Annotated in this window: 49 protein-coding genes; 24 read left to right on the top strand and 25 right to left on the bottom strand. The window is 35.0% G+C overall.

Features of this window, described 5'->3' with window-relative positions; translation table 11 throughout:
- The 3 genes from AC23MC_RS13450 to AC23MC_RS13460 form a co-directional block, all read left to right on the top strand.
- On the top strand, positions 1-567 hold a 567-nt coding region (locus tag AC23MC_RS13450), incomplete at its 5' end, for a nuclear transport factor 2 family protein (protein ID WP_487568866.1).
- Positions 568-633: 66 nt separating this feature from the next.
- Positions 634-1,071: a hypothetical protein gene (locus AC23MC_RS13455; protein WP_487568867.1), complete on the top strand. Its 438-nt coding sequence runs from the start codon at positions 634-636 to the stop codon at positions 1,069-1,071.
- Between the two features lie 16 nt (positions 1,072-1,087).
- Entirely contained in the window at positions 1,088-1,675 is a 588-nt protein-coding gene (locus AC23MC_RS13460; protein ID WP_487568868.1) for a globin family protein, read from the top strand.
- 58 nt (positions 1,676-1,733) lie between these two features.
- Here AC23MC_RS13460 and AC23MC_RS13465 read toward each other — a convergent pair whose 3' ends face one another.
- Positions 1,734-2,675 (bottom strand): L-threonine 3-dehydrogenase, encoded by a 942-nt coding sequence (locus AC23MC_RS13465; RefSeq protein ID WP_487568869.1) that lies wholly within the window; start codon positions 2,673-2,675, stop codon positions 1,734-1,736.
- 142 nt (positions 2,676-2,817) lie between these two features.
- Here AC23MC_RS13465 and AC23MC_RS13470 point away from each other — a divergent pair, with 142 nt between their 5' ends.
- Together AC23MC_RS13470 and mfd are read left to right on the top strand one after the other, a co-directional pair.
- Positions 2,818-3,405: a hypothetical protein gene (locus AC23MC_RS13470; protein ID WP_487568870.1), complete on the top strand. Its 588-nt coding sequence runs from the start codon at positions 2,818-2,820 to the stop codon at positions 3,403-3,405.
- A gap of 45 nt (positions 3,406-3,450) precedes the next feature.
- A complete protein-coding gene (gene mfd / locus AC23MC_RS13475; protein ID WP_487568908.1) occupies positions 3,451-6,768 on the top strand; it encodes a transcription-repair coupling factor in 3,318 nt (1,105 codons plus the stop codon).
- 76 nt (positions 6,769-6,844) lie between these two features.
- Here mfd and AC23MC_RS13480 read toward each other — a convergent pair whose 3' ends face one another.
- The 3 genes from AC23MC_RS13480 to AC23MC_RS13490 form a co-directional block, all read right to left on the bottom strand.
- The gene (locus tag AC23MC_RS13480; protein ID WP_487568871.1) at positions 6,845-7,504 is read right to left on the bottom strand and encodes an aspartate kinase; all 660 of its coding nucleotides are present in this window, start codon (positions 7,502-7,504) and stop codon (positions 6,845-6,847) included.
- A 63-nt stretch (positions 7,505-7,567) separates the two neighbouring features.
- Positions 7,568-7,927, bottom strand: coding sequence for a YraN family protein (locus AC23MC_RS13485; protein ID WP_487568872.1), 360 nt, complete (start codon positions 7,925-7,927; stop codon positions 7,568-7,570).
- A 153-nt stretch (positions 7,928-8,080) separates the two neighbouring features.
- Entirely contained in the window at positions 8,081-8,977 is an 897-nt protein-coding gene (locus AC23MC_RS13490; protein ID WP_487568909.1) for a S66 peptidase family protein, read from the bottom strand.
- Between the two features lie 430 nt (positions 8,978-9,407).
- On the opposite strand from AC23MC_RS13490, the gene metG reads away from it, so the two are divergent.
- Genes metG through AC23MC_RS13510 form a run of 4 tightly spaced genes read left to right on the top strand, consistent with a single transcriptional unit; the run spans position 9,408 to position 14,763 of the window.
- Positions 9,408-11,480 (top strand): methionine--tRNA ligase, encoded by a 2,073-nt coding sequence (metG, locus tag AC23MC_RS13495; RefSeq protein ID WP_487568873.1) that lies wholly within the window; start codon positions 9,408-9,410, stop codon positions 11,478-11,480.
- A gap of 40 nt (positions 11,481-11,520) precedes the next feature.
- Positions 11,521-13,176 (top strand): S8 family serine peptidase, encoded by a 1,656-nt coding sequence (locus AC23MC_RS13500; RefSeq protein ID WP_487568874.1) that lies wholly within the window; start codon positions 11,521-11,523, stop codon positions 13,174-13,176.
- Positions 13,173-13,856: an HAD family hydrolase gene (locus AC23MC_RS13505; protein WP_487568875.1), complete on the top strand. Its 684-nt coding sequence runs from the start codon at positions 13,173-13,175 to the stop codon at positions 13,854-13,856. Before AC23MC_RS13500 ends, AC23MC_RS13505 begins: the two co-directional genes overlap by 4 nt.
- A gap of 1 nt (position 13,857) precedes the next feature.
- Positions 13,858-14,763 carry a histone deacetylase family protein gene (locus AC23MC_RS13510; RefSeq protein WP_487568876.1) on the top strand — a complete coding sequence of 302 codons (906 nt, stop codon included), beginning with the start codon at positions 13,858-13,860 and terminating at the stop codon, positions 14,761-14,763.
- Here the strand turns inward: AC23MC_RS13510 and AC23MC_RS13515 are convergent.
- The 4 genes from AC23MC_RS13515 to AC23MC_RS13530 all read right to left on the bottom strand — a co-directional run bounded on the left by AC23MC_RS13515 (position 14,756) and on the right by AC23MC_RS13530 (position 16,577).
- Positions 14,756-15,184, bottom strand: a complete 429-nt coding sequence (locus tag AC23MC_RS13515; RefSeq protein ID WP_487568877.1) for a hypothetical protein — start codon at positions 15,182-15,184, stop codon at positions 14,756-14,758. The two genes, AC23MC_RS13510 and AC23MC_RS13515, sit on opposite strands and share 8 nt — an antisense overlap.
- Positions 15,185-15,371: 187 nt before the next feature.
- Entirely contained in the window at positions 15,372-15,824 is a 453-nt protein-coding gene (locus AC23MC_RS13520; RefSeq protein ID WP_487568878.1) for an HRDC domain-containing protein, read from the bottom strand.
- A gap of 19 nt (positions 15,825-15,843) precedes the next feature.
- Positions 15,844-16,164, bottom strand: a complete 321-nt coding sequence (locus AC23MC_RS13525) for a single-stranded DNA-binding protein (protein WP_487568910.1) — start codon at positions 16,162-16,164, stop codon at positions 15,844-15,846.
- Between the two features lie 83 nt (positions 16,165-16,247).
- The gene (locus tag AC23MC_RS13530; RefSeq protein WP_487568879.1) at positions 16,248-16,577 is read right to left on the bottom strand and encodes a single-stranded DNA-binding protein; all 330 of its coding nucleotides are present in this window, start codon (positions 16,575-16,577) and stop codon (positions 16,248-16,250) included.
- A gap of 181 nt (positions 16,578-16,758) precedes the next feature.
- Between AC23MC_RS13530 and AC23MC_RS13535 the strand changes: the two genes are divergently transcribed.
- Genes AC23MC_RS13535 through AC23MC_RS13555 form a run of 5 tightly spaced genes read left to right on the top strand, consistent with a single transcriptional unit; the run spans position 16,759 to position 22,853 of the window.
- Complete coding sequence (locus tag AC23MC_RS13535; protein ID WP_487568880.1) at positions 16,759-18,285, top strand: GNAT family N-acetyltransferase; 1,527 nt, start codon at positions 16,759-16,761, stop codon at positions 18,283-18,285.
- A gap of 6 nt (positions 18,286-18,291) precedes the next feature.
- Entirely contained in the window at positions 18,292-18,639 is a 348-nt protein-coding gene (locus AC23MC_RS13540; protein ID WP_487568881.1) for a hypothetical protein, read from the top strand.
- An 18-nt stretch (positions 18,640-18,657) separates the two neighbouring features.
- On the top strand, positions 18,658-21,042 hold the full coding sequence (locus AC23MC_RS13545; protein WP_487568882.1) for a M28 family peptidase: 2,385 nt from the start codon (positions 18,658-18,660) through the stop codon (positions 21,040-21,042).
- Complete coding sequence (locus AC23MC_RS13550; RefSeq protein ID WP_487568883.1) at positions 21,029-21,829, top strand: NAD(P)H-binding protein; 801 nt, start codon at positions 21,029-21,031, stop codon at positions 21,827-21,829. The genes AC23MC_RS13545 and AC23MC_RS13550 overlap by 14 nt, the downstream gene beginning before the upstream one ends.
- A gap of 28 nt (positions 21,830-21,857) precedes the next feature.
- Positions 21,858-22,853: an NAD(P)H-dependent glycerol-3-phosphate dehydrogenase gene (locus AC23MC_RS13555; RefSeq protein ID WP_487568884.1), complete on the top strand. Its 996-nt coding sequence runs from the start codon at positions 21,858-21,860 to the stop codon at positions 22,851-22,853.
- Positions 22,854-22,940: 87 nt separating this feature from the next.
- On the opposite strand, the gene AC23MC_RS13560 is transcribed toward AC23MC_RS13555, so the two are convergent.
- The 3 genes from AC23MC_RS13560 to AC23MC_RS13570 form a co-directional block, all read right to left on the bottom strand.
- Positions 22,941-23,348 (bottom strand): hypothetical protein, encoded by a 408-nt coding sequence (locus AC23MC_RS13560; RefSeq protein ID WP_487568885.1) that lies wholly within the window; start codon positions 23,346-23,348, stop codon positions 22,941-22,943.
- 96 nt (positions 23,349-23,444) lie between these two features.
- Positions 23,445-24,464 (bottom strand): phenylalanine--tRNA ligase subunit alpha, encoded by a 1,020-nt coding sequence (gene pheS / locus AC23MC_RS13565; RefSeq protein ID WP_487568886.1) that lies wholly within the window; start codon positions 24,462-24,464, stop codon positions 23,445-23,447.
- Positions 24,465-24,547: 83 nt separating this feature from the next.
- A complete protein-coding gene (locus AC23MC_RS13570; RefSeq protein ID WP_248436731.1) occupies positions 24,548-24,904 on the bottom strand; it encodes a hypothetical protein in 357 nt (118 codons plus the stop codon).
- Positions 24,905-25,032: 128 nt separating this feature from the next.
- On the opposite strand from AC23MC_RS13570, the gene AC23MC_RS13575 reads away from it, so the two are divergent.
- On the top strand, positions 25,033-25,551 hold the full coding sequence (locus AC23MC_RS13575; RefSeq protein WP_487568887.1) for a CvpA family protein: 519 nt from the start codon (positions 25,033-25,035) through the stop codon (positions 25,549-25,551).
- Here the strand turns inward: AC23MC_RS13575 and AC23MC_RS13580 are convergent.
- The 9 genes from AC23MC_RS13580 to AC23MC_RS13620 form a co-directional block, all read right to left on the bottom strand.
- Positions 25,535-26,278, bottom strand: a complete 744-nt coding sequence (locus AC23MC_RS13580; RefSeq protein WP_487568888.1) for a tetratricopeptide repeat protein — start codon at positions 26,276-26,278, stop codon at positions 25,535-25,537. The two genes, AC23MC_RS13575 and AC23MC_RS13580, sit on opposite strands and share 17 nt — an antisense overlap.
- A gap of 40 nt (positions 26,279-26,318) precedes the next feature.
- Positions 26,319-26,699 carry a GxxExxY protein gene (locus AC23MC_RS13585; RefSeq protein WP_487568911.1) on the bottom strand — a complete coding sequence of 127 codons (381 nt, stop codon included), beginning with the start codon at positions 26,697-26,699 and terminating at the stop codon, positions 26,319-26,321.
- 45 nt (positions 26,700-26,744) lie between these two features.
- The gene (locus AC23MC_RS13590; RefSeq protein WP_487568889.1) at positions 26,745-28,505 is read right to left on the bottom strand and encodes a BatD family protein; all 1,761 of its coding nucleotides are present in this window, start codon (positions 28,503-28,505) and stop codon (positions 26,745-26,747) included.
- Between the two features lie 6 nt (positions 28,506-28,511).
- Positions 28,512-29,303, bottom strand: coding sequence for a tetratricopeptide repeat protein (locus AC23MC_RS13595; RefSeq protein WP_487568890.1), 792 nt, complete (start codon positions 29,301-29,303; stop codon positions 28,512-28,514).
- Positions 29,300-30,343 carry a VWA domain-containing protein gene (locus AC23MC_RS13600; protein ID WP_487568891.1) on the bottom strand — a complete coding sequence of 348 codons (1,044 nt, stop codon included), beginning with the start codon at positions 30,341-30,343 and terminating at the stop codon, positions 29,300-29,302. The genes AC23MC_RS13595 and AC23MC_RS13600 overlap by 4 nt, the downstream gene beginning before the upstream one ends.
- Position 30,344: 1 nt before the next feature.
- On the bottom strand, positions 30,345-31,346 hold the full coding sequence (locus tag AC23MC_RS13605) for a vWA domain-containing protein (RefSeq protein ID WP_487568892.1): 1,002 nt from the start codon (positions 31,344-31,346) through the stop codon (positions 30,345-30,347).
- Positions 31,347-31,348: 2 nt separating this feature from the next.
- Complete coding sequence (locus tag AC23MC_RS13610) at positions 31,349-32,959, bottom strand: hypothetical protein (protein ID WP_487568893.1); 1,611 nt, start codon at positions 32,957-32,959, stop codon at positions 31,349-31,351.
- A 47-nt stretch (positions 32,960-33,006) separates the two neighbouring features.
- Positions 33,007-33,873, bottom strand: coding sequence for a DUF58 domain-containing protein (locus AC23MC_RS13615; RefSeq protein WP_248436241.1), 867 nt, complete (start codon positions 33,871-33,873; stop codon positions 33,007-33,009).
- Positions 33,874-33,947: 74 nt separating this feature from the next.
- A complete protein-coding gene (locus tag AC23MC_RS13620; protein WP_112087072.1) occupies positions 33,948-34,952 on the bottom strand; it encodes an AAA family ATPase in 1,005 nt (334 codons plus the stop codon).
- 293 nt (positions 34,953-35,245) lie between these two features.
- On the opposite strand from AC23MC_RS13620, the gene AC23MC_RS13625 reads away from it, so the two are divergent.
- The 6 genes from AC23MC_RS13625 (at position 35,246) to AC23MC_RS13650 (ending at position 39,792) form a co-directional block, all read left to right on the top strand.
- Entirely contained in the window at positions 35,246-36,115 is an 870-nt protein-coding gene (locus AC23MC_RS13625) for an aldo/keto reductase (RefSeq protein WP_487568894.1), read from the top strand.
- A gap of 109 nt (positions 36,116-36,224) precedes the next feature.
- Positions 36,225-36,620 carry a four helix bundle protein gene (locus AC23MC_RS13630; RefSeq protein WP_487568895.1) on the top strand — a complete coding sequence of 132 codons (396 nt, stop codon included), beginning with the start codon at positions 36,225-36,227 and terminating at the stop codon, positions 36,618-36,620.
- A gap of 74 nt (positions 36,621-36,694) precedes the next feature.
- A complete protein-coding gene (locus tag AC23MC_RS13635; RefSeq protein ID WP_487568896.1) occupies positions 36,695-37,846 on the top strand; it encodes a DUF5929 domain-containing protein in 1,152 nt (383 codons plus the stop codon).
- Entirely contained in the window at positions 37,839-38,570 is a 732-nt protein-coding gene (locus tag AC23MC_RS13640) for a metallophosphoesterase family protein (RefSeq protein ID WP_487568897.1), read from the top strand. The genes AC23MC_RS13635 and AC23MC_RS13640 overlap by 8 nt, the downstream gene beginning before the upstream one ends.
- Positions 38,571-38,715: 145 nt before the next feature.
- Positions 38,716-39,213: a DUF6646 family protein gene (locus AC23MC_RS13645; protein WP_487568898.1), complete on the top strand. Its 498-nt coding sequence runs from the start codon at positions 38,716-38,718 to the stop codon at positions 39,211-39,213.
- 6 nt (positions 39,214-39,219) lie between these two features.
- Positions 39,220-39,792 (top strand): PhnA domain-containing protein, encoded by a 573-nt coding sequence (locus tag AC23MC_RS13650; RefSeq protein ID WP_487568899.1) that lies wholly within the window; start codon positions 39,220-39,222, stop codon positions 39,790-39,792.
- A 164-nt stretch (positions 39,793-39,956) separates the two neighbouring features.
- Here the strand turns inward: AC23MC_RS13650 and AC23MC_RS13655 are convergent, their stop codons facing one another.
- The 4 genes from AC23MC_RS13655 to AC23MC_RS13670 form a co-directional block, all read right to left on the bottom strand.
- Complete coding sequence (locus AC23MC_RS13655; RefSeq protein ID WP_487568900.1) at positions 39,957-40,334, bottom strand: carboxypeptidase-like regulatory domain-containing protein; 378 nt, start codon at positions 40,332-40,334, stop codon at positions 39,957-39,959.
- Positions 40,335-40,452: 118 nt separating this feature from the next.
- The gene (amaB, locus tag AC23MC_RS13660) at positions 40,453-42,006 is read right to left on the bottom strand and encodes an L-piperidine-6-carboxylate dehydrogenase (RefSeq protein ID WP_487568901.1); all 1,554 of its coding nucleotides are present in this window, start codon (positions 42,004-42,006) and stop codon (positions 40,453-40,455) included.
- Positions 42,007-42,260: 254 nt separating this feature from the next.
- On the bottom strand, positions 42,261-42,809 hold the full coding sequence (locus tag AC23MC_RS13665; protein ID WP_487568902.1) for a 3-hydroxyanthranilate 3,4-dioxygenase: 549 nt from the start codon (positions 42,807-42,809) through the stop codon (positions 42,261-42,263).
- A 63-nt stretch (positions 42,810-42,872) separates the two neighbouring features.
- On the bottom strand, positions 42,873-43,913 hold the full coding sequence (locus AC23MC_RS13670; RefSeq protein WP_487568903.1) for an endonuclease/exonuclease/phosphatase family protein: 1,041 nt from the start codon (positions 43,911-43,913) through the stop codon (positions 42,873-42,875).
- A gap of 138 nt (positions 43,914-44,051) precedes the next feature.
- Here AC23MC_RS13670 and AC23MC_RS13675 point away from each other — a divergent pair, with 138 nt between their 5' ends.
- Genes AC23MC_RS13675 through AC23MC_RS13685 form a run of 3 tightly spaced genes read left to right on the top strand, consistent with a single transcriptional unit; the run spans position 44,052 to position 48,885 of the window.
- Complete coding sequence (locus tag AC23MC_RS13675) at positions 44,052-46,859, top strand: carboxypeptidase-like regulatory domain-containing protein (protein WP_487568904.1); 2,808 nt, start codon at positions 44,052-44,054, stop codon at positions 46,857-46,859.
- 10 nt (positions 46,860-46,869) lie between these two features.
- A complete protein-coding gene (locus tag AC23MC_RS13680; protein WP_487568905.1) occupies positions 46,870-47,502 on the top strand; it encodes a choice-of-anchor J domain-containing protein in 633 nt (210 codons plus the stop codon).
- Positions 47,503-47,508: 6 nt separating this feature from the next.
- Complete coding sequence (locus AC23MC_RS13685) at positions 47,509-48,885, top strand: DUF5689 domain-containing protein (RefSeq protein ID WP_487568906.1); 1,377 nt, start codon at positions 47,509-47,511, stop codon at positions 48,883-48,885.
- Positions 48,886-49,273: 388 nt separating this feature from the next.
- Here AC23MC_RS13685 and AC23MC_RS13690 read toward each other — a convergent pair whose 3' ends face one another.
- The gene (locus AC23MC_RS13690; RefSeq protein WP_487568907.1) at positions 49,274-51,130 is read right to left on the bottom strand and encodes an OmpA family protein; all 1,857 of its coding nucleotides are present in this window, start codon (positions 51,128-51,130) and stop codon (positions 49,274-49,276) included.

Consider the following 51,130-nt stretch of genomic DNA (forward strand, 5'->3'; position numbering starts at 1 on the left):
AAAATAAGCACTTTAAATATACTAACTTTTGCTTTTTTGTACAACTTTTTTAGTGAAATTATATCGAACTCACGTTATTTAATTTCTTTACTTGCTGTTTTTGGTGTTTTTTCTAATTCAAATTCAGAACAAGAAAAAACAAAAATTGATTCTGTTATTAATCAATGGCATAAGGCTGCAGCCGAAGCAAATTTTGATAATTATTTTGGTTTAATGACAGATGACGCTATTTTCATAGGAACCGATGCATCCGAAAATTGGAGTAGAAAAGAGTTTGAAGCCTATTCAAAACCACATTTTGATAAAGGAAAAGCGTGGACTTTTCACACATTAGAAAGAAATATTTATGTTGATAAAAACAATAAAATTGCCTGGTTTGATGAACTTTTAGACACCTCTTTCAAAATCTGTAGAGGTTCAGGTGTTTTAGAAAAAGTGAACGGAAAATGGAAAATTAAACATTACGTTCTCTCAATGACCATTCCAAATGAAACTTCTGATGAAGTTGTTGCTGTTAAAGATTCTATCGAAACCAACTACATTCAAAAATTAAAATCAAAAAAATAACACTTTCATAAAACCATACCGAAACTTTTCTCGTAACTAAGAAGAACAAACTCAAAATTCTTGGTTATGAAAATAAATAGAACAGTTAAATTAGTTGTAGGAAGTATATTCTCAATAGTACTTCTGCTAGTTGTTGTTTTGGTAGTTCACATCGCAACCGCAAAACCTGTTGAAGTTGATAATGCAACGATGCAAATTAGTCGAATTGACTTCAAAGAACCTCTTGATTCTTTAAAATCTAAAGAAATTCATCGCAATTTAAAATCAATTTCAGGCGTAAAAAACGTCAAAATTAATAATGAAAAAGCAGTTGCTGTGTTTTTTCACGATAACCGAATTGTCAATTCTGAACAAGTTTATAATGAATTGATGAACAAAGGAAATTACAATGCACAACGTTTTGTGGTTTCCGATGAAATAGCTGCCAAAAAAGTTTGTCCGGCCATGAATACGGATAGCTTTAGCTACAAATTTTCCAGAGGAATTCAACGAATTTTTAATTAATCTAAATAGAATTGTTATGAAACATTTACCAAAATTATCCCTTTTTGCTCTTCTCCTTGTTTCAGGATTCACTTTTGTTTCCTGTAATGACGACGACGATGCAACGCCACCAGCTGCTGAGTTAACCCTTTATCAAAAATTAGGTGGAACTTCCATGGTTTCTGACCCAAACAATCCCGGTCAAATGATTGAACAAGGAAGATTGTCTTATCGCTCAGTGGTTGACAGCACGATTACACTAATTGTTGCCGATATTGTAGCTGATTCACAAGGTAACTTAGGAGCTCATTTTGCACCAGTTGTTGGTGAAGTTTTAGGCGGAAACACTACAAATGTTGCTGTGTTAAGTAAAAACCTAACGGATTTCTTTTCAGCAAATACAGGTGGTGGTGCTACAAACACTTATTCCGGATTAGGAATGGTAGCCGCTCATGACCCAGCTCAAAACCCAAGAATGGGTGTAAAAGCAAATAATGGTGACTATGATAAATTTATTGGCTACGTAGGAGCTGCAGCCGGTTTAAACGGAGTAACTGACCCAGCATTAATTGGCGAGGTTGTTGACGTTTTAGAATCGCTTAGAGCACCTATTGTACAGGAATAATTATCTCCTACTTTAACTGTGCTGAATCACCATTCTTTATTTTTAAGATGGTGATTCTTTATTTTTTAAGATTTTCCAACATCTCAACAGTCATCAAATCCATATCAAAATTGTGTTTCCAACCCCAATCAGTTCGAGCGGAAGAATCATCAATTGAACCCGGCCAACTGTCTGCAATTTTCTGACGGAAATCAGGTTTATATGAAATTGTAAAATCAGCAATATGCTTTTTAATTTCTTCTGCAATCTCTTTTGGAGTAAAACTTACCCCAGACAAATTGTAAGACGAACGAATTTTTATTTTTTCTGCAGGAGCTTGCATAATTTCGATCGTGGCACGTATTGCATCATCCATGTACATCATTGGCAATCGGGTTTCTTCCGATAAAAAGCATTCAAATTTTCCGTCGCTTAATGCTTTATGATAAATATCAACTGCATAATCGGTTGTTCCACCACCAGGAGGAGTTGACCAACTAATTAAGCCCGGATAACGAACGCTTCGAACATCTACGCCAAAAATGTTGTGGTAATATTCACACCATCTTTCACCGGATTGTTTCGAAATTCCGTAAACCGTTGTTGGTTCCATAATCGTAAACTGAGGTGTGTTTTCTCGTGGAGTTGTTGGTCCAAAAACGGCAATACTCGATGGCCAAAATATTTTTTTAATTTTTCCGGCTTTCGCTAAATTCAATACGTGAAAAAGTGAATTCATGTTCAAATCCCATGCAAATGCCGGATTTTTTTCGGCAGTAGCCGATAACAAAGCAGCCATTAAATAGACTTCTTCTACATGATACTTTTCAATTATATGCTCAATTTGATTAAAATCCAATGCATTTAAAACCTCAAAAATTCCATCATTCACCACATCATTATTTAATTTTCTGATGTCGGAAGCAATCACATTTTCTGTTCCGTAAAGTTTTCGTAATTGTTGCGTTAATTCGGTTCCAATTTGACCGCACGCTCCTATGATTAGAATTTTTGTGTTCATTTAGTTGTGTATTGATGATGCAAATATAACGTTTTCGGAAAGTAAAAAACTGTTAAGAATAGGCTTTTATTTTAGAAAGCTTTAACGAGATTAACCAAGATTCGATTTACCTTTGTATTTTTGAAAATCTAAATTATATTTGATGAAAATCCGTTTCCTTTTAATCTGCATTACTACCATATTACTTTTTTCCTGTGAAGAGGATAATGAAAAACGATTGATTCAACAACAAAAAGAACTAGCCAAAAAGGAAGAAATTTTTAAAAAAATTGAGAAAGCTTGGGGTTTTAGAGCAATGAATTTAGAAGCTTCCTCTCAAAATTTAGTTAAAGATTGGGCAGAATGGCGTTTGTTTCTAACCGAATTGCAACAAAAACCAACAAGTTCAATTGGAGCTTTTCAAAAAAAATCGAAGAATCTAACGCAAAAAGCAGATGCTCTTTTGAATACAATTCCGCAATCATTATCTAATCCGGAATTCAAAAGTAGGTTTACCGTTTTGCTAAACCATTTTAGATCGTTAGAATTATACATTCATTTGGATGCCATTCCGGAAAAAAAAGTGATTGATTTAATTTCAGATATCAATTTGCAATTAGCCTCTATCGAACTGCAAATGAATGAATTAATTAGAAAAAGACAAATCCCAACAGAACAAGGTGAAGCCGAAATGATCAGGATGTTAGACACTTCCAGAGCTGTTCGTGAAACACCCAAAAATTTAGATTAATTGAACGTTTCAAATATTACTTCGGCTTACAACTCTTCGGCTAAAATCATTCAATTAGCTGAAAAAATTGCCGTTCCCGAAAATAAAATTCGAATTAAAGGATTAATTGGTTCGTCGTTGTCGTTTGTCATTCAATCTTTATTTCAAAAAACAGAATTGCCTTTTTTGTTACTTTTTAATGATAAAGAAGAAGCCGCTTATTATTTGAATGATTTGGAAAACCTCATCAACGATCAAGATGTGCTTTTTTATCCGAGTTCATATCGACGACCGTATCAAATTGAAGAAACCGATAACGCTAATATTTTGCTTCGGGCAGAAGTGTTAAACCGTATCAATTCCCGCAAAAAACCTTCGATTATTGTTACGTATCCGGAAGCTCTTTTTGAAAAAGTGGTTACCCGAAAAGAATTAGATAAAAACACGTTGAAAGTGGCTGTTGCCGATCAAATTTCAATTGATTTTATCAACGAAGTTTTATTTGAATATAATTTTAAACGTGTTGATTTTGTATCAGAACCGGGCGAATTTTCAGTTCGTGGCGGAATTATTGATGTCTTTTCATTTTCAAATGACAATCCGTATAGAATCGAATTCTTTGGTAATGAAGTGGATAGCATCAGAACGTTTGATGTGGAAACGCAACTTTCACTTGAAAAACAGAAGAAAATTTCCATCATTCCCAATGTAGAAAATAAATTTTTGCAGGAAAATAGAGAAAGTTTCCTCAATTATATCAACCCAAAAACCGTTCTTTTTGTTCAGGAAACGGAAATGGTTTTAAGTCAATTTGATAAATTATTTGACAAAGCAACGGAAGCATTCGGGAAACTTTCAGGCGATATCAAACACGCTTCGCCGGATGAACTTTTTATCAATCAATCATCATTTGTAAAAAAAGCACTTGATTTTTCGATAGTAGAAATTGGATTGAAGTCGATTTTTAAATCCGAAAAAACAATTGAATTTCATACCAAACCGCAACCTTCTTTCAATAAACAATTTGATTTATTGTTGAATGATTTGAATGAAAATCACTTTAACGGAATAAAAAATTATCTGTTTTGTTCCAATGAAAATCAAGCCAATCGCTTTCACGATATTTTTGAAAGTATAGATGAAGAAAATCACGAGAACATCCGAAAACAATACAAAACTATTGTTTTTCCGCTTTTTCAAGGATTTATTGATGAGGAAAATCAATTAGCTTGCTACACCGATCATCAAATTTTTGAACGTTATCATAAATTCAACATCAAAAACGGTTATTCTAAAAAGCAAACCATTACGCTAAAGGAATTAACCCAACTTTCTGTGGGCGATTATGTGACGCACATTGATCACGGAATCGGGAAATTTGGTGGTTTACAAAAAATTCAGGTGGAAGGTAAAATGCAGGAAGCCATCAAATTGGTGTATGCGGATAATGACATTGTGTATGTGAGCATTCACTCGCTACACAAAATTTCAAAATACAACGGAAAAGACGGAACGCCACCAAAAATTTACAAATTAGGTTCGAATGCGTGGAAAGTTTTAAAACAAAAAACCAAAGCTCGCGTCAAACATATTGCGTTCAACTTGATTCAATTGTATGCCAAAAGACGTTTGGAAAAAGGTTTTGCTTGTGCACCGGACAGTTATTTGCAAAAAGAATTAGAAAGTTCGTTTATTTACGAAGATACACCCGACCAAATTACAGCTACGCAAGATGTAAAAAACGACATGGAACGCGATCGCCCGATGGATCGTTTAGTATGTGGCGATGTTGGTTTTGGAAAAACAGAAGTCGCCATTCGAGCTGCATTTAAAGCCGTTGACAACGGAAAACAGGTCGCCATTTTGGTTCCAACTACGATTTTGGCTTATCAACATTATCGAACATTTACCGAACGTTTGAAAGATATGCCGGTGACGGTGAATTATTTAAACCGATTTAGAACCGCAAAACAAAAAACCGAAACACTGAAAGGTTTGGCAGAAGGCAAAGTAGATATCATCATCGGAACGCATCAACTGGTGAGTAAAGATGTGAAGTTTAAAGAATTAGGATTATTAATTATTGATGAAGAACAGAAATTTGGAGTGAATGTAAAAGATAAACTCAAAACGATTTCTGCTACGGTTGATACATTGACGTTGACAGCAACTCCGATTCCGAGAACGTTGCAATTTTCGTTAATGGCAGCGAGAGATTTATCGGTAATTACAACGCCTCCACCGAACCGTTACCCAATTGAAAGTCACGTGGTTGGTTTTAGTGAAGAATTAATTCGGGATGCGATTTCGTATGAAATTCAACGAAACGGTCAAGTATTTTTTATCAATAATCGTATCGAAAATATAAAAGAAGTGGCCGGAATGATTCAGCGATTGGTTCCCGATGCTCGTGTTGGCATTGGTCACGGACAGTTAGACGGCAAAAAATTAGAAGAATTGATGCTAGGTTTTATGAACGGAGAATTTGATGTTTTAGTGGCCACAACCATTATCGAAAGTGGTTTGGATGTGCCGAATGCCAATACGATTTTTATCAATAATGCCAATAATTTTGGTTTATCCGATTTGCATCAAATGCGTGGTCGTGTGGGTCGAAGCAATAAAAAAGCGTTTTGTTATTTTATCACACCGCCACAATCTGTAATGACGGAAGATGCAAGAAAACGAATCAATGCGTTAACACAATTTAGCGAATTGGGAAGCGGTTTCAACATTGCGATGAAAGATTTAGAAATTCGTGGTGCCGGTGATTTGTTAGGTGGCGAACAAAGCGGTTTTATCAATGAAATCGGCTTTGACACCTATCAAAAAATCATGAACGAAGCCATTGAAGAATTAAAAGAAAATGAATTCAAAGAATTGTATCACGAAGAAAATGATATTGAAACCAAAGAATTTGTGAAAGACCTTCAAATTGATACCGATTTCGAATTATTGTTTCCGGATGACTATATCAATAGTGTCAACGAGCGATTAAATTTATACAACGAACTGGGAAATATAAAAGATGAAGAAGGTTTATTAGCCTACGAACAAAAACTAATTGACCGTTTTGGCCCATTACCATCAGAAGCACAAGCCTTGCTAAACAGCATCCGAATTAAATGGATTGCCACTCGATTAGGCATCGAAAAACTCATTATGAAACAAGGCAAAATGATTGGTTATTTTGTGGGCGATCAACAAAGTGATTATTATCAATCTTCGCGATTCAGAAAGGTATTGCAGTTTGTTCAATTGCACGGAAACCTTTGCAAAATGAAAGAAAAAGAAACCAAAAGCGGCTTGCGTTTGTTGTTGACTTTTGAGAATGTAAAATCGATTAGGAAGGCGTTGGAATTGATGGAGTTGATGGGAAGATAATTTTCACAATAACTACTTTTAAACTTTTATGACTTATATGGTAAATTAATTTTTTAACATATAAGTCATATAAGTTTTATAAGCTTTTCAAGTCTTTAATCACTTTAAAAGCCACATCTACCTCTTCTTCGCTCACTAAAATGGTAAATTCGTTTGAAGTAGAAATAACTTCATTGATGATAATTCCTTCCCAAGCCAAACGTTGAAAAATGAAGTAATAAATTCCGGGAATACTAACGTTTTCTTTAGGAAGTTTTACGGTTATTGACGCTAAGTTTTCTTGCTTTTGAATTAATTTTTCGCTTGAAAAATGCTTATCAACCAAATGTCCAACACTTTCACTTACTACAATATTTGTCTCGTTTACACCTCTTGAAGAAGTATAAAAAATTCCGGTTTCTTTATTTATTTCTGAAATCAAAGCAGCTTGTTTATCTAAAATAGTTTCGGAAACAGCAAACGTATAATCGATTAACGAAGAACGAACTGTGATTTCGCCAATGTTTTTTAAGACTTTTAAGATTTTGTGATTCACTCTGAAATCCAATTCTTCAGAAAGTCTTTTTAAAGCCATAACAACAGCTCCTTGCTTAACATCTTTACCCAATTCCTGCTCCAATTCGGGCATCATGTTTCGGGATAACGAAGTTAAATTGATGATACCTTGAGACAAAGCACTCAACAAAAATGGTTTGGTCTTGATGTAATGTTCTACAACTGAAGAAATTGTTTTCATTTAAAAATGTTTTAAAAACACGGCAAATATATAAATAAAAAACAATTTGTTACAAATATAACATTAAAAATAATAAAAAGCATCTTCAAGGTGTTCGACAACTGTTTCTTGGTTATTGATAATAATTCCGATGATATCAAAACGAACTTCTAAATCGAGATCGTTTACATTCATATATTGGTCAACCGCTTTCACTAAATTTTGAATTTTTTTTCCTTTCACAAAATCTTGTGGTAAACCAAAATCGCCTGAAGTTCTTGTTTTTACTTCTACAATCGCAAGAATTGTTTCCTTTTGAGCAATAATATCGATTTCTGCTTTTTGAAAAAACCAATTGGTTTCGAGAATTTCATAACCCTTTTTTTGAAGATAATCAACAGCTATTTCTTCTCCTTTTTTACCGAGTTCGTTGTGTTGTGCCATGATGATGCTTTATTTTCTGTGTCATTTCGACGATAGGAGAAATCGCATAAAGTAGATAAAATAACAGCGGCCTAAGTTTATGTGATTTCTCCTGTTGGTCGAAATGACACAATTGGAAGTGTATTTAGCATTAAATATATTTAATTGAAAGTTTTATTCAAACTTCAAAATCGTTCCTTTCTCACTAACTTCCAACGTTACTTGCCTTCCAAAAACCAACGCACGATTGTCCGGTATATGTCCGGCAGGAAAATTATAAACAACCGGAATGTTGTATTTTTTAGTCACATCTTGAATAATTTCCAATGCGTTTTTTCCCCACGGAATATCGTTGTCGTTCATTTTTGTCATACTTCCGATAACGATTCCTTTTAAACTTTCAAGGCAACCGTTGCGTTTTAGGTTCATCATCATTCGGTCGATATGATACAAATATTCATCTAAATCTTCCAGAAAAAGAATTTTATCTGAGCAATCAATCGCTGAATTTGACCCAAATAAACTGTATAAAATCGAAAGATTTCCTCCCACCAATTCGCCTTTGGCTTTGCCTACTTTATTCATTGAATCATGCGGAATTGTATAAGAAAGTTCTTCGCCAAATAAGGCTTTTCGTAAACTTTCTTTGGCTTCGGGTGTTGCTCTCGGAATATTAACAGGCATCATTCCGTGAATGGATTGAAAACCCAACATATTCAAATGACTATGCAAAACCGTTACATCGCTAAACCCAATGACCCATTTTGGATTTTGTTTAAACTTAGAAAAATCGAGTAAATCGACCATTCGAACCGTTCCATAACCGCCACGAACACACCAAATTGCTTTTATAGCTGGATTGTCCATTTGTGTTTGAAAATCGAAAGCACGGTCTTCATCTGTTCCGGCTAGTTGATCATTGTCTAACCCAATGGACGAACCAATTACAATTTTTAAACCCCAATTTTCAAGGAATTCTTTGGCTAATTTTAAATCGTCATTCAAGTGTTTTCTGGCTGTGGCTACGATGGCAACCGTGTCGCCTTTTTGTAAATACGGTGGTGTTATCATTTTTTTATCGAATTGTGCATTTGTGTTGAAAAAGAGTGAAAGGAATAAAATGGTTATGGCTTTTTTCATGGTTCACTGGTTTTCTTTTAACAAATAAACAAATTATACTTTGTTTTAACAAGTTGAATTGTTTTGAAATGATTTGTTGCACGAATTTTTAGCCCGGATAGTAGTGGAAAGCCTTTTGCAGGATTGTTGCATTTTTTCTTGGCGAAAAAAAGCGACCTTGGGAGCTCTTTTTTTGCCTTAGAAAAAAACAACAAGACAAAAAAGCTTGGAACGGATAGCCGGAATAGCTTCTTGAAAAAAATAAATTACAATCTCTGAAGTCATTGCCTGTTGTCTCTGCGATAAAAAACTTATTTTTGCATCAGAAAACTTTAACGATTGCCTTTTTGCGGCTTTGCGACTTGGCGAGAAACAAAATTTTATGATAGAAAATCCAAAAAGATATACGATTACGGCGGCGTTGCCTTATACGAACGGACCGATTCATATTGGTCATTTGGCGGGTGTTTATGTTCCGTCTGACATTTATGCTCGTTACTTGCGTTTGCAGGGGAAAGATGTAGCGTTTATTTGCGGTAGCGATGAACACGGCGTGGCGATTTCGATGAAAGCCAAAAAAGAAGGCATTACGCCGCAGGAGGTGATTGATAAATACGATGGAATTATCCGGAAATCTTTTGAAGATTTCGGAATTTCATTTGATAATTATTCACGTACTTCGTCTAAAATTCACCACGAAACGGCGTCTGCTTTTTTTAAAAAATTGTATGAGAACGGCGATTTTATTGAAGAAACGAATGAGCAATTGTATGATGCGAAAGCTGATCAGTTTTTGGCCGATCGTTTTGTAGTGGGAACTTGTCCGAAATGCGGAAACGAAGAAGCGTACGGCGATCAATGTGAAAAATGTGGTTCTACGTTGAATGCAACCGATTTGATTAATCCGAAATCGACAATTACGGGCGAAACTCCGATTTTAAAATCGACGAAACATTGGTTTTTGCCATTGGACAGATATGATGATTTTTTGAAAGAATGGATCTTAGTTGGACATAAAAACGATTGGAAAACCAACGTTTTAGGTCAGGTGAAATCGTGGTTAGATGATGGTTTGAAACCCAGAGCTGTAACTCGTGATTTGGATTGGGGAATTGATGTCCCTGTAGAAGGTGCCGAAGGCAAGAAATTGTATGTTTGGTTTGATGCTCCGATTGGATATATTTCTTCCACCAAAGAATGGGCCGACAGAGAAGGAAAAGATTGGGAGCCTTATTGGAAAGATGCTGACACAAAATTGGTTCATTTTATTGGAAAAGATAACATTGTTTTTCATTGTATCATTTTTCCTGCGATGTTGAAAGCCGAAGGAAGTTTTATTTTGCCTGATAATGTTCCGGCGAATGAATTTTTGAATTTGGAAGGAAATAAATTGTCAACTTCCAAAAATTGGGCGGTTTGGTTGCACGAATATTTAGTTGATTTTCCGGATAAACAAGATGTTTTGCGTTATGCTTTGACGGCGAATGCTCCTGAAACGAAAGACAATGATTTTACTTGGAAGGATTTTCAAGCGAGAAATAATAATGAATTGGCTGCGGTTTATGGTAATTTCATAAATCGTGTGGTGGTTTTGACGAATAAATATTATGATGGGATTGTACCTCAGCCAAATGAATTTTCGGAGGTTGATGAGCAGACTTTAGCAGAATTGAAAGCGTATCCGGCTGTGATTGCAAGTTCAATTGAAAGATACCGATTTAGAGAAGCTCAAGGCGAATTGATGAATGTGGCTCGATTAGGAAATAAATATTTAGCCGACGAAGAACCATGGAAAATGGTTAAAACCGATCCGGAACGAGTAAAAACGCAAATGTATGTGGCGTTGCAAATTGCGACGGCGTTGGGGGTTTTATCGGAACCTTTTTTGCCGTTTACTTCTGAGAAACTTTCACGCATTCTTGTCATTCCGACGAAGGAGGAATCTCATAAAGGATGGGAAACCGTTTCCAAATCATCCGAATTAGTAAAACCCGGTCATCAAATTGGTCAGGCAGAAATATTATTTGCCCAAATTGATGATGCCGAAATCCAAAAACAAATAGACAAATTAGAAGCTACTAAAACCGCAAATAAGATGGAAAACCGAACCGTTGAACCCCAAAAAGAAACTGCCACGTTTGAAGATTTTACAAAATTGGATTTGCGTGTCGGCACGATTTTGGAAGCCGAAAAAATGCCAAAAGCCAATAAATTGTTGGTGCTAAAAGTGGATACCGGAATGGATGTGCGAACGATTGTTTCTGGAATTGCAGAACATTTTTCGCCGGAAGAAGTCATTGGAAAACGAGTAACGGTTTTAGTGAATTTAGCCCCAAGAGCATTGCGAGGTGTTGAAAGCCAAGGGATGATTTTAATGACCAATAATGCGGAAGGGAAATTGGTTTTTGTAAATCCGGATGCGGATGGGGTGGATAATGGAGCGGGAATAAGTTAAATTTGTCTCTAGATAATATTAATTTTTTAACAGCAAAGACATGAAAAAGATTTTAGTTGCTTTTCTCGTATTATTGTCAATAGATATTTATGCACAGGAATTGTTATTTTCTCGAAGCAGAATTATTTTAGGTTTAAAAAAAGACATTCATAAAACGGTCAATCATTTAAATGAACTAGAAGAATTGAACTTCTTATTTGATGAAAATACAGTTTTAGAAGTTAAAAAATTAAATGTTTCTAGTTCCAAAACTTTAAATGGAAATCCATTAGTGGTTGTTTTCGAATCAGATGTTAACATCATATCATTAATAAAAACACTTAAAGAAACTAACCTATTTGATTATGTTGAACCTGATTACATTTCCCATGGATCTGGTATGAAACAAAATGAGAATTTAGATTTATCAGAAAGTTTTACTCCATTATCCACAACACCAAATGATCAATTCTTTTTTAGGCAATGGGGGTTAAATAACAACGGTACATTTTCATTAAGCCTTTCTGTTTTGGATGCTGATGTGGATATGGTTGAAGCTTGGGACATCACAACGGGAAGCTCATCCATTGTGATGGCTGTACTTGACTCCGGAATTAAAATGGATCATCCAGAATTTAGTGGTAGGTTTTGGTTTAACACGGAAGAGCAATCAAATGGATTAGACGATGATAGTAATGGATATATTGATGATTTTTCTGGTTGGGACTTTGTAAATAACGATAATGACCCCACAGATGATCATGGTCACGGAACCAATGTAACCGGAATTGCAGTTGCTAATGCTAATAATGGCATAGGATATGCCGGAATAGATTGGAATTGTAAATTATTACCATTAAAAGTGCTTAATCAAAATAATTCCGGTTTCAATTCTAACATAATTTCATCTATTTACTATGCGGTTAATCGAGGTGTAGATGTGATTAGTATATCCATTGGGGGTAGTGGTTTTTCTTTGGCTTATGAAAACGCTGTAAACTTTGCTTATGACCAAAATATACCTGTGATAGCTTGTATGATGAACTTTAACAACAGTATTAGTTATTATCCTGCTGCTTTTACAAATTCAATCGCTGTAGGATCTACAGATCCAAATGATTTTAGAAGTGTTCCTTTCTTTTGGAATACAGCTAGCGGAAGTAATTATGGCAATCATATTGATGTTGTAGCACCGGGAAATTTCATTTATGGATTATCTCACACTTCCAACACTAATTATGGTTCTTACTGGGGTGGTACTTCTCAGGCAACTCCATTGGTTTCCGGAGTTGTAAGTTTGATGTTATCTATGAATCCAAACTTAACTGTTACAGAAATTAGAACAATCCTGAGAAATACTGCTCAAGATCAAGTTGGTAATCCTACAGAAGATATTTCAGGATGGGATCAATACTATGGGGCGGGTAGAGTAAATGCTTTCAATGCTCTAACTTATTTGCAGAACTTATCTACAAATAATTTCAGTTTAAATAATGAAATTAATCTATTTCCAAACCCAACAAGTGATATTCTTCACTTATCATCAGGTGTTGATGAAATTCATTCTGTTTCAGTTTATGATGTTTCGGGTAGATTTGTTAAATCTTTTGAAAATATTAAATCACAAATTTATATATCTGATTTAGAAAGTGGTGTATATTTTTTGCACTTTAATATTGATGGTAAAAAAGCTATTAAAAAAGTTGTAAAAAAATGATTATAAAATTAATAGCCCTTGACGCCGACGACACTTTATGGCACAACGAACCTTACTTTGACGAGGCTCAAGAACGGTTTTGCGAATTGTTTCAGGACTTTGCTTCCAAACAAGAAATATTGGGTTTGATTTTAAGCCATCAGGTGAAGAATTTACCGTTATATGGTTTTGGAATAAAAGCCTTTACGTTGTCCATGATTGAAGCGGCTTTAGAATTAACAAATCGTTCTATTTCAGGTCAAAACATTGAAAAAGTCATTCATATTGGTAAAGATTTGTTGCAAAAACCGGTTGAATTGTTACCGGAAGTAGAAAGTGTTTTGCAACAATTGCATGGCAAATACAAACTAATTGTAGCCACTAAAGGTGATTTAAAAGACCAACATCGCAAGTTGCATGAGTCAGGAATTGGTCAATATTTTCATCACATAGAGGTGATGAGCGACAAAACCGAAATCGATTATCAAAAAATGTTAGGACGTTTGGATTGTAAAGCCGAAGATTTGTTAATGATTGGCAATTCTCTAAAATCAGATGTGTTACCTGTTTTAAATATTGGCGGTCACGCAGTTCATATTCCGTATCATACTACGTGGGAATACGAGAAAATTGATTTTGAAATCAATCATCCGAATTTTAAAGCCTTTTCATCGCTACAAGAAGTGCTTACACTTTTGTAATATGAAACTCCCGATTGCTTTTCATCCCATTTATAAACATCCGTTGCCGGAAGGTCATCGATTTCCGATGATCAAATATGAATTATTACCTCAACAATTACTTCACGAAGGAACGGCAGAAAAAGATGATTTTTTTGAACCGGATGTGGCTAATTTAGAAACCGTTTTAAATGTTCACAAACGTTCTTATGTGGGTGAATTGCTAGAATTAACTTTAGATCCAAGAGCGGCTCGAAAAATTGGGTTTCCATTATCGGCTGAGTTGGTTGAACGAGAACTTCGTATTGCAAACGGAACCATTATTGGAACACAAAAAGCCTTTGATACCGGAATTGCGTTCAACATTGCAGGCGGAACGCATCATGCTTATTCTGACAGAGGCGAAGCCTTTTGTTTGTTAAATGATCAAGCTATTGCGGCTCAATTTCTTTTGAATCAAAACCTGGCAAAAAAAATTTTAATAGTCGATTTGGATGTGCATCAAGGAAACGGAACGGCAGAAATTTTTAAAGAAAATCCTTCCGTTTTTACTTTTTCCATGCATGGAAAATCGAATTATCCTTTTAAAAAAGAAGTTTCTGATTTAGATATTTCTTTGCCTGATTGTACCAATGATGAAACGTACTTAAAAATTTTATCCGAAACTTTACCAGAATTAATACAAAAAGAAAAACCGGATTTTATCTTTTATCTTTCCGGTGTTGATATTTTAGCAACTGACAAACTAGGTAAATTATCTTGTACGATAGAAGGGTGCAAAAAAAGAGATGAAATGGTTTTTGAACAGTGTTTAAAACATCAAATTCCCGTTCAAGTGAGTATGGGTGGCGGTTATTCACCGGAAATCAAAACGATTGTTGAAGCTCATGCTAATACTTTTCGAGTGGCAAAAGATTTTTTTAATTAAAATACGTCCAGTTAATTCCGTCGCTAATGACGATTAAACTTCTATTATTTCCTTCGTACATATAAACATCTGTACTTCCTGTAGTTGATGTTTTTGGAAACAACAAACCTCCTGCAGAGGTTAAACGAGCTGTAACACTATTTTGTATGTTTCTTAAAATATAAACTCTTCCTGGAAAATTTACAGCATTAGGCAATCTAAATTCTTGATCGGTTAGCAATGGTTGTAAAGAAATATATACTCCGTCATCAATTAAAGTTGGTGTAGCACTTCCTACCAAAATAACAGTTTTTAATGACAAATTCCCATTAATATCTAAAGTACTTAAAGGCGTAGTTGTGTTAATTCCAACTTGTCCAAACGAACTAATTGAAAACAAACACATCAATACTAAAACGAAAATAATTTTTAACTGGCTCATATGGTTTATGTTAATTTACAATAAAGTTAAATAAATACTTCAATAATTTAACACCGTACCTATACAACACCTCATCGAAAACGTTTTCGTGTTGAAAACTTTGTAATTTATCTGTGTTCAAATTCCTATTTTCATAAAAAAAGCGACAATTTTTTTAGTTGTCGCTTTTTTCTAATCTTAATAAAATTTAACTGGCGTGTAATAACGAAATGATATCGTTTCCGTATCTTGAAATTTTATTTTCTCCAAAACCTTTAATCTTTTTCAGTTCATCAACCGAATCCGGTTTTAGTTTTGCAATTGTCATCAATTCAGAATTATGGCAAATCATATATTGTGGCAAACCTAATTTTGATGATTTCTCGCTTCGCCAATGTTTGAGTGAATTCAACGTGTTTTTCTCTTCTTGCGTTAATTCATCATAATTCAAAATGGCTACTTTTTCAGTTTCTGTAGTTTCTTTTGTTTTTTCGGTTTTTGGTGAATAAAAAACTAAAACCGACCAATAATCTATCATTCCGGTTATAAAATTGGTTGCCGTTTTTTCAACGTTTACATCGGTTAAAAACTGATTGATGGCGTCTTGATCGTTCTGTAAATGCTCCCCACTTACTCGAACTCTGAAATGTTTTACTTTCATAATTTCTAGTTTAATGGATTTATTTACCTAACAACATTATATCATTTATGACAACTTCCGTGATGTAGCGTTTGTTTCCATCCTTATCATCATAACTTCTGGAGGTTAGTTTACCTTCAATGGCAATTTCTTTTCCTTTAGTTACAAATTTTTCGATGATTTCGGCATTTTTATCCCAAGCAACCAAACGATGCCATTCAGTTTGTTCTACTTTTTCTCCTTTTTTGTTGGTGTAGGAATCATTAGTAGCGATAGTTAAGTTGGCTACTTTTCCACCTTCGAAGGTTTTTACTTCCGGGTCATTTCCAACGTGACCGATTAATTGTACTCTGTTTTTCATTGTGTTCATGGCGTATAAAATTTAATAATTAATTAGTATTGATTTTTGCTATTGAAATTGATTTTTGCTATTGAGATTACTTCTTAGTTCATCAAAAGCAGTTCATTCACAACCACTTCCGTTACATAACGTTTATTTCCTTCTTTATCGTCATAACTCCTGGAAGTTAGTTTCCCGATGATGCCAATTTGTTTTCCTTTATCAACGAATTTTTCAATAATTTCAGCTGTTTTTCCCCAAGCAACAACATTGTGCCATTGGGTTTGTTCTTTTTCATCTCCGCTTTTGTTTACAAAAACATCTTTAGTGGCTAGCGATAAGTTTGCTACTTTTTTTCCTCCGTCTAAATCTCTAATGATTGGTTCGTTTCCAACATGTCCGATTAATTGTACTTTGTTTTTCATTGCATTCATGGCGTGTAAAATTTTAAATGGTTTATAAATTAATTTTTGTCGTTGTTTGTTTTCGACGATGCAAAGATTTAACGGTTTGCAAAATTTATTCGGTACAAAAACAATTACTTTCGGTTGTAAATATTTGTAAGCGTTTGTAAACGGAAAATATTTTTTGTATCTTGCAGAAAAACAAAATTATATGCACGAAGCAATTAAGAAAATTGAATTACGAAATTTACAAATTGAAGACTACAAAGAATTGAAAAATTCGATGATGGAAGCCTACAGCGAACTCGAAAATTCGTATTGGAAAGAACATCATATCGAAAAATTACTCTCCATTTTTCCAAAAGGACAATTGGTTGTTTTGGTAGATGGAAAAGTAGTTGGTTCTGCACTTTCATTAATTATTGATTACAGTAAAGTGATTGCTAATCACACTTACGCACAAATTACAGGGAATTATAGTTTTGATACTCACAATCCAGAAGGAGAAGTTTTATATGGAATTGATGTTTTCATTCATCCAAAATACAGAGGTCTACGTTTAGGAAGATGTTTGTATGATGCTCGAAAAGAACTATGCGAGCAATTAAACCTTAAATCAATCATTTTCGCCGGAAGGATTCCGAATTATATTGATTATTTAAAAGAACTCACTCCAAAACAATATATCGAAAAAGTAAAATTAAAAGAATTATATGATCCGGTTTTATCTTTTCAAATCAGCAATGATTTTCACGTAAAAAAAATCATGAAAAATTACTTGGTTGGCGACACAAGTTCCAACGAATATGCGGTTTTGATGGAATGGAACAATATTTACTATGATGAAAATCCAAACTTAATCAATACTAAAAAAAGTGTTATTCGTTTAGGATTGATTCAGTGGCAAATGCGTCCGCTGAATAATTTAGAACAACTTTTTGAACAAGCCGAATTTTTTATCGATGTTGTTTCAGGTTACGGAAGTGATTTTGCGTTATTTCCCGAACTTTTCACCGCTCCGTTGATGGCCGATTATAACCATCTTTCGGAAGCTGATGCCATTCGTGAGTTAGCAAAACATTCGGAACCCATTCGAAAAAGATTTCAAGAATATGCTATTTCTTATAACATCAACATCATTACGGGAAGTATGCCTTATCTGGAAAATGGAGTTTTATACAACGTTGGATTTCTGTGCAAACGTGATGGAAGCAGCGAAATGTACACCAAAATTCACATCACACCCAACGAATCGTTGCATTGGGGAATGAAAGGTGGATCGCAAATTAAAACCTTCGACACTGATTGCGGAAAAATTGGTATTATGATTTGTTATGATGTTGAATTTCCGGAATTATCCCGTTTAATGGCCGATGAAGGAATGAATATACTTTTCGTTCCGTTTTTAACAGATACTCAAAATGGTTATACGCGTGTAAAACATTGTGCTCAATCGAGAGCCATTGAAAACGAATGTTATGTAGCAATTGCCGGTTGTGTTGGAAACTTACCAAAAGTGAATAACATGGATATTCAGTATGCTCAATCGGCGGTTTTTACTCCTTCTGATTTTGCTTTTCCGAGTAATGGAATCAAAGCCGAAGCCACGCCAAACACCGAAATGACATTAATTGTTGATGTTGATTTAGATTTACTAAAACAATTGCACGAATTTGGAACTGTTCGGATTTTAAAAGACAGAAGACATGATTTATACAACATTAAGAAATTAAAGTAAATAGTTATGAAAAACTGTTTAGAATGTAACGAAAAAATCATTGGCCGCGAAGATAAAAAGTTTTGCAGCGACGGTTGTAGAAATGCCTACAACAACAAAATGAACAAAGACAGCAACAATTTGATGCGAAATATCAATAACAAGTTGCGAAAAAATTATAGAATTTTAAGCGAATTAAATACCGAAGGAAAAAGCAAAACCACTAAATCAAAACTACTTAGCAAGGGTTTTGATTTTGATTTTTTCACTTCCATTTTGCATACCAAAACCGGAAACACCTATCATTTTTTGTATGATCAGGGCTATCTTGCTTTGGAAAACGACTATTTCATGTTAGTCAAAAGAGACCACTAACCACAACAACTTCTTATCATGAAAAAAAATTACACTTCGTTACTCATTTCCGTTTTGTTGATGGGAATTATTTGGTTTATTTTCCATCGGATGATGCCTTCCGATTACTCAAAAGGAAACGTTCCGGCAAGTGAATTTTCAACCGAACGAGCGTTAAAACATATTCAAGAAATTTCCAAAGAACCACATTTTGTTGGTTCACCAAATCATCCAAAAGTGATGAATTATTTGGAAAAAGAATTACAAAAATTAGGTTTAGAAACGCAAATTCAGCAAAGTACGATTTTAAGTAAATGGAATAATTTAGTTGAAACAAAAAATATTATAACCCGAATCAAAGGTTCAGATTCATCAAAAGCGTTGTTGCTTCTCACACATTTTGACAGTGCTCCACATACCAAATCACTTGGAGCCAGCGATGATGGGAATGGTTTAGCCGTAATTTTAGAAGGAATTCGAACTTTTCTTCACAACAAATCAACTCACAAAAACGACATTATTATTGTTTTTTCTGATGCAGAAGAATTAGGTTTAAACGGAGCTTATGCATTTGCATCCGAACATCCTTGGGCAAAAGAAGTCGGTTTAGTGATTAATTTTGAAGCTCGTGGAACTGCCGGTCCGTCGATGATGTTAGCCGAAACAAACTACGGAAATGCCAATTTAATCAAAGGTTTTGCTGAAGCGAATCCGAAATTTCCTGTTTCCAATTCGTTGATGTACAGTATTTATAAAATGCTTCCCAACGACACCGATTTAACTGCTTTTCGTGAAAAAGCGGATATTCCGGGCTACAATTTCGCCTTTATTGATGATCATTTTGATTACCACACGGTTCAAGATAATTATGAAAATTTCACGCCTGAGTGTTTGGAACATCAAGCTACTTATTTGATGCCGTTGCTTACTCATTATTCAAATACCGATTTGAGCAATTTAAAAACAGACGAAGATCACGTCTATTTTAGTTCAGCAGTTGGTTTTTTTAATTATCCTTTTTCATGGAATTTTCCGCTTTTAATTATTGCTTTTGTGCTTTTTCTTAGTGTTGTAACTATTGGATTTGGCAAACATTTACTAGATTTTAAAGAAGTTATACGCGGATTTGCACCATTATTTTTGTCAATTATACTTGGTGGATTGGTTACTTTTTTTGGTTGGGAAATGATTCAATCACTCTATCCGCAATACCAAGATATGCTGCACGGATTCACCTATAACGGTCATAGTTACATTGCTGCCTTTGTGTTGTTGTCTATGGCTATTTGTTTTTGGATTTACGCCAAATTCACTAAAAGTAAATTAATGCCAAGTCATTTTGTAGCTCCATTATTTTTATGGTTTATCATCAATTTTTTAATTTGTATTTATTTAAAAGGTGCTGCATTTTTTATAATTCCAGCTTATTTTGCAGTTTTCATTCTTGCTTTTTTTGTATTTAAAGAAAAATCAAATCCGTTTGTAAATTTAGCTTTGAGCATTCCTGCTTTATTGATTTTAGTTCCGTTTATTCAATTATTTCCTATTGGTTTAGGATTGAAAATGCTTGCCGGAAGTACTGTTTTGGTCGCACTTACATTTACACTTTTGCTACCCGTTTTTGGTGATTATTCTAAAAAATCCAATTGGGGAACATTCTTGTTTATCATTTCCATCGGATTTTTTATCAAAGCTCATTTTCAAAGCGATTTTGAAAAAGGAAAAGGCAAACCTAACAGCCTCGTCTATGTTTATGATGCTGATAATGACAAAGCAAATTGGGCAACGTATGACAAAGTGTTAGACAATTGGACTAAGAATTATTTAGGCGAAAATCTAACTTTAGACAAAAGTCTAAACAAATTTGGATTAAGTAGCAAATACAATTCCGGCTACAGTTATTCGGCTGAAGCTCCTAGAAAAAACATTGCTAAACCGACATTTACCTTTTTAAGAGATACAATTGTAGGCAATCAACGAGCGATTACAGTTAAAATTGAAGCCAATAAAAACGCCAATAGAATTGATGTTTTTGCTTCTGAAAAATTAAAAATCCATCATTTAAAAGCAAACGGAATTAAAAACATCAACCAAGAAGGAAGTTTTTATAAGCGAAAAAAATCCAATGTGCTGAATTATTATCCGATTAACAACAAACCATTAACGCTGAGTTTTCAAATTCACAAAGACGATAAACTGGATATGGATGTGATGATTTCTTCGTTTGATTTGTTGGAAAATCCACAATTCAGTATTCCAAAACGTCCGGATTCGTTTATTCCGATGCCATTTGTGTTAACGGATGCGATTATTGTGAAGAAAAAACTTCAGAAATCAGCACCAAAAAAGGTTGAAATTATTGAAAAAGTTGAAACTGCCATCGATACATTAATCATTCAAAAAGATAGTCTTGAAACAAATTAGCATTTTAGGTTGCGGTTGGTTGGGATTTCCTTTGGCAAAACATTTGCTTCAAAATGGCTATTCGATCAAAGGTTCAACAACAACGGAATCAAAGTTGGAATTACTTCAAAGCGAAGGAATTTCACCATTTTTAATTTCGCTTAAAGCGAATGATACTCAGCGTGAAATTGCCGATTTTTTAGAAAATTCAGAAATTCTGATTATTAATATTCCACCCGGTTTAAGAGGAAATTCCGAAGAAAATTTTGTGGCTAAGATGGAAAATTTCATTCCATTTATCGAAAAATCATCGGTTAAAAAAGTGATTTTTGTGAGTTCTACTTCCGTTTATGCAGATGAAAATCAAGTTGTCACTGAAGAAACTCATCCAGAACCGGAAACGGAAAGCGGAAAACAATTACTCATTTCAGAAAATTTACTTCTAAAAAATTCAAATTTTCAAACTACGATTTTACGTTTTGGCGGATTAATTGGCGAAGACCGTCATCCCATTAAATTTTTATCCGGAAGAAATAATATCGAAAATCCGGATGCACCCATCAACTTAATTCATCAATTTGATTGCATCGAAATCATCCAAAAAATCATTGAGAAAGAAGTTTGGAATACCGTTTTTAATGCTGTCGCTCCATTTCATCCCAGCCGGAAAAAATATTATACAGAAAAAGCATTGGAAATGAATTTGGTTCCGCCACAATTTAATGAAAATCAACCTTCTATTGGAAAAACAGTCTCATCCAACAAATTGATTGACGTTTTGAACTATGAATTTAAAAATTTAGGTTAAATTTACGATTGCAAACTAAACTTATAAAATGAACAATTCTCCCAAATTTGCAGTGATTGGTGGCGGAAGCTGGGCAACTGCAATAGCAAAAATGTTGTGCGTTAACCAAGCTGAAATTTGTTGGTACATGCGAAATCAGAACGCAATTGACCATATAAAAACTGAAAAACACAACCCAAATTACCTAAGTTCGGTTGAATTTGATACCAAAAAACTTAAACTAACGACCGATATTAATGAAGCGGTTAGTTATGCTGATATTTTAATTTTTGCTATTCCATCTGCTTTTTTAAATACCGAATTGGAAAAATTAACAGAATCCTTAAACGATAAAGTGATTTTTTCTGCCATCAAAGGAATTGTTCCTGAAACTTTTTTGATTGTTGGCGAACATTTTCACAGAGAATACGACATTCCATATGAAAACATTGGTGTAATCACCGGTCCGTGTCACGCGGAAGAAGTGGCTTTGGAACGTCTTTCGTATTTAACGATTGCTTGTGCAGATGCGTCAAAAGCCAAAATTGTTGCTAAAAATCTAAACAGCAATTACATCAAAACCAAAATTTCCGACGACATCATCGGAACTGAATATGCCGCCATGTTGAAAAACATTTATGCCATTGCTGCCGGAATGGCTCATGGTTTAGGTTACGGCGATAATTTTCAAGCGTTGCTGATGAGTAATGCGATTCGTGAAATGAAGAAATTCATCCGAAAAGTGCACAAAATGAAACGAAATATCAATGATTCTGCCTATTTGGGCGATTTACTGGTAACAGGCTATTCCGTTTTTTCACGAAACAGAATGTTCGGAAACATGATCGGAAAAGGCTACACTGTGAAAAGTGCCATGATGGAAATGAGTATGGTTGCCGAAGGATATTATGCCGTGAAAAGTGCCTACAAACTCAACCAAGATTACCAAGCCAAAACCCCAATTATTGATGCGGTATATCAAATTTTATACGAAAGTAAAGACCCGAAAAGCGTGTTTAAAAAATTGACGGATAAGTTGGATTAATTTTAAGAAAATAGATTATAGAATAAAGAAAATAGACAAGATACTTATAGTTGTAGTCTATTTTCTTTCTCTTTGTTCTATATTCATTTACTTCACCACTACCCCATTCTTAAACAAAACAGGTACTTCTTCCATCGCTCGTTCGTTGATGGTATTGGTTCTAAAGGTGAATTTTTTATCATATAAAGTGTTTCCGATAAAAAAAGTGACCATGAATTCGTTATTGAGAGCTAATACTTTTGATTCTATCATTTCAATTTTTACGGCAGAAACCGATTCAATTTCAATGAAAGCATGACGTAATAACGACGTTTTTTTCATTTCACCATCCACAGTGCCAAACGCTTTGGAAACAACCATTACGCTATCTAATTTGAAGTCGCTGTCGTTAATGAGATACACATTCCAAACATTATCCATAAAGTCGTCGTTCCATTCTTGGATGGCGGCTAGAAAGACGTTTTCTACTTTGGGGATGATAATGTCGGATTTCATTTTTTATTTTTTTACCACGAAGACACTAATATGGCACAAAGTTCACGATTCAATTGTTGTGTCCTTTGTGAACTCTTGGTGTCTTAGTGGTTAATTTTAAATACTTGTTTTAAATTGCTCTAAAAAGCGAACATCGTTCTCATAAAACATACGAATATCGCCAATTTGGTACAAAAGCATGGCAATACGTTCGATTCCCATACCAAAAGCAAAACCGTTGTATTCATCCGGATTGATGCCGCAGTTTTTCAACACATTCGGGTCAACCATTCCGCAACCCATGATTTCCAACCATCCTGTACCTTTGGTGATGCGGTAATCGGTTTCGGTTTTTAAACCCCAATAAATATCCACCTCAGCACTTGGTTCGGTAAAAGGGAAATAAGATGGTCGGAGGCGAATTTTTGACTTTCCGAACATTTCTTTGGTGAAATATAAAAGTGTTTGCTTTAAGTCGGCAAACGAAACATCTTTGTCAATATACAAGCCTTCTACTTGATGGAAAATACAGTGTGAACGCGAGGAAACGGCTTCATTACGGAAAACACGTCCCGGAGAAATCGTTCTAATTGGCGGTTTGTTGTTTTCCATGTATCGCACCTGAACCGAAGACGTGTGCGTTCGCAACAACACATCAGGATTGGTTTGAATAAAAAACGTATCCTGCATATCTCTTGCCGGATGATATTCCGGAAGGTTTAATGCGGTAAAATTATGCCAATCATCTTCAATTTCCGGTCCTTCGGAAACATTGAATCCGATGTTTGAAAAAATGTCAATAATTTGATTTTTTACCAACGAAATAGGATGACGAGAACCAATTGGAAATGGCTCACCCGGACGAGTTAAATCGCCAAAAAGTCCAACCGATTCTTCTTTGCTTTCCAGCATTTCCTGAATGGATTTTACTTTTTCTTCAGCGGTGTTTTTCAACGTATTGATTACTTGACCAAATTCTTTTTTCTGTTCGTTAGGAACATTTTTAAATTCGGCAAACAAGTCTTTCAACAAACCTTTGCTTCCTAAAAATTTAATTCGGAATTGTTCAAGTGTTTCTTTATTATCCGTATGAAAAGCTTGTGCTTCGCCAATGTATTCTTTTATCTTGTCTATCATCGTTCGTGCTGTAAAGGTGCAAATTTAGGAAAAAGTTGGGAGTTGGGTGTTGGAAGTTGGGTGTTTTTATTAAATACTGAAAACTATTTAATCAACTCTCTTTCCAAAAAATAATTCACAATCGCTTCTTTCATCAAAACCGACTGTTCGCCTGCTTTGAGTGGCGGAAGTTCTTCTTTTACTTTGTAATGTGGCCAACCGTCGTTATCAAAAAACTCAAATTCATAATAGCCATACGGTTCTAATAAACGGCAAATGGCAATGTGCATGAGTTCGATTTTTTCGTCTTTTTTGAAGGTTCTTTTCACTTTACCTAATTCCTGAACGCCGATTAAATAGATAATGGCATCGAGGTCGAGTACATCGCCCTCGGCAAATTGATTGGATAGTATATTGACAACGTTTTCCCAACGTTCTTTTAATTGAATATCTCTTGACATGATGGAAGATGGAAGTGGGAAGATGGAAGAGTTATTTCATCAATCATCCACATTTATTTTTGGCAAAGATAAGAAGTTGCTTCTTATTAAACAGAAATTACTATTTTAGTGAACTTTATTTTTTGAAAATGGATATTGTTATCGGAATTTTATTAATTATTGGATTGTATCAAGGCATCAAAAACGGTTTGTTTGTAGAAATTGCTTCCATCATTTCGTTTATTTTAGGCGTTTTTATTGCGATTAAATTTTCGTATTTGGTGAAAGGTTTTTTAGAAGGTTTTGTGAGTTGGAATCCGCAAACGATTCAAATTACAGCTTTTGTTTTGACTTTAATTTTGGTGGTAATTGGCGTTCATTTCTTAGCAAAGATTTTCACAAAAATTGCTGATTTTGCTTTTTTAGGTTGGGCAAACAAATTAGCCGGTGGAATTTTTAGTGTTTTAAAAACCGCTTTATTAATTGGAATTGTGCTGAATTTAGTTCAAAAAATAAATGTAGATAATCAATTGATTTCTAAAGAAAAACAGGAAAAGTCAATTTTTTACAGACCAATTTTGGATACCACCGCTTTTATGCTTCCAATGGTTACGAAGTGGATTGACGATGTAAAAAAAGTATATGAAGAAACTACTTCAACTCCTTGATTGCTTCGCTTAAAATCCATCCTTCGGTTTCATCTGTGAGTTGAATTTTTTTCCAGTTATCAACCGTTTCTAAAACAAAAACTTTTGTTCCTTCGTGAAGAATAAATGCTTCGGCGGCATTTTCTCTCGGTTCGTTTTTCACGGAAATTATTTGTTCAAAAACAATAGCCGGACGTTCGGTTTGATAAAGGTTTTTTTCAAAAACAGCTGCTCCAAAGGCTGCTAAAATAAAAAACGGGATAATGAACATTCCTACAAAGAAAATTCGTTTTGCCACTGTTGTTTGCGAAAAGTAATAGCCTATAAAAAACAATAAAAACAGAATTGCTAAACCAACGGAAATATAACCCCACGTGTTGTAATGAACCAATCCTGTGAAATTTCGCATGATTCGCTCAAAACCAACTTTTTCGATTGTTTTAATATCATCAATCGTACTGTTTTTGGCGAATTTTAGGTTGTTTTGGATGTCTTTATCATTCGGACTAATCAACAATGCTTTCTCATAATAATAAATAGCCGGTGCAATTTTATTGAGCTTATAATAACTGTTGGCCAAATTAAAATATAAATCGCATGATTCTTTTTTGTCTTTTAAAATGCTTTCGTAGGCTGTTATTGCTTCTTGATAATTTCCTTTTCGATAATGATCGTTTCCTTTATCAAAAACACTCTGTGCCCAAAATGTTTGGGAAAGCAAGAGTAAAATATAGATGATATTTTTCATTTTCTTTACCACGAAGTTCACAAAGAAGGCACAAAGGTCACTATAGAACGCCATTGATTACTCTTCGAACTCCATTTTTTAATTGTTTTACATTAAAATTTATTAACATTCCTAATTTACAATTAGTTAATTTAAGATAGGTTAAAATCTGTGCTAAATGCACTTCGTTTAATGCTTCAACCGATTTCACTTCAACAATAAATTTGTCTTCAATAATAATGTCGATTCTATAACCGACTTCCATTTTTACTTCTTCATAAATTAATGGTAGAGCCTTCTGTTTTTCAACTTTAAATGGAAATTTTTTTAGTTCATAAAACAGACACTCTTCATAAGCACTTTCCAACAATCCCGGACCTAAAGCTTTGTGAACTTTTAATGCGGATTCAAAAACCACTTTTGCTATTTCATCTTCACTCATTTGATACATTTCGCGTTCTTTGTGCCTTCTTCGTGTTCCTTGTGGTTAACTAATTTGTTTTTCTAATTCCGAAATCACTTCTGCCGCTTTGTCAAAATCCTGCTGCATGGCTACATTTGAAAACTGAGCATATCGAGCTAATTCGCAATTTTCGGTGATTTGAATAAATTTTTCTATCGTTTCCGGTTGTGCTTTTTTATCGGCTAATAATTCTTTTATTAAATCTTTGCTCATTTCCGAGGTTTCAATTTTTAATTTCGCTTTCAGAAAGTTGTGCAACGATTTTTCTAATGCCACATAAAACGGCTCTTTATTTCCTAATTGCTTTTTGGCTTCGGATAAATATTTCTTAGCCAATCTGTTGTTCATTTTCAATTTATTACCAACCACATCTCCGTCTATAGCTTCTTTTTTCTTCTTAAATAAAATGATAAACGGAATTAATAGAAAAGGTATTCCCAACAAAACATAATACGTCGTTGAACCAAAAAAATCCTTTTTATTGATTTGGGATAACTTAGTTTTTAAATGAATAAATTTGAATTGATCTTGTGCTGAAACCGTCTTTTTCTCTGTAGAAGCTTTGTCCTGATTAGCAATTCCTGCGTTAGGCGAAGATGGTCCGTCTGCCACATTAATCGTAATTTCATCGGAAGTGATGGTTTTGTAACTATTCGTTCCTAAATCGAAATAGGAAAATTGCATTGGTTTAATCGTGTAATTTCCTTTGAATTGCGGAATAATTGTGTATTTATCGGAGATTTTTCCGTTCATTCCGCTCAAAGGCGTATTCACATTTTCGGAGTGAACCGGATCATACATTTCCAAAGCTGTGGGAACAACAGGTTTTGGTAAACTAAATAATTTTAAATTTCCTGAACCGGAAACACTGACTTCCAAATCCATACTTTCACCATTTTTTAAAGTGGTTTTGGAAGGTGTTACTTTGAAATCAAATTTACCAACAGCACCCGAAAAATCAATTGGTTTTCCGTTTTCGGGAAGTGGTTTCACGTTAATGATTTTGCTTCCGGCAGAAACACGTTTGTGGTCTTTGGTAAGCATTACTTGACCGAAAATATTTCGTCGATTAGTGGGCAATTCTACATCAATATCTAACGAAAGTGGTTCAATTTCTAACTTCCCTGATTTTTGCGGATATAAAACGGTTTTGCGAAGTACTACAAAACGAAAACGTTCGCCATTATAGTTTCCTTCTTCGGCAACTAATTGTTTGATGTCGATGTTTTGACTCCAAAAATCATTGTATTTGGGTTTATCTAATTCCCGCCAATTTGAAATACCGATGTTATGACTGAAATATAATTTATAAACTACCGTAATAGGTTCGTTCAAATAAGGACTGGTTTTGCTGACTTCGGCCACTAAATGCAACGCATCGTTTATCGAAACGGAATTGTCGTTTGGATCACGTGGTTGCTGCACCGCATCGGTAACTTTAATGCTTATTGGCGTAGTTTTATAAACTTGTCCGTTGTATTCAATCGAAGCTTGTTTGATGGAGATAGTTCCTTTTTGAGTAGGCAATAAAAAATAGGAATACGTTTTGTTAAACGAACTTTTCCCGTTTACCCACGATTGACTTACTTGCTGACTTGGTCCTGCAATGACTCTAAAGCCTTCAAAAGCTGGAGGGTCAAAATTATCGCCATCCACATTCATTGTAAAATCGATACGCAAGCGTTCGTTGAGTCCCAAAGAAGTTTTACTCGCTTTGGCCTCAAACTGAACTTGAGCAAAAATTGTCTGACAAGTTACTAATAGTATGAATACTAATTTTTTCATTTTCAATTACCAGTCTTTTTCCGTTTGAACAGGTTTTGATTTTACTTTTTGAAGATTTACTTTTTCCTGTACTTTCTTTTCTTCATTATTTACGGCATCTAAGAGATTTTGGACGCTTTCTTTAGAAATTCCGGAAGGTTGTGGTTTTGGTTCACCACCTTGATTTTGATCTTTCTTCTGATCGCCTTCGTTCTTATCTTCTTTGTTGTCGCCTTTTCCTTTGTCTTTGTCGCCTTCTTTTTTATCGTCCTTTTTGTCTTTATCTCCGTCGCCTTTGTCTTGTTTTTGGTCGTCTTTTTTATCGTCCTTCTTGTCGTCTTTCTTATCGTCTTTTTTATCTTGGTTTTGATCTTCAGGATTATTTTTCAAATATTCTTTCGCTAAGGCATAATTGTAGCGGGTTTGCTCATCGGAAGGATTATTTCGCAAGGCGTTTTTATACGCTTCAACAGCTTTGCTATATTGCTTTTCTTTCATATAAACATTCCCCAAATTGTGCAATGCTTTGTGTTTTTCTTCTTTAGTGGTTGCTTTTTCAAACGCTTGGGAATACGCATATTTTGATTCGCTAAACTGTTTTTGTCTGTAAATAGAATTTCCTAAATTATAAGATGGTGCCGCACCGGATAAACCTTTAGAATTGGAAATACGGTATTGTGCTTCTGCTTCTGAGTATTTCTTTTCAGCAAAAGCTTCATTTGCTTTGGGTAAAATTTTATCTTTCTCTTTCTTTACTTCTTCTTGAGCGAAAGTAAATAAAGAAAATAATAAACTAATTAAAAAAACTATTTGCTTCATGATTCCTTTTCATTAAATAAATTCAACTTACTAATCCAGCCTGTTTTTCTTTCTAACAGAAAAATATCGATAAACAACAATGCAAAAGCTATGCCTAAAAACCATTGAAACTGCGATTGAAAATCGGCTACTTGTGTGGTTTCAAATTCGGTTTTTTCGATGTTATCTAATGCATTTTTCACATAATCCAGCACATCTTTAGTATTTCCACCATAAACAAAACCTCCTTTTGTTCCTTTTCCAATTTGTTTTAGAATTTCGGCATTCATTTTTGTAACTACAACTTCATCATTTCTATCGCGTTTGAAATTTTCGACAACGCCATTTCTTTTAATCGGAATAGGTCCGCCTTTTTCTGTTCCAACACCAATAGTGATTACTTTTGCTTTTATTTTAAGAGCTTCTTCAATGGCTCCATCTACCCCATCGGAATGATCTTCTCCATCGGAAATCAGAATAATTAATTTATTCGTAGCATTTCCTTTATCGAAATAATTCGCAGATAATTTAATTGCTTCTTCCAACGATGTTCCTTGCGACGAAACCATGTCGGTATTCATGCCTTGCAGATACATTTTTGCCACACCATAATCGGTTGTAATTGGCAACACTGGAAATGCACTTCCGGCATAAGCCACCATTCCGATTCGGTCGCTACCCAATTGATTAATGATTTGTGAAACGATTTGTTTTGTTTTGTCTAATCGGTTGGGTGCCATGTCTTCGGCTAGCATACTTTTGGAAACGTCGATGGCAAAAACCACGTCTATTCCTTCCCGCTTCACGGTTTCCATTTTAGTACCAATTTTTGGATTGGCTAAGCCGATTATTAAACTCGCCAAAGCTAAAAGTAGAACCGTAATTTTTAAAACCGGCTTAAAAACCGACTTTTCAGGGCTGAGCTTTTTAACTAATTCAACATCGCCAAATTCGCGTTGCTTTTTTCTTTTCCAATATAAATTGATCAAAAAAAGTATCACTATTATTGGGATAACAGCTAAAAAGTATAAATATATTTTTTCGTCTATTTGTGAATACATATTATATAAAACCTCTAAAAATGGTTTGTTTTAATAAAATTTCTATCAACAATAACAAGCCTGCAATCCAAATCAATGGGCGGAATTTTTCGTCGTAATTGTAAAAACGTTGTTCTTCTATTTCGGTTGTTTCTAACTTATTGATTTCGTTATAGATTTCCTCTAATTTACTGTTGCTTGTGGCTCTAAAATATTTTCCATCGGTTTTTTTGGCGATGCTTTTCATTAATGCTTCATCAATTTCAACCGGCATCATTTGAAATAAAAATCCGCCGTTTGGTGCATACGCATACGGGAATTCTGCCATTCCATTTGTACCAAGACCAATCGTGTAGACTTTAATTCCGTATTCTCTTGCGATATCAGCGGCAGTTTCAGGTTCAATAAACCCCGCATTGTTTACACCATCGGTTAACAAAATAACGATTCTGCTTTTGGCTTTACTGTCTTTTAAACGGTTCACAGCGGTCGCCAATCCCATCCCGATTCCGGTTCCGTCTTTGAGAACATTGTCATAATTAATGCTTTTGATGGCTTCAACTACGATGGATTTATCGCTGGTTACGGGAGTTTTAGTATAACTTTCTGCGGCATAGACCACAATTCCGAAACGGTCATTCGGTCTGTCCTTTACAAAGTTTGCCGCCACTTTTTTTAATGATTCTAATCGATTTGGCTTTAAATCTTTGGCCAACATACTTCCGGAAACGTCGGTGGCAATCACAATATCAATACCGCGAGTGGTTTTGGTTTTATTGCTAACATCTACTGTTCTTGGACGAGCTAATGCTACAATGATAAAGCTAAGAGCCAAAATTCGCATCGCAAACAACAACGGTTTCAATTTGGGTAAAATAGAACTTTTTACTTTAAAACCTTTTAATGAACTTACTTTTAAAGTAGGCGTTTGTTTATTTCTTTTCCAAATATACCAAGCGATTGCCACCGGCAGAAGGGTGAACAACCAGAAAAACTGTGGATGTAAAAAAGTGATGTTTTCCATAGTTATTTTATTATGGCAATTTCAACCGAATTCATAATTCGCTCTGTTATTTCGTTGGCAACTTCATCGCCTTCTTCGTGCAGTACAATAACTTGTTGCAATCCGCCTTCTTGACCAAAGAACATTACTTCGTAATAGGCTTTTCTGCTTTTTTTGGTTATTGGATCTAAAATATTCATGGTTCCGTAGCCTCTTAATCCTTCAATACCTTCTTTAGTACTGAAACTTTCTTGTTTCACTAAGATATTCTGAGCACCGTTGGCTTCCATCATTTTTAGTGAACCCTCCAATGCTTGGGCTAATTCAATTTTTATATCTTGTTTCAATTTTGTGGTCATGACGGCAATATAAAAATGATCCATCATTGCTCCGTAGCCAAATAGTTGCATATCTGTCATTTCCGACTGCTGTCCGCCCATCATTTTGGAAACATCCATTCGTTGAAGCACTTTTGGCGTTTCTATTTTAATGGCCGGATTTCCGTATTGACTTGAAACCCATTCGCCTTCTAATAATTCTTTAGTTGGATGACCAAGAATGTTGTCTTTTAAAAAGTCGAAACCTTTCACGGCAACTAAAATACCTAATGAAACAAATAAAACAACAACTACTGAAACAATTATTAGTGTTCTCTTCTTCGCTTTTTTTCGTTTTAAAATTTTCGCTTGATTGGCTTCGTTGTCCTCTAATTCTTCTTCTTCGATTTCTTCCGGAATGGATTGATGAATTTTAAAAATTGTTTTTTCGATTTTAATTTTATCATCGGCAATTTCAAATTCTAATGGTTTTGATTTCGCAAATTTTACTAAATCGGCTTGTTTTAAAACCTTTTCCAAATTTTTGATGGTCTCTTCTGTTAGCGAAAGTTTCTTTTTGACAATCGCAATTTTGAAAGCAGAAATCAATTCATCTGTCGTACTTTCCATTGCGGGAATTTCGATGGCTTCTTCAATATACGTTCGAGCAATATCAGTCAATTCAGAATAATATTCTTTTACTTCACCCCGTTCAACCAAGCTCTTTTTTTCTAATGTTTTTAGATGAGCTGTTGCTTTTTCAATCGGGGTAGCATAAACAATTTCTTCTTCTGCCGGTTTTTTATATTTCTTTATCAGAAAATAAATCAAATAACCAATTCCGGCAATTCCGATTACAATCAACAAATAAATCCACCAATTCGAATAGTCGTTCGGAACGGTCGAAATATCTTTGATATCATACATGTGTTGCTTTAATGTATCGACAACAACCGGAAGAATTTCTACCAAAACACTATCGGTCGCAAATGGTTTTGAATTGATGATGACTTTTAACGATGGTATCGTGTATTTTCCGCTGTCAAATTGCGTTAAACCATATTTTTTGATAAGCTGATACTTATCGTTTTCTTTGATGGTGTCGGTGGGATAACTTTCTAACACTTCTAAACTTCCAAATAATTTTCCTTCCGGAAAAGCCACTTTTGAAAGTGTATCCACCGTTGTTTTGAAGGTTAAATTAATTTGTGCACCAATTTTAACTTTGGTGCTGTCAACCGAAGTAGTTACTCTTTTTTGTTGAGCAAAAACGAAGGTTGAAATAAGTAGAAAAAAGATATATAATTTAATTTTCATTGTCTGTTTCACAGCGATTTACAAAATTTTTTGAAATTTACTTATGATTATCTTGATTTAAAATAAGTTAATAATTTAGTCACATAACTTTCGTCAACTCTTGTATTTACTGTTCCTGAACCACATTTTGAAAAAGTTTCTTTGAAAAAAGTTACTTTCTCGCGATAATATTTTTCATATTCCATTCGGATGGATTTCGAATTGGTATTCACTAACATCGTTTCGCCCGTTTCAGCATCCAACATATTCACCATTCCGATGTTTGGCATTTTTTCTTCTCGAATATCAAACACACGAATTCCGGTGATGTCGTGTTTTTTTCCGGCGATTTTTAAGGTGTGTTCGTAATTATCATCCGTAATAAAATCAGATATGAAAAACACAATTGCTTTCTTTTTCATCACACTCGATAAAAATTTCAACGCATTTGTAATATTTGTTTTATTGCTTTTTGGTTTAAATTCTATCAACTCACGGATGATTCTCAACACGTGTGATTTTCCTTTTTTAGGCGGAATGTAAAGCTCTATTTCATCGGAAAACAAAATCAAACCAATTTTATCGTTATTTTGAGTTGCTGAAAATGCCATTGTTGCAGCGATTTCAGTCACAATTTCACTTTTCAATTGATTTTTTGTGCCAAAACTTTCAGAACCTGAAATGTCCACCATCAACATCATCGTTAACTCTCGTTCTTCTTCGAACACTTTGATATACGGTTCGTTGTAACGTGCGGTCACATTCCAATCGATTGCTCGAACATCATCACCAAATTGATATTGACGAACTTCTGAAAAAGTCATCCCACGACCTTTGAACGACGTATGGTATTCTCCCGAAAAGATATGATCGCTCAATCTTCGGGTTTTGATTTCTATTTTTCGTACTTTTTTGAGTAAGTCTTTTGTTTCCATAATTTAGTTACGGGTTACGGGTTACGGGTTACGGGTTAAAACTTTCAACTCGCAACTTTTCAACTCGCAACTTATTAAGGTACCTCAATCTCGTTCACAATTTTATTAATGATTTCAACCGAAGTGATGTTTTCTGCTTCGGCTTCATAGGTTATTCCGATACGGTGACGCAATACATCGTGAACCACGGCACGCACATCTTCGGGAATTACATAACCACGACGTTTGATAAATGCGTAACATTTTGCGGCTGTGGCTAAATTGATGCTTCCACGAGGAGATGATCCAAAACTGATTAACGGTTTTAAACTTTCTAATTTATATTTTTCAGGGAAACGTGTAGCGAAAATGATATCCAAAATGTATTTTTCAATTTTTTCATCCATATACACTTCACGAACCGCTTGTTGAGCACGTAAAATTTGATCGATGGAAATCACGGCATTTACTTTTTCGTAACTTCCTTTTAAATTTTGACGAATTACCAATCGCTCGTCTTCCATTTTAGGATAATCAATCACAGTTTTCAGCATAAAACGATCGACTTGAGCTTCCGGTAACGGATACGTTCCTTCTTGTTCAATCGGGTTTTGAGTAGCTAAAACCAAGAACGGTTTGTCTAATTTAAAAGTCGTGTCACCAATCGTTACTTGTTTTTCCTGCATCGCTTCTAACAAAGCTGATTGCACTTTTGCAGGAGCACGGTTGATCTCATCGGCTAAGACGAAATTGGCGAAAATAGGTCCTTTTTTTATCGAAAATTCATTTTGTTTGATGTTGTAAATCATTGTTCCAACCACATCGGCTGGCAATAAATCCGGAGTAAACTGAATTCGGCTAAATGAACCTTGAACAGCTTGTGACAACGTATTAATCGCCAACGTTTTTGCCAAACCGGGAACACCTTCCAACAAAATATGACCTTGACCTAAAAGACCAATCAACAATCGTTCGATCATGTGTTTTTGACCTACGATTACTTTGTTCATTTCATAGGTAAGAAGGTCGATAAAAGCACTTTCTCTTTCAATTTTTTCATTAATCGCTCGGATGTCTAGCGTAGTTGTATTTTCTTCCATAATTCCTATTTTAAGAGCTCGAATTTAGTATGTTTAAATTAACAGTGCAAATTGAAAATTTTATTCGTTTCAAGATGTTAACATACCGTTAAAACTTCAATAAAATCATAGGTTTTAAGAGTGATTTGTGATTTAGTTTTTATAATTTTAAGACCGATAAGAAAAAAGTGCGGGTTTGAAAGTTTCAGGTTTGCTTCGCCAGTCGCCCTATGGGCTCGTGTCAGGTTTCTAGCGTAGTGAATCCATTAAATTAAAAAAACCGTGTTTTATTAAAAATTGAAAATATATAAAAAATGAAAACTACATTATCTCCTGTTGTGGCAGGAACTATGAATTGGGGTGTTTGGGACAAAAATTTAAGTGTAGCCGAAATGGCCAACCTCATTCTTGTTTGTTTAGAAAATAAAATAACCACCTTTGACCATGCAGATATTTATGGTGGTTACACAACCGAAGCCACTTTTGGAGAAGGTTTTAAACAAAACAAAATTGATCGTTCAAAAATTCAATTAATTTCTAAATGTGGCATTCAATTAATAACTGATAATCGTCAAAACAGAATCAAACATTATGATTATTCTAAAGAATACATTATTTGGTCTGCAGAAAATTCGCTTAAAAATTTAAAAACCGATTATCTGGATGTGTATCTTTTGCATCGACCGAGTCCGTTAATGCAAGCCGATGAAATTGCCGAAGCGATTGAAAAACTAAAAAAAGAGGGTAAAATTTTAGATTTTGGATTGTCTAATTTTACGCCTTCTCAAACCGATTTGATTCAGCAAAAAACGAAGGTTTCGTATAATCAAATCCAGTTTTCAGTGACGCATTTTGATCCGATGGTGGATGGAAGTTTAGACCATATGCAAATTCACAACATTCGTCCGATGGCTTGGAATCCTCTCGGAACAATTTTTAGAGAAGACACCGAACAAACCCGGCGATTAAAAAAATTACTAGCTCGATTGGTCGAAAAATATCACTTTGGTTCTGATATCATTTTACTGGCTTGGATTATGCAGCATCCTTCCAAAGTTATCCCGGTTGCCGGTACAGTCAATGTTGCCCGAATTCAACAATTACAAAAAGCATCCGAATTAATTTTAGACAAAGAAGATTGGTTTGAAATTTGGACGGAAAGTATGGGGAATAAGGTTCCGTAGGTTGCGGGTTGGAAAGTTGCGGGTTGCGTGTTATGGGTTGAAAGTTTGGATTTTATATTTTTTATGATTAAGATTGTTCATCATATAATCCATAAAAAGAAACTATAAAATGGCAACAATTAATACGTTTGAAGAATTAGAAATTTGGCAATTAAGTAGAGAAATTTGTCAAGATCTTTGGAATGCTTTTGAAAACACTTCATTAGGAAAAGACTTTGAATTAAAAAATCAGATGAATCGATCATCCGGTTCAATAATGGATAATATTGCTGAGGGTTTTGAAAGGAATGGACGACGAGAATTTATAAATTTTTTGAGCTATTCTAAAGGTTCTTGTGGCGAGTTAAGATCACAATTATACAGAGCATTTGACAGAAAACATATAACCGAAGAAGAATTTGAATTCTTAAAAGAGAAAACAATTACTGAAAGCAAAAAAATAGGTTCGTTTATGGCTTACTTAGTAAAATCTGACAATAACGGAAGTAAGTTTGACAAAAAATAGTTGCGGGTTACAGGTTGCGAGTTAACCCGCAACTCGTAACCCGCAACTCGTAACTTTACAACCCGCACTTTAAAATGATCAACAAACGCCTTCTTATCAAAAACCTCCTAGCTCACAACGATGAGAGTAGTTTTTATGATAAAAAACGTCAGTTGAATTTGCATACTAAAGAAGGAAAAGCGAAGTTTTTGAAACATATTTGTGCTTTGTCGAATTCCAACCCAACTAATAATTCCTATATCGTGGTTGGGGTTGAAGACCAAGATAATGAAATTACCGGTGATGATTTTTTTGATGACAGTCGAATTCAAAATTTAGTAAATGCTTTTTTAGAAAATCCGCCTAAAATTCAGTATGAAAATGTGCCGTTTCCAAATTTACCCAAAGATAAAGTGGTGGGTTTGGTCACGATAAAACCAAACAGCAAGGTTTCAGCTTTTAAAAAGGGGATTTATACTATTCCGGCTCGAACGGTTTTTGTACGAAGAGGAAGTAATTCTATTCCAACCGAAGACAAAATTCCTTTTTCTAAAATGAATACCGAAACGGTGATTGGGATTGAAAATAATTCGCGAAACAGCATTTCCTATACTTTAGAAGGAGTTTTAGATTTTATGAATAATCGGCACAAAGATATGGCCACAAAATACCACGTTTTTAAAGAACTTTTCGTGGTTTGTTGGGCAGGAAATAAGAAAAAAGTACGCGACAAAACCTTTTATTCACGAGTGGATATTGAATTGATTAACGAACAAGTCAAGCTGTTTTATTCCGCTTTTGATGAAGTTTCAATTGAATATGATGATAAAACTTTTTCAATAACCGAATATGTTCCGCTTGGCTTAAATGATAAAACGAGTTATTATCCATTAGAAAAACAAACGCTGACTTTTTTTGATAATGGTTATTATAAAATTGAAAACGAGTTTCTGTTTGAACCCCCACAATACAATCGGAAAATGATGTTTCATATTTATAATTCCAACTTATCTTTGTTGCAAAAATTACAAAAAGGAACTGCTTTATCCGAAAATGAAAAGCGGGATTTACTAAATTTGCCTTCTACATTAATGATTTGTTATTTAAACGGATTTGAAGAAGCCAAACAAAAATTAATTGATGCCAAACCGCTGCTTAAAATGGTAGAAAACCCGATGGTTTATGTAAATTTTAAAGAAACTATGCGGATTTTGAGGAAGGTAAAATATGATAAAAACAATGACTAAAACATTTGTAATCGGTGATATTCACGGAGGACTTCGTGCTTTACACCAAGTGCTCGAAAGAAGCCAAGCCACAAAAAATGATACTTTAATTTTCTTGGGTGATTATGTTGATGGTTGGAGTGAATCGCCACAAACTATCAGTTTTATAATAGAATTAAGCAAAAAACAACCTTGTGTTTTCATCAGAGGAAATCATGATGAATTGTTACTCAATTATTTAAAAACAAACGATTATAATCAAGAATGGTTTAAGCACGGCGGTCAATCAACTATTGATGCATATGAAAAAGTTTCGGACGCCACTCGTTTAGAGCATATTGATTTTTTAGAAAATCAGTTAAAAGATTATTATTTAGACGAACAAAATCGCTTGTTTATACATGCCGGCTTTACCAATGTAAACGGAATTGCTTATGAATATTTTCCTCGTTTATTTTATTGGGATAGAACGTTGTGGGAAACCGCTCTTTCTTTAAATCCAACTTTATCAAAAGACAATTTATTCTACCCCAAACGATTCACTTTATACAATGAAATATATATAGGTCATACACCTACAACAAGAATCAACGAAACCATTCCAATCAATAAAGCCTGTGTTTGGAATATTGATACTGGTGCTGCTTTTCATGGTCCACTTACCATCTTAGATATTAATTCTAAGGAATATTGGCAAAGCGAGCCCTTGCCACAACTTTATCCAAACGAAAAAGGAAGAAATTAGTAGTTTAATGTTAAAACAGAATTGTTTACATTTGTAAAAATTTTATAACGATGAAATCGCTATTAACAACACGTTTGCGTGAGCAAACACCAATAAAAATAAAGCGATTCCATATGACTTATAAAAAAACATTAATTATCTACATATGAAAAAACTATTTACATTTGGATTGATTTTGAGTGGTTTCTTAGCTAATGCACAAGCTTATAGCGGAAAAGGAGACCAAAAATTTCAGGTCGGGGCCAATATTCAAGACCACGGAACCGGAATTGTTTTATTTTATGATTACGGAATTGGCGAAAACATGTCAGTTGGTGTACAAACAGGTTACCTTTTGGGTGTTGATGAGCCTGCAGGATTTGAAGGTGCTAAATTTGAAGATCGCTTTGATTTAAAAGCTCGTTTCAACGCAAACATTGGAAGTGTAATTGGCTTACCTTCAAATTTTGATGTTTATCCTGGTTTAAACTTAGGATTAAGAAACTTTGGTGGTCACGTAGGTGCTCGCTACTTCTTTTCGGAAGGATTTGGATTATTTTCAGAAATTGGTTTTCCAATTGCATCATACGACAATGACCCTATTGGTTATCAGAAATTGAATAACCAATTTCAATTTAATATCGGAGCTTGTTTTAATTTATAATCGAAAGTGAGTATAACCGAAAAAAAAATAAGAGATCGCAGTGATTCTAAATGTGAAATCAGCGGTTTAGAGGAAAATTTAGTGGTGTATACTGTTCCTCCAAAAACAGAAGAAAGTTTAGAAAACAGTCTTTTAATTACTCAAAACTTAAAAAATCAAATCGAAAATCCGGAAACAACAAATCCTGAAGATTGGCGTGGTTTGAATGAAAGCATGTGGAGCGAACATCTACCGGTGCAAATTGTGTCTTGGCGGATGTTAGCTCGATTAAAAAACCACGATTTACTGGAGATGATGTATTTGGAAGAAGATGCCTTAGAATGGGCAAAAGCAACCGGAGAAGCCGATGACGAAGAAGGTAAAATCATTCACAAAGATTCCAACGGAAATATTCTGAAAGATGGTGATTCTGTGGTTTTGATTAAGGATTTGGATGTAAAAGGTGCTAATTTTACTGCTAAACGCGGTGCTGCTGTTCACAATATTAAATTAGTTTGGGATGATGCAAATCTAATTGAAGGAAGAGTTGAAAACCAGACTATTTTTATTTTGACGCAGTATGTGAAGAAAACGAAATAATTGAAATTTTCTTCACGCATTGTTTGTCATTCCGACGAAGGAGGAATCTCAAATCGAAACTTACTGAGATTCCTCCTTCGTCGGAATGACAAGATTACGAAGTAAAAACCCTGCTAAACTTTAAGCTTAGCAGGGTTTTCGTATTTAAAACAAAACAAACAGTCTTAATTAGGTTGAAGCTCCACTGTTATTTGTTGCGGAATTACGTGGCAAACATCAGCAGTTACCACAATTGGTTGAGAAGTAAATGTTTGATAACCTTCTTTAGAAACAGTTACCACATACGTTCCAACTCGTTCCCAAGCTCCGATAAAAACAGGAACTTCTTCGTTTGGAAACTGTTCCAAGGTTTCTGTGTATAAACCATCTTGAGCAATTACAGTAACTCCGGTTGTTAATAATTCGTCGGTTACAGCATCTTTTACGGTGATGTTTAAACCAGATTTCGCTTCTTGTGTGCAAATGATTTCATCGTCATCATCATCACAGCTGGTTGCGAGTAAAAAAGGCGTACAAGCCAATAGTAAAAAAATCTTTTTCATATGTTTATTTTTTTTTGGTTACTTAGTAGATGCTAAAACGATGAAAAAGTTGCGTAAAAAAACCCTGCAAATAATAAAATTTGCAGGGTTTTTTTTCTCTTTTTTCTATTTTCTTAAACTACAAATCAAATTTAATTCCTTGTGCCAAAGGCAAACTTGTGGTATAATTGATTGTATTGGTTTGTCTACGCATATAGATTTTCCAAGCATCTGAACCTGATTCACGACCGCCGCCTGTGTCTTTTTCGCCACCAAAAGCTCCACCGATTTCTGCTCCTGAAGTTCCGATGTTTACGTTGGCAATTCCGCAATCGGAACCGGCAACTGATAGAAAAGCTTCTGCTTCACGTAAATTATTAGTCATAATTGCTGATGATAATCCTTGAGCAACGCCATTTTGAATTTCGATGGCATTGTGCACATCGCCGGAATATTTTAGTAAATATAAAACCGGTGCAAAGGTTTCGTGCTGAACAATTTCAAATGAATTGTTTGCTTCGGCGATTGCGGGTTTTACATAACAACCACTTTCATAACCTTCTCCGGATAAAACACCGCCCGGAACGATTAATTTTCCGCCTTCGGAAACTACTTTTTCTAAGGCTTTTTTGTATGATTCTACAGCATCCACATCAATTAGTGGTCCAACGTGGTTGTTTTGATCTAATGGATTTCCGATGCGTAATTGATTGTATGCAGAAACAATTGCATCTTTTACTTTATCATAAATACTTTCGTGAATTATAAGTCTTCTGGTTGACGTACAACGCTGTCCGGCAGTTCCAACAGCTCCAAAAACGGCTCCAATAACCGTCATTTTGATGTCGGCATCCGGAGTGACAATAATGGCGTTGTTTCCACCTAATTCAAGCAATGAATTGCCTAAACGAGCGGCACAAGCCTGAGCAACAATTTTACCCATTCGGGTTGAACCGGTTGCAGAGACTAACGGTATACGTTTATCGTGCGTCATTAATTCGCCAACTTTGTAATCACCATTGATTAAACACGAGATTCCTTCCGGAAGATTATTTTCTTTTAACACTTCGGCAATGATGTTTTGACAAGCAACGCCACAAAGTGGAGTTTTTTCGGATGGTTTCCAAACGCAAACGTCGCCACAAATCCAAGCCAAAGCGGTATTCCAAGACCAAACGGCAACCGGAAAGTTAAAGGCGGAAATGATTCCGACTACGCCAAGCGGATGATATTGTTCGTACATTCTGTGTCCGGGACGTTCTGAATGCATTGTTAATCCGTGTAATTGACGTGATAAACCAACAGCAAAATCGCAGATGTCTATCATTTCCTGCACTTCGCCGTAACCTTCTTGGAGTGATTTTCCCATTTCGTAAGAAACTAATTTTCCAAGTGGTTCTTTGTATTTTCTCAATTTTTCGCCAAACTGACGAACGATTTCGCCACGATGAGGTGCCGGCATTAGGCGAAAGGTTTTAAAAGCTTCGGTAGCAGTTTGCATTACTTTTTCGTAATCGGCTGCGGTGGATGCTCTTACTTTTGCGATTAATTGACCATCTACGGGAGAATAACTTTCGATGAGTTCGCCATTGGAAAAATGGTTGTTTCCTGTGGAAGTTCCTTCATTGATGGGTTTTATGCCTAATATTTCCAGGGCTTCGGTCATGCCGAATTGTTGTGCGATTGTTGACATTATAACTTTTTTAAAGGTTTTTGTTATATTATTTTGCGAAGATACCGATTTTTTTTCTTTTTGAAAACTGATTTTGTTGTTGAGCAGTGAATTGCAGCCCCGATGGTAGTGGAAAGCTTTTCAAGAAAAATTTTTAGTTTTGCTGCCAACCAAAAGCGACCAAAGGAAGCTCTTTGGGTGGCTTGCAAAACTTAATTTTTCTTGAAAAACTTGTAACGGACAGCGGGAATTGTCTGCCCTAACTCAGTTGTCTGTTATCTGTTGTCTGTTTTTGCGACGAATCGGGGATCGGTTTCCATAACGGTGCCGCAATTTTTGCAGGTTCTGAGTTCTTTGGAGTTATAGAAATGTTGAAAATGGGCTAAAAAGTCTTTTTCGATGTCTTTGAGTTCAAAATAGACTTCGTATAATTTATGGTTGCAATTGTCGCAAAACCAGAGTAATCCGTCGGGAATTTCTTGTCCGATACGTTTTCTTTCGACAACCAAACCTATTGAGTTTTCTTCTCGCACGGGTGAGTGAGGTGTTTTGGCGGGTAATAAAAACATATCGCCGGGACCGAGTTGCATGGCGATTTTTTCTCCGTTGTCTTGCACATAAACGGTGATGTTTCCTTCGAGTTGGTAGAATAGTTCTTCGGTTTCGTTGTAATGGTAGTCTTTTCGGGCGTTTGGACCGGCTACAATCATGACGATGTAATCACCGGAATCAACGTACATATTTTTGTTTCCAACGGGCGGTTTGAGTAGGTGACGGTTTTCTTCAATCCATTTATTGAGATTGAATGGTTTTTGAATTGCCATGGTTTTTGAATTAGAAATGTAAAGTTATGAAATAAAAAAAGCCGAACTGAATCGGCTTTATATTTATTTTATTTCTTTAATAAGGTAAGAATACACTGCAAAGTGGTCGCTAAAGCCTGGTTCTGCGGGTGAGTTTCGCAACGGATAACCTTTATATTGACCTGTGGTTTGCACTAAATAAGGTTTGTTGAAAACACCTGCTTTCCAAAAACGAAAAGAAGAATAATCTTTACGGATAAAAGGTTCTGTGAAAATCATTTGATCAAATAAATCCCACGCATCGCGATACGCTAGCGAACCGATTCCTTTGTTAGACATTTCTTCCATTGGGTTGTATGTTCCGCCTGGTTCAACGTCTTCTTTTTTGGCTTTTGCACCTAAGAATTTTTTAACGCTTTTATTATAAGGTCCGTCGTTTAAATCGCCCATTGTGATTACTTTGGCATCAGGGTTAATTTTTTGAAGCGAATCGATAATTTTTTTGTTTAGAGCTCCGGCTGCTTCACGGTAAGGGCTACTTCTTTTTTCGCCTCCGGAACGTGATGGCCAGTGGTTAACGATGAAATGCATTTCTTCACCATCTAAAAAACCGGTTACTAATAATTGGTCACGGGTATAAACACGTTTTCCACTTCCATCAATATTTTGAATTATTAACGGAATGTTCATTGAGCTGGTTGGGGTAAAATGTTTCTTTTGGTAAAGGAAACCGGTGTCGATTCCTCTTCCGTCCGGAGAATCGTAATGAACAATACCATAATCTTTAGCTGCTAATTTTGGCATTTTGATTAAATCTTCGAGAACGCCTCTGTTTTCAAGTTCGCAAACACCTAAAACTACAGGAGAATTGGATTGTTGTTCACTTGTGCCAATTTCAGAAATTACTCTTTCGAGGTTACTTAATTTTTGCTGGTATTTTTCTTTAGTCCAACCATTTGCCGGTGTATATTCTTCATCATTTACATTTTCGTCGTCTTTTGTGTCGAAAAGATTCTCAAGGTTATAGAAGGCGATGGTATGCACTTTAAATTTTTTGTCCTGAGCAACGACACTATTCATTGAGGAAATCACAAGAAAAGCGGCAATAAATTGTTTAATTTTCATAAATTGTATATTAAATTACTGTCAAGTTTGATACAAACTTCGCACCAAAAGTAAATAATATTATTAAATAATGTACATTTGCAGGCTGTTAAGAAATAATTAACTTAACAAAAAAGAAAAATAATTATAATCTTATTTATGAAAAAACTTGTTTTTAGTATTTTACTTGTAATGCAAGCGTTCATAGGATTTTCTCAAAACCCAGGCGGAGTAAAGGGTGTTGTGGTTGATTCTAAAACTCAAAAACCATTACAGAGTGTAGTTGTAACTATTCAAAACACAACGTTAATGAAATTGACGTCGTTTGATGGAACTTTTCTTATAGAAAATGTTTCTGCCGGAAATCAGCTGTTAGAAGTAAAAAGTGACGGATATACCCGACAACTTTTATCTATTGATGTTGTTGAAAACCAAATACTTGATTTGGGCGTAATTGTTTTTGAAGAAGACATTACAATGGAACAACAATTAAGTTTAATTACAATCACCGAAAACGATTTGGGAGATGATAACAGTGGTTCAGAAAACACTGCAGGATTACTTCAGGCTTCAAGAGATGCTTTTCAGCAAACAGCTGCATTTAACTGGGGACAAGCACGATTTAGAGTAAGAGGTTTAGACAATGAGCATGCTACAACCATGATTAATGGTATTGCCATGAACAAGTTATATGACGGGAGACCACAGTGGAGTAACTGGGGTGGTTTGAACGACGCAACAAGAAATCAAGAATTTACAATGGGTTCTAAACCTTCAGACTATACTTTTGGAGGAGCTTTAGGAACGCAAGAAATAAACACAAGAGCATCACATTATCGTCCAGGGTCAAGAATTTCTATGTCTGGAACCAACACAAATTACAGTTGGAGGACAATGGGAACCCATGCATCAGGAATGAGTCAGGACGGCTGGGCTTATGTTATTTCTGCTTCTAGAAGATGGGCTCAAGAAGGTCATTTTGAAGGAACTGATTATAGTGCAAATTCTCTTTTTGCAAGTGTTGAGAAAAAAATCAACAGTAAACATAGTTTGAATTTAACCTCAATTTATGCTCAAAACAGTAGAGGAAAAAACTCTCCTAATACGCAAGAGGTTAATGATTTAATGGGAATAAAATATAATTCTTATTGGGGTTATCAAGATGGAAAGATTAGAAATTCAAGAGATAAAGATGTAGAAGAGCCAATTACAATGCTTTCTCATTTCTGGAAAATTTCTACTAAAACTACTTTAAACACAAATGTGGCGTATCAAGTTGGAAGAATTTCTAACTCCAGATTAGAAAACCCATTAGGAAATAATCCAGATCCTACTTACTATAGAAAGCTTCCAAGTTACTATTTGAATAATCCTGACAGTTATGTTGAGGTAGAACAACCAGATGGTTCATTTATTACAGAAAACCCATCGGCAGTATTGGCGGGTCAAGAATTTTTGAACAATAGCCAAATTAATTGGAACTCAATGTATATTGCCAACCAAAATACGGCAACTGGTGAGAGTGCATTTATTTTAAGTGAACAACGTAATGATGATGAACAATTTAGTGCTAACTCATTATTAAATTCTACACTTTCAGATAATATTATTTTAAATGCCGGAGTTAGCTTTAAAAAATTAAAATCACATAACTATGCAGTTGTTACCGATTTGCTAGGAGGAGATTACCTTTTAAACGTAGATAGATTTTTCTTAGGCGAAAACAGTCAATTTGACTTAAATAATCCAAATGCTCAAATAGGCGAAGGTGGCACTTTTGGTTATAATTATAATTTGTTTGCAAATGTTGCAGATGCTTTTACACAATTCAAGTTTAGTTATAGCAATGTTGATTTCTATTTAGCTCAAACATTCTCTAGAACAGATTTTCAAAGAGAAGGCTTATACAGAAGCGGTAATTATGCTACCAATTCATTTGGAAAAAGCAAAATAGAAGTTTTTGAAAACTATGGTTTTAAAGGTGGGGTTACATTCAAATTAACCGGTCGCCATTTGCTTGACTTTAATGGTGTTTATATGACAAAAGCTCCTACTTTAAGAAGCTCTTTTTATAACGCAAGAAGAAGTAATGAATTTACGCCAGATCTTCAAAGCGAATCTGTAGTTAGTGCCGATGCAAGTTATATCATCAGAACACCAAAATTAAAAGCACGTTTAACAGGATATTATACAAAAATTCAAAACTCTACTGAAATTGCTTTCTTTTATGCTGAAAACATCGGAGACAATGACGGAGATGAAGATTCATTTGTTACAGAAATTGCTACAGGTGTTGAAAAACAAAATCTTGGAGCTGAACTCGGTTTAGAATATCAAGTTACAGCAACTATTAAGTTAACCGGAGCAGCTTCTTATGGTCAATATATCTATTCTGACAATGCTAATTTAAAAACAAGTGATGATAACTTAGCTTCTTTAGGACAAAGCCCACTTAAAGACTTTGGAACAACCTATCTAAAAGATTATCGTCAACCGGGAATGCCTCAACAAGCTTACTCATTCGGGATTGAATACAGAGATCCGAATTTTTGGTGGATTGGTGCCAATGTAAATTACTTAGATGATAGTTACATCAGCGTATCAAAAATTATGAGAACAGACAATTTCAGTATCGATGACAACACAGGTATTTCATATCCTGGTGCTACTGCAGAAACAGTTAGAGAAGCACTTAGACAAGAAAAATTTGACCCTATTACGCTTGTTAATTTAACAGGTGGAAAATCATGGAGATTGAGCAGAAAAAACAGAAACACATTTGGTTTCTTTGCTTCTGTAAATAATCTATTTGACATTAAATATAAAACAGGTGGATTTGAACAGTCTAGAAAAGCAACATATCCTGACCTTCTTGCCGATAACGCAAACGGTACTCCTTCTTTTGGACCACGATACTTCTACGGTTACTCTAGAACATTTTTCGTAAATTTCTACATTAATTTCTAAAAATTGCATTATGATAAAGAACTTAAAAAAAACAGGCATATTACTACTTACATTAGTAGTTTTTTCAAGCTGCGTAAAAGATGATGATTTTGCAATTCCAAGAGTTGTTGAATTGATCTTAAACGAAACTTTTGAAGGCACTACAAATGGTAGTGGAGCAAACGAAATAGCAATTGCTTTAGATGGCTGGGTTAACCATGCCACTGTTGGGTCAAGAAAATGGCATTCACGTTTATTTAGTAACAATAAATATGCTGAGTTTTCTTCATTTTATTCGGTAGTTGCTACCGACCCGAATGATGAAGTATGGTTAATAACTCCAGCTTTAGATTTTACTACCACCAACAATGAAGCTCTATCATTTGATAGTAAAGTTAGGTTTTATGAAGGCGAAGTAGTAACGGTTTTCGTTTCTGAAGATTATGACGGAACTGTAGCAGGAATTACAACGGCAACTTGGACACAATTAAGCCCGGTTTTACCAAATGCCTCACAAGTAGATGCTTTTATAAATAGTGGTGTCCTTGATTTAAGTATGTATAACAGCAACAATGTTAGAGTTGCTTTTAAATACACAGGCAGCAGACAAACTAATTTGACTACTACATTTCAATTAGACAATATTAAAATTTTTGAAAATTAAAAAGCTATGAAAAAAATAAAATTAATAGTTACAGCGACACTTTTTGCAACGCTTTTGAGTTGTGTAAACAGTGACGATTATAACACTCCAGATTTATCCGGAGACTGTTTTGATATCCCAAAAACAAAAGAGGTTACAGACATAACTTCTGTTGCCGTTGCTTCGGCTACTGAGTATATGCCAGCTGTAGAAGGTCAAACTGACTATATTGAGGCTTATGTTACTTCAAGTGATGAAGGAGGAAATTTTTACAAATCTATTTCATTTGTTTCGCTTGATGGAACTAAAGGATTTAGTATGCCTGTTGACAACTACAATTTGTATAACGAATTTGAACCAGGTAGAAAAGTTACAATCAAGTTAAACGAGCGTTTCTTCAACCTGCAACATTCCTCTACTGTGATTGGTTCTTCATACAATAATGGTGTTGGAAGAATTTCTGGTGTAGAATATAAAAGTGTAATTAAACGTTCTTGTACAAATGTAGAAGAAGAACAAATAATGAAAAGCCTTACGATTGCTCAAGCTTTGAACAATCAGTATTTAAATATGCTAATTGAGTTTGATAATGTTCAATTTACAGATGTTTCTGTTGGGAAAAAATATTATGATGAATCATTAAACAGTCCTGGTGGGGCAACTAATCACGAGGTTACAGATCAGTTTGGAAATAAAATAATTGTTAGGGTTAGTCAATATTCAAAATTTGCCGGAGAAGGTATTCCTTCAGGAAATGGTAAATTAAGAGGTGTGCTTACTAAATTTAACAGTGACTACCAATTCATGATTAGAACATTAAATGATGTTGACTTTTCAGGAGATCGATTAGAAATCGATTTGAGTCCTCCTTTGGTTGGAAATAATATTCAATTTTTAGGTAGTTTCACTGAAAATTTTGAAAGCTACGGAACAACTGCTCCAGGCAACAGACAATTTCCTAACTATATTAATGATGCTCCCGTTGGTTCAAGATATTGGGCTAATACAGCTTTTAGCGGAAATAAATACATCCAAATGACTTCTTTTGGCGGAACTCCGGAAAGTAACAGATCATTATTTATCGTTCCTGTTGATATGACTGCCGCAAACACATTGTCTTTTCAATCCAAAGCAGGTTTTGCAAATGGTTCAGTGTTAAAAGTTTATTATTCTACTGATTATGTTGCTGGTGAAAACATAAACAATGCAACTTTAGTTGATATTACATCTAACTTTACTTTGTCTCCAGGATCATCTTCTGGTTATCCTGCCACCTTTACAAACAGTGGAAACTACAACATTCCAGCTTCTTTAACAGGTAATGGTTTCTTTATATTTGAATATATTGGTGCAGGTGGTGGAATCACTACTACTATGCAAATAGATAATATTGTTGTTAATTAAATAGATTAACTATAAAGCACAAAAAAGCGGAACATGTTGTTCCGCTTTTTTTATGGCTAAATTTTGGCTCTAAATGCCCAAAATACATAATTAGAATCTATCAAAGAGCGTTCAATTTCGAATTTGAATTTAAAATACATATTGTCATCTGTGATAATAGATTATTCAATCATTGTATACTAAAATATTTGAAATTCAACATTCTATACTACCAATGTAAACTAAATATAGTAATTCCCTTTTATATGATGAAGATTTACTAGAATCAAGACATTAAATATGTATCTATCCAAAAAACATATCGAAAGAGTTTTAAGTTATACCAAAAAAACCGGACTCTCTAATGAGAATCCGGTTTTAAAAAATACTTTATTTTATAAAGTTTAGCCTACTTCTTCACAATCAAGAACTCACTTCTTCTGTTCTCTGCATGTTGTTCTTCGGTGCAAGCTTCTTTACAGTCTACTTTTGGTTCTGTTTCACCCATTCCTTTGCCTGAGATTTGCTCTTTCGAAATACCTTTTGATAAAATGTATTGAACGGTTGATTTTGCTCTTGCATCAGATAATCTTAAGTTGTAGCTGTCGCTTCCTCTGTTATCCGTGTGGGCTTTGGCTAAAACAACCATGTCTTTGTTGTTTTTCAAGACTTGAACCAGTTTGTCTAACTCAAAAGCTCCTTCTTGGGTGATGTTGCTCTTGTTGAACTCAAAGAATATTGGTTTCAAAACCACTTCAGTCTCCGTTACAATCACATCAATTGGGTTCAAGGCTGCTTCTACTTTTCTTGCTTCGCCTTTGCTGGCTGCTACCGGGAAGGTGTTACTCTCATAACCGTCTCTCGAGGCTTGAATCGTATAGGCTTTGTTACATTCAACATAATATGCCACCTCGCCATTGGCTCCGGTTGTTTCCATAGCAATCACGTTTTTCTTGTCATCCACAATCGCTACTTTAGCATTGGCAAGTGCTTTGCCTGTTTTGGCATCGGTAACCATAGTGGTTACTTCTACGCCACAAACCGGAGTGGCTAGGTAAATATTATCTACTCCTGAGCGGTTAGTGGATAAAAATCCGATGTTTTTCTCTGCATTTAACGAAAATGCAAAATCGTCTTTCTCACTGTTTACCGGTTTACCTAAGTTGGTTGATTCGCCTTTGGTCATATCATACGCAAAGACATCTAATCCACCAAAACCTTGTCTGCCGTTGGAAGCGAAATAAAGCGTTTTGTTGTCTTCCGTTACAAATGGGAAGTTCTCCTCGCCTTCTGTGTTTACTTTTGATCCTAGGTTCTCCGGTTCGCCATACGTGCCATCTGCATTAACGGCTACTTTCCAAATGTCTGTTCCACCGATACTACCTGGTCTGTTCGAGGCAAAATACAACGTTTTACCGTCTTTGCTCAACGCTGGGTTTCCGGTTGAATACGTATTGCTGTTAAATGGCAACTGAGTGATGTTTGACCATTTTCCGTTGGCCATCGTAGCCTTATACAAGTTTACTTGTCCTAATTTGGCATTGATGGATTTGTCTTTTTCAAAACCACCTTTTTCTTTAAAGCTTTCGCTTGAAAAGTAAATCGTGTTTCCGTCTGCACTAAGTGAAGAAGGTCCATCGTGCCATTTTGAATTTAAGTCAGTTACTTGTTCTGCATTGGTGATGGTTCCATCTACATTGTAAGTGGCTTTGTAAATATCCAAAAATGGTTCTTCGTTCCAACCATAATTCTTTCTGGCTCCGTTTCTGGCACTGGTAAAGTAAAGGTTGTTTTGGTGCAATACCGCTCCAAAATCTGATTTATCACTATTAATGTCCAATGGCTTAATGTCAAACTTCTTTTGTTTGTCAAGCAAACTAGGGAGATAGTTCGGATTGGCTTTAAAATCCTTCGCTCTTTGGTCATTTGGTGCCTTAGAAGCAAACATTTGCATTTGTTTGTTGGCTTCTTCATACTTGCCTTGTGCCTTTAGCATTTGGGCATATCGGTGGTATGTTTCGGCATCTTGTGGTGTTTCAACAGCTCTGGCATACCATGTGGTGGCTTCCGAGGCGTTAAAAGTGTTGAAATAGCTATCGGCCAATTGTTTGTAAACATACCCGTCGGCTTTACCGTTTTCGGTTAACTTGAGGTATTCTTGTGCTGCATCAACATATTCTAATCGCTTGAAAAGCTTGTCGGCTTTTTGCGTGTCTTTGTTCTGTGCACTAAGTGGTGTAAGACTTAAACTTACAATACTTAGAAT

It is taken from the genome of Flavobacterium sp. T50_26, from assembly GCF_057652995.1.

Coding starts and splice junctions, on each gene's coding strand:
- AC23MC_RS13455 (WP_487568867.1), top strand. CDS start 634: ATGAAAATAAATAGAACAGTTAAATTAGTTGTAGGAAGTATATTCTCA.
- AC23MC_RS13460 (WP_487568868.1), top strand. CDS start 1,088: ATGAAACATTTACCAAAATTATCCCTTTTTGCTCTTCTCCTTGTTTCA.
- AC23MC_RS13465 (WP_487568869.1), bottom strand. CDS start 2,675: ATGAACACAAAAATTCTAATCATAGGAGCGTGCGGTCAAATTGGAACC.
- AC23MC_RS13470 (WP_487568870.1), top strand. CDS start 2,818: ATGAAAATCCGTTTCCTTTTAATCTGCATTACTACCATATTACTTTTT.
- AC23MC_RS13480 (WP_487568871.1), bottom strand. CDS start 7,504: ATGAAAACAATTTCTTCAGTTGTAGAACATTACATCAAGACCAAACCA.
- AC23MC_RS13485 (WP_487568872.1), bottom strand. CDS start 7,927: ATGGCACAACACAACGAACTCGGTAAAAAAGGAGAAGAAATAGCTGTT.
- AC23MC_RS13490 (WP_487568909.1), bottom strand. CDS start 8,977: ATGATAACACCACCGTATTTACAAAAAGGCGACACGGTTGCCATCGTA.
- metG (WP_487568873.1), top strand. CDS start 9,408: ATGATAGAAAATCCAAAAAGATATACGATTACGGCGGCGTTGCCTTAT.
- AC23MC_RS13500 (WP_487568874.1), top strand. CDS start 11,521: ATGAAAAAGATTTTAGTTGCTTTTCTCGTATTATTGTCAATAGATATT.
- AC23MC_RS13505 (WP_487568875.1), top strand. CDS start 13,173: ATGATTATAAAATTAATAGCCCTTGACGCCGACGACACTTTATGGCAC.
- AC23MC_RS13510 (WP_487568876.1), top strand. CDS start 13,858: ATGAAACTCCCGATTGCTTTTCATCCCATTTATAAACATCCGTTGCCG.
- AC23MC_RS13515 (WP_487568877.1), bottom strand. CDS start 15,184: ATGAGCCAGTTAAAAATTATTTTCGTTTTAGTATTGATGTGTTTGTTT.
- AC23MC_RS13520 (WP_487568878.1), bottom strand. CDS start 15,824: ATGAAAGTAAAACATTTCAGAGTTCGAGTAAGTGGGGAGCATTTACAG.
- AC23MC_RS13525 (WP_487568910.1), bottom strand. CDS start 16,164: ATGAAAAACAGAGTACAATTAATCGGTCACGTTGGAAATGACCCGGAA.
- AC23MC_RS13530 (WP_487568879.1), bottom strand. CDS start 16,577: ATGAATGCAATGAAAAACAAAGTACAATTAATCGGACATGTTGGAAAC.
- AC23MC_RS13535 (WP_487568880.1), top strand. CDS start 16,759: ATGCACGAAGCAATTAAGAAAATTGAATTACGAAATTTACAAATTGAA.
- AC23MC_RS13540 (WP_487568881.1), top strand. CDS start 18,292: ATGAAAAACTGTTTAGAATGTAACGAAAAAATCATTGGCCGCGAAGAT.
- AC23MC_RS13545 (WP_487568882.1), top strand. CDS start 18,658: ATGAAAAAAAATTACACTTCGTTACTCATTTCCGTTTTGTTGATGGGA.
- AC23MC_RS13555 (WP_487568884.1), top strand. CDS start 21,858: ATGAACAATTCTCCCAAATTTGCAGTGATTGGTGGCGGAAGCTGGGCA.
- AC23MC_RS13560 (WP_487568885.1), bottom strand. CDS start 23,348: ATGAAATCCGACATTATCATCCCCAAAGTAGAAAACGTCTTTCTAGCC.
- pheS (WP_487568886.1), bottom strand. CDS start 24,464: ATGATAGACAAGATAAAAGAATACATTGGCGAAGCACAAGCTTTTCAT.
- AC23MC_RS13570 (WP_248436731.1), bottom strand. CDS start 24,904: ATGTCAAGAGATATTCAATTAAAAGAACGTTGGGAAAACGTTGTCAAT.
- AC23MC_RS13575 (WP_487568887.1), top strand. CDS start 25,033: ATGGATATTGTTATCGGAATTTTATTAATTATTGGATTGTATCAAGGC.
- AC23MC_RS13580 (WP_487568888.1), bottom strand. CDS start 26,278: ATGAAAAATATCATCTATATTTTACTCTTGCTTTCCCAAACATTTTGG.
- AC23MC_RS13585 (WP_487568911.1), bottom strand. CDS start 26,699: ATGAGTGAAGATGAAATAGCAAAAGTGGTTTTTGAATCCGCATTAAAA.
- AC23MC_RS13590 (WP_487568889.1), bottom strand. CDS start 28,505: ATGAAAAAATTAGTATTCATACTATTAGTAACTTGTCAGACAATTTTT.
- AC23MC_RS13595 (WP_487568890.1), bottom strand. CDS start 29,303: ATGAAGCAAATAGTTTTTTTAATTAGTTTATTATTTTCTTTATTTACT.
- AC23MC_RS13600 (WP_487568891.1), bottom strand. CDS start 30,343: ATGTATTCACAAATAGACGAAAAAATATATTTATACTTTTTAGCTGTT.
- AC23MC_RS13605 (WP_487568892.1), bottom strand. CDS start 31,346: ATGGAAAACATCACTTTTTTACATCCACAGTTTTTCTGGTTGTTCACC.
- AC23MC_RS13610 (WP_487568893.1), bottom strand. CDS start 32,959: ATGAAAATTAAATTATATATCTTTTTTCTACTTATTTCAACCTTCGTT.
- AC23MC_RS13615 (WP_248436241.1), bottom strand. CDS start 33,873: ATGGAAACAAAAGACTTACTCAAAAAAGTACGAAAAATAGAAATCAAA.
- AC23MC_RS13620 (WP_112087072.1), bottom strand. CDS start 34,952: ATGGAAGAAAATACAACTACGCTAGACATCCGAGCGATTAATGAAAAA.
- AC23MC_RS13625 (WP_487568894.1), top strand. CDS start 35,246: ATGAAAACTACATTATCTCCTGTTGTGGCAGGAACTATGAATTGGGGT.
- AC23MC_RS13630 (WP_487568895.1), top strand. CDS start 36,225: ATGGCAACAATTAATACGTTTGAAGAATTAGAAATTTGGCAATTAAGT.
- AC23MC_RS13635 (WP_487568896.1), top strand. CDS start 36,695: ATGATCAACAAACGCCTTCTTATCAAAAACCTCCTAGCTCACAACGAT.
- AC23MC_RS13640 (WP_487568897.1), top strand. CDS start 37,839: ATGACTAAAACATTTGTAATCGGTGATATTCACGGAGGACTTCGTGCT.
- AC23MC_RS13645 (WP_487568898.1), top strand. CDS start 38,716: ATGAAAAAACTATTTACATTTGGATTGATTTTGAGTGGTTTCTTAGCT.
- AC23MC_RS13655 (WP_487568900.1), bottom strand. CDS start 40,334: ATGAAAAAGATTTTTTTACTATTGGCTTGTACGCCTTTTTTACTCGCA.
- amaB (WP_487568901.1), bottom strand. CDS start 42,006: ATGTCAACAATCGCACAACAATTCGGCATGACCGAAGCCCTGGAAATA.
- AC23MC_RS13665 (WP_487568902.1), bottom strand. CDS start 42,809: ATGGCAATTCAAAAACCATTCAATCTCAATAAATGGATTGAAGAAAAC.
- AC23MC_RS13670 (WP_487568903.1), bottom strand. CDS start 43,913: ATGAAAATTAAACAATTTATTGCCGCTTTTCTTGTGATTTCCTCAATG.
- AC23MC_RS13675 (WP_487568904.1), top strand. CDS start 44,052: ATGAAAAAACTTGTTTTTAGTATTTTACTTGTAATGCAAGCGTTCATA.
- AC23MC_RS13680 (WP_487568905.1), top strand. CDS start 46,870: ATGATAAAGAACTTAAAAAAAACAGGCATATTACTACTTACATTAGTA.
- AC23MC_RS13685 (WP_487568906.1), top strand. CDS start 47,509: ATGAAAAAAATAAAATTAATAGTTACAGCGACACTTTTTGCAACGCTT.